Annotated in this window: 45 protein-coding genes and 2 tRNA genes; 24 read left to right on the top strand and 23 right to left on the bottom strand. The window is 50.1% G+C overall.

All coding sequences use genetic code 11. From position 1 onward, the window contains the following. Window positions 1–157 precede the first annotated feature (157 nt). The 7 genes from TW77_RS03110 to xerD all read right to left on the bottom strand — a co-directional run bounded on the left by TW77_RS03110 (window position 158) and on the right by xerD (window position 7,234). Window positions 158–234 (bottom strand) — tRNA-Arg (locus tag TW77_RS03110). Window positions 235–264: 30 nt separating this feature from the next. Beyond that, a tRNA-Ser gene (locus TW77_RS03115) sits at window positions 265–357 on the bottom strand. A 550-nt stretch (window positions 358–907) separates the two neighbouring features. Beyond that, window positions 908–2,449 carry a lysine--tRNA ligase gene (gene lysS / locus TW77_RS03120; protein WP_046003517.1) on the bottom strand — a complete coding sequence of 514 codons (1,542 nt, stop codon included), beginning with the start codon at window positions 2,447–2,449 and terminating at the stop codon, window positions 908–910. A 27-nt stretch (window positions 2,450–2,476) separates the two neighbouring features. Then, window positions 2,477–3,575, bottom strand: a protein-coding gene (gene prfB / locus TW77_RS03125) for a peptide chain release factor 2 (protein WP_156158589.1) whose coding sequence is annotated in 2 segments (ribosomal slippage) — window positions 2,477–3,499 and window positions 3,501–3,575 — 1,098 coding nt in all. Because the reading frame shifts where the segments join, the coding sequence is not laid out codon by codon here. Window positions 3,576–3,762: 187 nt separating this feature from the next. Next, entirely contained in the window at window positions 3,763–5,487 is a 1,725-nt protein-coding gene (gene recJ, locus TW77_RS03130; protein ID WP_046003519.1) for a single-stranded-DNA-specific exonuclease RecJ, read from the bottom strand. A gap of 96 nt (window positions 5,488–5,583) precedes the next feature. Further along, a complete protein-coding gene (gene dsbC, locus TW77_RS03135) occupies window positions 5,584–6,315 on the bottom strand; it encodes a bifunctional protein-disulfide isomerase/oxidoreductase DsbC (RefSeq protein ID WP_046003520.1) in 732 nt (243 codons plus the stop codon). 61 nt (window positions 6,316–6,376) lie between these two features. Beyond that, entirely contained in the window at window positions 6,377–7,234 is an 858-nt protein-coding gene (xerD, locus tag TW77_RS03140) for a site-specific tyrosine recombinase XerD (RefSeq protein WP_235412209.1), read from the bottom strand. A gap of 147 nt (window positions 7,235–7,381) precedes the next feature. Between xerD and fldB the strand changes: the two genes are divergently transcribed. Further along, the gene (gene fldB / locus TW77_RS03145) at window positions 7,382–7,903 is read left to right on the top strand and encodes a flavodoxin FldB (RefSeq protein WP_046003522.1); all 522 of its coding nucleotides are present in this window, start codon (window positions 7,382–7,384) and stop codon (window positions 7,901–7,903) included. 55 nt (window positions 7,904–7,958) lie between these two features. On the opposite strand, the gene TW77_RS03150 is transcribed toward fldB, so the two are convergent. Continuing rightward, complete coding sequence (locus tag TW77_RS03150) at window positions 7,959–8,939, bottom strand: AraC family transcriptional regulator (RefSeq protein WP_046003523.1); 981 nt, start codon at window positions 8,937–8,939, stop codon at window positions 7,959–7,961. Window positions 8,940–9,029: 90 nt separating this feature from the next. Here TW77_RS03150 and TW77_RS03155 point away from each other — a divergent pair, with 90 nt between their 5' ends. The 4 genes from TW77_RS03155 (at window position 9,030) to TW77_RS03170 (ending at window position 12,530) form a co-directional block, all read left to right on the top strand. After that, a complete protein-coding gene (locus tag TW77_RS03155) occupies window positions 9,030–9,464 on the top strand; it encodes an SRPBCC family protein (RefSeq protein ID WP_046003524.1) in 435 nt (144 codons plus the stop codon). Further along, the gene (locus TW77_RS03160) at window positions 9,451–10,266 is read left to right on the top strand and encodes a sterol desaturase family protein (RefSeq protein ID WP_046003525.1); all 816 of its coding nucleotides are present in this window, start codon (window positions 9,451–9,453) and stop codon (window positions 10,264–10,266) included. The genes TW77_RS03155 and TW77_RS03160 overlap by 14 nt, the downstream gene beginning before the upstream one ends. Before the next feature lie 98 nt (window positions 10,267–10,364). Beyond that, window positions 10,365–11,471: an MBL fold metallo-hydrolase gene (locus tag TW77_RS03165; protein ID WP_428838737.1), complete on the top strand. Its 1,107-nt coding sequence runs from the start codon at window positions 10,365–10,367 to the stop codon at window positions 11,469–11,471. Window positions 11,472–11,654: 183 nt separating this feature from the next. Next, entirely contained in the window at window positions 11,655–12,530 is an 876-nt protein-coding gene (locus TW77_RS03170) for an AraC family transcriptional regulator (protein ID WP_046003526.1), read from the top strand. On the opposite strand, the gene TW77_RS25055 is transcribed toward TW77_RS03170, so the two are convergent. Then, entirely contained in the window at window positions 12,508–12,675 is a 168-nt protein-coding gene (locus TW77_RS25055) for a hypothetical protein (RefSeq protein ID WP_205623845.1), read from the bottom strand. The two genes, TW77_RS03170 and TW77_RS25055, sit on opposite strands and share 23 nt — an antisense overlap. Before the next feature lie 256 nt (window positions 12,676–12,931). On the opposite strand from TW77_RS25055, the gene TW77_RS03175 reads away from it, so the two are divergent. Together TW77_RS03175 and pbpC are read left to right on the top strand one after the other, a co-directional pair. Further along, on the top strand, window positions 12,932–17,437 hold the full coding sequence (locus tag TW77_RS03175) for an alpha-2-macroglobulin family protein (protein WP_046003527.1): 4,506 nt from the start codon (window positions 12,932–12,934) through the stop codon (window positions 17,435–17,437). Window positions 17,438–17,457: 20 nt separating this feature from the next. Then, window positions 17,458–19,644, top strand: a complete 2,187-nt coding sequence (pbpC, locus tag TW77_RS03180; RefSeq protein ID WP_240479452.1) for a penicillin-binding protein 1C — start codon at window positions 17,458–17,460, stop codon at window positions 19,642–19,644. Between the two features lie 37 nt (window positions 19,645–19,681). On the opposite strand, the gene TW77_RS03185 is transcribed toward pbpC, so the two are convergent. The 6 genes from TW77_RS03185 to TW77_RS03210 form a co-directional block, all read right to left on the bottom strand. Continuing rightward, window positions 19,682–20,056 carry a hypothetical protein gene (locus TW77_RS03185; protein ID WP_046003528.1) on the bottom strand — a complete coding sequence of 125 codons (375 nt, stop codon included), beginning with the start codon at window positions 20,054–20,056 and terminating at the stop codon, window positions 19,682–19,684. A 135-nt stretch (window positions 20,057–20,191) separates the two neighbouring features. Then, the gene (locus TW77_RS03190; protein WP_046003529.1) at window positions 20,192–21,400 is read right to left on the bottom strand and encodes an ABC transporter permease; all 1,209 of its coding nucleotides are present in this window, start codon (window positions 21,398–21,400) and stop codon (window positions 20,192–20,194) included. Between the two features lie 10 nt (window positions 21,401–21,410). After that, entirely contained in the window at window positions 21,411–22,745 is a 1,335-nt protein-coding gene (locus TW77_RS03195; protein ID WP_052713013.1) for an ABC transporter permease, read from the bottom strand. Between the two features lie 140 nt (window positions 22,746–22,885). After that, window positions 22,886–24,091 carry an ABC transporter permease gene (locus TW77_RS03200; RefSeq protein WP_046003530.1) on the bottom strand — a complete coding sequence of 402 codons (1,206 nt, stop codon included), beginning with the start codon at window positions 24,089–24,091 and terminating at the stop codon, window positions 22,886–22,888. A gap of 9 nt (window positions 24,092–24,100) precedes the next feature. After that, on the bottom strand, window positions 24,101–25,432 hold the full coding sequence (locus TW77_RS03205; protein ID WP_046003531.1) for an ABC transporter permease: 1,332 nt from the start codon (window positions 25,430–25,432) through the stop codon (window positions 24,101–24,103). 8 nt (window positions 25,433–25,440) lie between these two features. Beyond that, the gene (locus TW77_RS03210; RefSeq protein WP_046003532.1) at window positions 25,441–26,130 is read right to left on the bottom strand and encodes an ABC transporter ATP-binding protein; all 690 of its coding nucleotides are present in this window, start codon (window positions 26,128–26,130) and stop codon (window positions 25,441–25,443) included. A gap of 382 nt (window positions 26,131–26,512) precedes the next feature. Between TW77_RS03210 and TW77_RS03215 the strand changes: the two genes are divergently transcribed. From TW77_RS03215 to TW77_RS03240, 6 genes are all read left to right on the top strand, one after another. Beyond that, the gene (locus tag TW77_RS03215) at window positions 26,513–27,007 is read left to right on the top strand and encodes a DUF1993 family protein (RefSeq protein ID WP_052713014.1); all 495 of its coding nucleotides are present in this window, start codon (window positions 26,513–26,515) and stop codon (window positions 27,005–27,007) included. Window positions 27,008–27,213: 206 nt separating this feature from the next. Beyond that, a complete protein-coding gene (locus TW77_RS03220; RefSeq protein WP_046003533.1) occupies window positions 27,214–28,653 on the top strand; it encodes a hypothetical protein in 1,440 nt (479 codons plus the stop codon). A gap of 129 nt (window positions 28,654–28,782) precedes the next feature. After that, on the top strand, window positions 28,783–29,547 hold the full coding sequence (locus TW77_RS03225) for a hypothetical protein (RefSeq protein WP_046003534.1): 765 nt from the start codon (window positions 28,783–28,785) through the stop codon (window positions 29,545–29,547). Beyond that, entirely contained in the window at window positions 29,547–30,047 is a 501-nt protein-coding gene (locus tag TW77_RS03230) for a hypothetical protein (protein ID WP_046003535.1), read from the top strand. Before TW77_RS03225 ends, TW77_RS03230 begins: the two co-directional genes overlap by 1 nt. An 18-nt stretch (window positions 30,048–30,065) precedes the next feature. Then, entirely contained in the window at window positions 30,066–30,566 is a 501-nt protein-coding gene (locus tag TW77_RS03235) for a hypothetical protein (RefSeq protein WP_046003536.1), read from the top strand. A 46-nt stretch (window positions 30,567–30,612) separates the two neighbouring features. Further along, window positions 30,613–33,117, top strand: coding sequence for a hypothetical protein (locus tag TW77_RS03240; protein ID WP_046003537.1), 2,505 nt, complete (start codon window positions 30,613–30,615; stop codon window positions 33,115–33,117). On the opposite strand, the gene TW77_RS03245 is transcribed toward TW77_RS03240, so the two are convergent. Next, the gene (locus TW77_RS03245) at window positions 33,098–33,883 is read right to left on the bottom strand and encodes an AraC family transcriptional regulator (RefSeq protein ID WP_162197937.1); all 786 of its coding nucleotides are present in this window, start codon (window positions 33,881–33,883) and stop codon (window positions 33,098–33,100) included. The genes TW77_RS03240 and TW77_RS03245 overlap by 20 nt on opposite strands. 149 nt (window positions 33,884–34,032) lie before the next feature. Between TW77_RS03245 and TW77_RS03250 the strand changes: the two genes are divergently transcribed. From TW77_RS03250 to TW77_RS03265, 4 genes are all read left to right on the top strand, one after another. Beyond that, a complete protein-coding gene (locus tag TW77_RS03250) occupies window positions 34,033–34,785 on the top strand; it encodes an HAD-IIB family hydrolase (protein ID WP_046003539.1) in 753 nt (250 codons plus the stop codon). A gap of 73 nt (window positions 34,786–34,858) precedes the next feature. Next, window positions 34,859–36,451, top strand: coding sequence for an ABC-F family ATPase (locus tag TW77_RS03255; RefSeq protein WP_046003540.1), 1,593 nt, complete (start codon window positions 34,859–34,861; stop codon window positions 36,449–36,451). A 238-nt stretch (window positions 36,452–36,689) separates the two neighbouring features. Continuing rightward, the gene (locus tag TW77_RS03260; RefSeq protein WP_046003541.1) at window positions 36,690–38,345 is read left to right on the top strand and encodes an SUMF1/EgtB/PvdO family nonheme iron enzyme; all 1,656 of its coding nucleotides are present in this window, start codon (window positions 36,690–36,692) and stop codon (window positions 38,343–38,345) included. Between the two features lie 246 nt (window positions 38,346–38,591). After that, window positions 38,592–38,963: a DUF1579 family protein gene (locus TW77_RS03265; protein ID WP_162197938.1), complete on the top strand. Its 372-nt coding sequence runs from the start codon at window positions 38,592–38,594 to the stop codon at window positions 38,961–38,963. An 82-nt stretch (window positions 38,964–39,045) separates the two neighbouring features. Here TW77_RS03265 and TW77_RS03270 read toward each other — a convergent pair whose 3' ends face one another. Beyond that, the gene (locus tag TW77_RS03270) at window positions 39,046–40,167 is read right to left on the bottom strand and encodes a hypothetical protein (RefSeq protein WP_046003543.1); all 1,122 of its coding nucleotides are present in this window, start codon (window positions 40,165–40,167) and stop codon (window positions 39,046–39,048) included. Between the two features lie 314 nt (window positions 40,168–40,481). Between TW77_RS03270 and TW77_RS03275 the strand changes: the two genes are divergently transcribed. Further along, the gene (locus tag TW77_RS03275; protein ID WP_052713016.1) at window positions 40,482–41,765 is read left to right on the top strand and encodes a sterol desaturase family protein; all 1,284 of its coding nucleotides are present in this window, start codon (window positions 40,482–40,484) and stop codon (window positions 41,763–41,765) included. A gap of 24 nt (window positions 41,766–41,789) precedes the next feature. Next, entirely contained in the window at window positions 41,790–42,533 is a 744-nt protein-coding gene (locus TW77_RS03280; protein WP_046003544.1) for a DUF1295 domain-containing protein, read from the top strand. A 75-nt stretch (window positions 42,534–42,608) separates the two neighbouring features. On the opposite strand, the gene TW77_RS03285 is transcribed toward TW77_RS03280, so the two are convergent. From TW77_RS03285 to TW77_RS03305, 5 genes are all read right to left on the bottom strand, one after another. Continuing rightward, window positions 42,609–44,429 (bottom strand): winged helix-turn-helix domain-containing protein, encoded by a 1,821-nt coding sequence (locus tag TW77_RS03285; RefSeq protein WP_046003545.1) that lies wholly within the window; start codon window positions 44,427–44,429, stop codon window positions 42,609–42,611. Window positions 44,430–44,490: 61 nt separating this feature from the next. After that, complete coding sequence (locus tag TW77_RS03290; protein ID WP_046003546.1) at window positions 44,491–44,868, bottom strand: MmcQ/YjbR family DNA-binding protein; 378 nt, start codon at window positions 44,866–44,868, stop codon at window positions 44,491–44,493. Window positions 44,869–44,918: 50 nt separating this feature from the next. Next, window positions 44,919–45,578, bottom strand: coding sequence for a GNAT family N-acetyltransferase (locus TW77_RS03295; RefSeq protein ID WP_240479453.1), 660 nt, complete (start codon window positions 45,576–45,578; stop codon window positions 44,919–44,921). A gap of 111 nt (window positions 45,579–45,689) precedes the next feature. Then, the gene (locus TW77_RS03300) at window positions 45,690–46,145 is read right to left on the bottom strand and encodes a GNAT family N-acetyltransferase (RefSeq protein WP_046003547.1); all 456 of its coding nucleotides are present in this window, start codon (window positions 46,143–46,145) and stop codon (window positions 45,690–45,692) included. A 394-nt stretch (window positions 46,146–46,539) separates the two neighbouring features. Next, on the bottom strand, window positions 46,540–49,839 hold the full coding sequence (locus tag TW77_RS03305) for a VPS10 domain-containing protein (RefSeq protein WP_046003548.1): 3,300 nt from the start codon (window positions 49,837–49,839) through the stop codon (window positions 46,540–46,542). 512 nt (window positions 49,840–50,351) lie between these two features. Here TW77_RS03305 and TW77_RS03310 point away from each other — a divergent pair. The 4 genes from TW77_RS03310 to TW77_RS03325 all read left to right on the top strand — a co-directional run bounded on the left by TW77_RS03310 (window position 50,352) and on the right by TW77_RS03325 (window position 56,545). Then, window positions 50,352–52,679, top strand: a complete 2,328-nt coding sequence (locus tag TW77_RS03310; protein ID WP_052713017.1) for a TonB-dependent receptor — start codon at window positions 50,352–50,354, stop codon at window positions 52,677–52,679. A gap of 281 nt (window positions 52,680–52,960) precedes the next feature. Beyond that, on the top strand, window positions 52,961–53,578 hold the full coding sequence (locus TW77_RS03315; RefSeq protein WP_046003549.1) for a response regulator transcription factor: 618 nt from the start codon (window positions 52,961–52,963) through the stop codon (window positions 53,576–53,578). 149 nt (window positions 53,579–53,727) lie between these two features. Then, window positions 53,728–55,842, top strand: coding sequence for a dockerin type I domain-containing protein (locus TW77_RS03320; RefSeq protein WP_046003550.1), 2,115 nt, complete (start codon window positions 53,728–53,730; stop codon window positions 55,840–55,842). A gap of 61 nt (window positions 55,843–55,903) precedes the next feature. Further along, window positions 55,904–56,545 (top strand): cohesin domain-containing protein, encoded by a 642-nt coding sequence (locus TW77_RS03325; protein ID WP_046003551.1) that lies wholly within the window; start codon window positions 55,904–55,906, stop codon window positions 56,543–56,545. 14 nt (window positions 56,546–56,559) lie between these two features. Here the strand turns inward: TW77_RS03325 and TW77_RS03330 are convergent, their stop codons facing one another. After that, window positions 56,560–56,811, bottom strand: coding sequence for a TIGR03643 family protein (locus tag TW77_RS03330; protein ID WP_046003552.1), 252 nt, complete (start codon window positions 56,809–56,811; stop codon window positions 56,560–56,562). A gap of 269 nt (window positions 56,812–57,080) precedes the next feature. Here TW77_RS03330 and TW77_RS03335 point away from each other — a divergent pair, with 269 nt between their 5' ends. Then, window positions 57,081–57,644, top strand: coding sequence for a BON domain-containing protein (locus TW77_RS03335; protein ID WP_046003553.1), 564 nt, complete (start codon window positions 57,081–57,083; stop codon window positions 57,642–57,644). The last annotated feature ends 27 nt before the right edge of the window (window positions 57,645–57,671 follow it).

A 57,671-nucleotide genomic window follows, 5' to 3' on the forward strand; every position in this document is an offset into this window, starting at 1 on the left:
GCTGAGCTACGCGTCCGTATTATCATATTTTAACACTTGATATGTGCTTCTTTTTATTTTACCACTCAAGAGAAGTGGCGGACCGGGACGTACTTTATGGAGAGTGAACCTCCGACTTCCTGAATCCGATTCTTTTTATTTAACCACTTAAGAAAAGTGGCGGACGCGGGAGGATTCGAACCTCCGACCGCCTGGTTCGTAGCCAGGTACTCTATCCAGCTGAGCTACGCGTCCGTTTTACTACAAAGACACCATTTTAATAAATGGCGGAGAAGGAGGGATTCGAACCCTCGATAGGGCTACAAACCCTATACTCCCTTAGCAGGGGAGCGCCTTCAGCCACTCGGCCACCTCTCCGTCTTTGTGGGGCGTATAATATAGAACCGTGAAAATATGTCAAATACTTTTCTTGTAAAAAAGCACTGTATGGTGATAGATTGTTCAGCTTGGTGTGTTTTAAGGCACTTTGTCGATTAATTTGTCATAAATTAGTCACTTTTAGGGTCTGACTGTATATTAAAGTGGTCCAAAAGGGATTGCTTGCGGGAGGTTTCTTCCGAGATAAAGGCATCTACATAGCCTAAACGCTGAAATTCACTGATACAGCTGCGACAGTAATTCATCCTTGCCTGTTCGTGTTGTGTTTTTGATTTTTGTTGCGGCATGGTCAGAGGTCTTTTGCATCCATTCGTAGTCACAGCAGTATAGGTGAAAGCACCAGGTATGCCAGCCCTACTCAGCTATCACGTATTGAAGACATAAGGCTTTTCGACTATCTGACGCCTGATTTTATTGCCCTTTTACAAATACCCTAAGACTTAAGCCTGTTTTTAGCAGAGATCTCTTACACAGATAAAAGAAAAGCGCCTTAGGCGCTTTTCTCAATCGTTTGTTCTGAATGACAGGCTTAGTCAGCCTGAGGTCGCATATGCGGGAACAGGATAACGTCTTTGATAGTCGGAGAGTCAGTAAATAACATCACCAGACGGTCAATACCAATCCCTTCACCCGCCGTTGGCGGCAAGCCGTACTCAAGTGCACGGATGTAGTCGTCGTCGAAGTGCATTGCTTCGTCGTCACCCGCATCTTTTTCTTCAACCTGACGGGCAAAACGTGCAGCCTGATCTTCGGCATCGTTCAGCTCCGAGAAACCATTTGCCAGCTCACGACCACCAACGAAGAACTCAAAGCGGTCTGTGATAAATGGATTTTCATCATTACGACGCGCCAGCGGCGACACTTCCCACGGATATTCTGTGATGAAAGTCGGTTGGATCAGTTTATGTTCCGCAGTTTCTTCAAAGATTTCACACAAGAACTTACCGGCACCCCAAACGCATTTCTCAGGGATCTTCACGTGTACTTTCTTCGCGTACGCAACCAGCTCGTCAAAGTGGTTTTCTGGGTCTTTAAAGATGTGAGCAGAGGCTTCAGCGTCCGGACCATACTTGATGATCGCATCCGCCATAGACAAACGCTCAAACGCTTTACCGAAATCATACTCGATGGTTTCAAGTACTTCGCCTTCTGCGTTCTTCACCGTGTTAACCACAATAGTAGTACCCAGTACGTCTTGTGCCACTGTGCGCAACATGTCTTCTGTCAGGTTCATCAGATCGTTGTAATCTGCGTATGCCTGATAGAATTCAATCATGGTGAATTCAGGGTTGTGACGAGTCGACAGACCTTCGTTACGGAAGTTACGGTTGATCTCGAACACGCGATCAAAGCCGCCCACAACCAGGCGCTTAAGATAAAGCTCTGGTGCGATACGCAGATACATGTCGATGTCCAGCGCATTGTGGTGAGTCACGAACGGACGTGCTGTTGCACCACCCGGGATCACCTGTAGCATGGGCGTTTCAACTTCCATAAAGTCACGCTCAGCCAGGAAGCGACGAATGCCTTCAATCACTTTAGAGCGAATACGGAAGGTCTCACGAGTTTCCATATTGGTGATCAGATCAACATAGCGCTGACGATACTTAGCTTCCTGATCGGTTAAGCCGTGGAATTTCTCTGGCAGTGGGCGCAGTGACTTGGTCAGTAGCTCGTACTGCACCATATCCACATACAAGTCGCCTTTACCTGATTTGTGTAGCGGACCAGACACACCAATGATGTCGCCAATGTCCAGCTGACCATATTTGGCTTTCAGCTCTTTTTGTACGTCTTTAGACGCATATGCCTGAATACGACCTTTCATGTCTTGTAAAACAAGGAAAGGACCACGTTTGGCAAGGATACGGCCAGCCACAGAGACCTGATGATCTAACTCAACCAGCTCTTCTTTTGACTTATCACCAAACTTAGCCTGTAGATCAGCCGTATAGTCTTCACGGCGGAAGGTGTTCGGATGGCCATTGGCACTGCAATTTTCACGAATTGCATCCAATTTAGCACGACGCTCAGCAATGAGTTTATTCTCGTCTTGGATTTGCTCTGTCATTTTTTAGCTCTTAGTTTAGCTTGTTGATTATAGGCCTGATTTCAGGCTGGCTTCGATAAATTTGTCTAGATCACCGTCCAGGACCGCCTGGGTATTACGGTTCTCAACACCGGTGCGTAAGTCTTTAATACGCGAGTCGTCCAGTACGTAAGAACGGATCTGGCTGCCCCAACCGATATCAGATTTGGCATCTTCCTGGGCCTGCTTTTCAGCATTTTGCTTTTGCAGCTCCAGCTCAAACAGTTTTGCTTTGAGCTGTTTCATGGCCTGATCTTTGTTTTTGTGCTGTGACCGGTCATTCTGACACTGCACAACCGTATTGGTCGGCAAGTGAGTAATACGTACCGCAGATTCTGTCCGGTTAACGTGCTGACCACCGGCCCCCGATGCACGGTATACGTCGATGCGTAAGTCTGCCGGGTTGATGTCAATCTCAATGTTGTCGTCGATTTCCGGATACACAAATGCCGAGGCAAACGACGTATGACGGCGGCCACCTGAGTCGAATGGACTCTTACGAACCAAACGGTGTACACCGGTTTCTGTGCGCAGCCAGCCGTAAGCATATTCACCGCTAACACGCAGTGTTGCCCCTTTGATCCCCGCTACGTCACCATCGGTTGCTTCAACGATTTCGGTTTTAAAGCCTTTCGCTTCCGCCCAGCGCAGATACATACGCAACAACATGTTACACCAGTCCTGCGCTTCAGTACCGCCGGAGCCTGCCTGCAAGTCAAGATAGGCATCGTTACTGTCCTGATCACCAGAGAACATGCGGCGGAACTCCAGCTTTTCAAGCTGGGCATTCAGGCCCTGTACTTCCTGCTCCGCTTCTGCAAAGGTTTCTTCGTCTTCTGCTTCGACAGCAAGCTCAACCAGGCCTTCGGCATCATCGGCACCGCTTACCAGGTTGTCTATGGTTTCGACTATGGTTTCCAGGCTGGACTTTTCACGGCCCAGCGCTTGTGCCTTTTCAGGCTCATTCCAGACGGCTGGATCTTCCAGTTCTGCATTGACTTCTTCTAAGCGCTCTTGTTTCAGAGCATAGTCAAAGATACCCCCGAAGAAGTTCAGTACGCTCGCGAATTTCCTTGATTTGATTAATCACAGGATTCACTTCAAACATTCACATTACTCCAATTTACGTGATGGTAACGCAGCCAATGGCACGGTTTTTTTGGCCACTGGGCTGAAAATAGTGTGACCGCTGTGTGTCCACAAAATGAATAAGCGGTCTAAACGGCCAATACTAACAAATAATAGGCGCAGATATCAGCCCTTGTGGAGAACATTTTACGCCTTTCTCGTAATTGTTAGCAGGCGCGGATCTCCCTGACGATTAACTGCAGGGTAAACTTGCCTCTGAACTCATTAATGTCCAGCTGGTAAGCCAGCTCAGCCGCCTGTGCCGCCGTATTGGGCCAGGCGCGCACATCCACGTTAAAGGCAATGGCGTCCACCAATTTACCGCTGGGGTGTTTTAACACCAGTTTAAGGTGCTTATCGCCAACAATACGCTGCTGCACCAGCTCAAACACGCCACTAAACACCGGCTCGGGGAAATGCTGTCCCCACGGGCCTGCCTGTTGCAGCAACATGGCAAAGTCCATATTAAAACACTCAGCCGGCAGTTCACCATCGGTCAGTAATACCGACTGCTTGTGCTCTTCACTGAGGGTTTCGCTGACCAGAGTTTCAAAGGTGCGTTTAAAGTCGCTAAAGTCGGCTTCTCTGATGGTCAAGCCGGCGGCCATCGCATGACCACCAAACTTTACTATCAGCTCAGGGTGGCGGGTGTTGATCTGCTCCAGCAAATCGCGCATGTGCAAGCCTTCTATCGAGCGGCACGACCCTTTGATTTCGTCGTTATCTCCCTGGGCGAAAATAATCGCCGGGCGGTGATACTTTTCTTTCAGTCTGCCCGCCAGGATCCCAATCACCCCCTGATGCCAGTCATCCTGATACAAACATACCGCATCGGGAATGCTTTGCTGGGCAGCGACCAGACGTTCAAGGACCGCTTGCGCTTCTTGTTGCATACCCTGCTCAATCTCGCGTCGCTCCTGGTTCAGGCTATCCAATTGTGCGGCAATGCGCCGTGCCTGATGCTCTTCTTTAGACAATAAACAAGCGATACCCAGGCTCATATCATCCAGTCGCCCTGCGGCATTCAGCCTTGGTGCCAGTGCAAAGCCAAAATCGCTGGCATTCAGCCGGGTTGCAGTGCGATTTGCCACTTCAATCAGCGCGCGGATCCCGGGTCGAGTTTGTCCTTTACGAATGCGTGCCAGGCCCTGATGAACCAGAGTCCGGTTATTGGCGTCCAGCGCGACCACATCGGCCACTGTGCCCAATGCCACAATGTCCAGCAAAGATGCCAGGTTAGGCTGAGTGAGCCCCTGGCGCTCAAAATAGCCCGACTCACGCAAATGATGACGAAACGCCACCAGCAGATAAAACGCCACGCCAACCCCGGCAATGGATTTTGACGGAAACTGACAATCATGGCGGTTCGGGTTAACGATGGCATCGGCATTAGGCAGCTGGTCACCCTGCAAGTGATGATCGGTGACCAGTACCGAAATACCGGCCTGCTTAACGATATCTATGCCTGCCAGGCAGGAAATCCCGTTATCGACCGTGATCACCAGTTGCGGCGCCAGCTGAACAATTTGCTCTGCCAGTGCCGGACTCAGGCCATAACCCAGGCTAAAGCGATCGGGCACCAGATAGTCAACCTGTTGCAGACCAAACAGACGCAGCCCTTCCATCAGCACAGCGGTGCTGGTTGCGCCATCGGCATCGAAATCCCCGACAATTAGCACGCTTTGCTGCTGATGCAGCGCCGTTTCAAGTAAGGTGCAGGCCTTGTCCATATCACGAAACAAACGGAAATCCAGCAAAGTGGCCGCACTGTTATCAAGCTCTACGGCCTCTTTCACGCCCCGCGCGGCATAAATCTGCTTAATGACCGGGTGAAGATGGGCGGGTAAATGACTGTCGTCGACGCGTAATCTGGGTCGGATCTCTGTTTGCATAACACTCTCTGAACTACCTGATGGCGTGGAGGGAGCCCCCACAAAGCAAAAAAGGCCCACAGGCCTTTTTAGAAATGCTGAGAGTATACCTCAGATTTAGGATTTTTTACTGGCCTGATTTAACATTTTTGCCAGTGCGTCTGCCGGCTGATAGCCCGGGATCATGCTGCCATCTTCCAGAACGATGGCCGGCGTACCGGAAATGCCAAAGCTCTGGCCTAACTGATAGTGCTCAGCAACGGGTGCCTGACAATTTTTAACGTCCGGTACCTCATTACCCGCCTTTGCTTCTGTCAGTGCCGCAGCTGCATCCTCTGCACACCAGACATTCATCAGGCTTTTGTAGCCGTTACCGCTCAGACCGCCGCGCGGAAATGCCAGGTATTTAACTGTGATACCGGCTGCCAGGTAGTCTTCCAGCTCACGGTGCAGTTTACGACAGTAGCCACAGGTGATGTCGGTAAAAACGGTGATCTGATGCTTTTCGTTTTCAGCCTTGTACACAATCATCGAATCCTGATACTGCGCGACGCCGCTCTTACGTACATCGCTCAGCGCATCTTCTGTGATGTTGCGACGGTTGGTGACGTCAATCATAGTACCCTGAACCAGGTATTGACCGTTCGGACTGGCATAAAACACGCCTTTATCCGTGATCACGGTTTTAAGGCCTGAAATGGGGCTATCTGATACACTCTTAACCGTTAAACCCAGATCCGCAAACTGAGATGCGATAGGGCTAACCGCCATAGGTGAAACTTCTTGTGTTGTCTCGGCAAAGGCACCGACACTAAAAGCGAGCGACGCTGCTAAAAGTAACTTTTTCATGTTTTTCTCGTAAAATTGCTCTGATTAATCACTAGGACCGGATAACTACAAATAAATTCCATCACGCCCTAGGATGATGTTGCTGATGAAGCGATTTCAGACGCTCACTGGCAACATGCGTATAGATCTGGGTTGTCGACAAATCGCTATGGCCTAACATCATTTGCACAACGCGCAGATCCGCCCCATGATTTAGCAAGTGTGTTGCAAAAGCATGACGCAGCGTGTGTGGCGATAACGGTGACTTAACGTCTGCCAACATAGCATAGTGTTTGATACGATGCCAAAAAGTTTGCCGGGTCATACCAATCCCCCGCTTCGATGGGAAAACAAAATCATTGGCATGCTTGACCATCTGAGCACGACCCACTTTTAAGAATTGTTCTACCCAGTGCAACGCCTCTTCTCCCATCGGCACCATCCTTTCTTTGCCACCTTTACCACGAACCAGCAGTACAGCCTGGCGCAGGTTAATTTGCTCCATCCGCAAGCCAACCAGCTCAGTGACACGCAATCCCGTTGCATACAACAATTCCAGCATGGCTTTGTCTCTGAGGCCCATGGCATCTTCAACATCAGGGGCGCTTAGCAAAGCTTCCACTTCCTGCTCACTGAGCGTTTTCGGTAACGCCTGTGACAACTTAGGTTGGGCAATATGCGTCATGGGACTGGCAGCAATAACCTGTTTGGTCACCCAGTGTGCATAAAAACGCTTGAGGGCACTCATTGCACGGGCCGTGCTGCGCGGCTTCAGGCCCTGATCGACCCGATAAGCCAGATAGGCCTCCACGTCGGCCCCTGTAATGGTCAACAGAGGTTTATCATCCAACTCGCCAGACACATAACGAACAAATTTATCCAGGTCTGCCCGATAGGCAGCCAGCGTATTGTCGCTGAGGCCTTGCTCCAAAAAGAGCATATCCAGAAAAGATTCTATTAGTTCACTGTTGCTGAACTTAGCTAGGTCAGATATTTCTAAATCGGTCACGGGGCGCCTGTATCAATTCGTTACACCATAAGGTAGACTTCGCGCCATATAATAACAGCCAATTGAGCGAAGACTACTATGCAGATCGGGTTATTTTACGGTTCAACTACCTGCTACACAGAAATGGCAGCAGAGAAGATGCAGGAGATCATAGGTAAAGACATTCTGTCGCTCCATAACATTAAAGACGAGCCGCTAAAAAACGCAGAACAGTTCGACTTTGTGATTTTCGGTATCTCCACCTGGGATTTTGGCGAGTTACAGGAAGACTGGGAATCACACTGGGACGACATCGATACCGTCAACCTGGCCGGTAAAACCATTGCCTTATTCGGCATGGGTGACCAGCAAGGTTACGGACAATGGTTCCAGGACGCACTGGGGATGTTGCACGATAAAATTGCCCCACAAGGCGTTGATTTCATCGGCTACTGGCCCAACAGCAGTGATTATGAGTTTGAAGCTTCTAAAGCACTGACGGAAGATAAGAGCCAGTTTGTCGGCCTGGCGCTGGACGAAGACAGCCAGTACGAAAAAAGCGATGAACGCATTGCCAGCTGGATAGAGCTAATCATGACAGAATATAGTGAGTCACTGTAACAACGCCATAGCGATGCGCCGTTTGAATCGCGGCGCAATTTGATGCAGGCAGTCGCTAGCTGCGTTTGTGATACTTCCCCGGAGAACACCCAAACCACCGCTTAAAGGCTTTGTTAAAGGCCGCTTGTTCGTTAAACCCTAACTCTCTTGCCAACTCTGCCAGCGGCAGCGTGCCCAGCAAGTTTTCAGCGCGCCTCATTCGCTCCTCAGTCAATAATTGTGAATAGCTGGTATGACATTGCTTTAGCTGCCTTTGTACCTGACGGACCGATTTGTTTAGCGCGCCTGCGACCGCGTCCAGCTGACACTGACCTAAGTCGGCACTGGCAGCCAGCATAATCTGGATCTGCGTTGCCAGCGTATGGTGTTGCTGCAACTGCACAAGTGCCTTGTCGGAGAGCCGCTGGAGCGCCTCATGCATAACGCTATTTGCCCGCCTGAATGGCAAGCTCAGATAGGCTCGGGGAAATTTAATCTGATTGTGTGGCTGACTGCCAACAACCGGACAGTCAAACCAGTGTGCCAGTTGCGATGCTTCGTTGGCGTTTAATGAACAGGTAAGCGAAACGTGCTCAGGCGCAACAGGCTGGGTTAATAAGGCACGCACCATAGCAACCCAGCCAGTCATATTACGCAGAATAACATGGCGGGTCGTCTGTAAATTGGGCAACCAGTCAAGCACAGCCCAGTCTCCCTGATGATGAAATTTGGCTTGTCCAATGCTGGCCACCAGCTGATCGTAACGCAGTAACGCCATCAGTGCCTGATTAAGGTTTTCGCAGTTTTCCACCAGATAGCCCAGCACGCCATAATCTGCCGACTGGATCTGCTGACCCAGGTGAAAACCAAATAACGGATCGCAGGTTTGCTGCGCCCCAAACTGCAAAACTTGCTCATATTCAGCAAGCTCCACCCGGGCAACCAGCTCAGACTCTGCGCCACGCGTCGGTGCAACGGCATCGCCGTAGGCTATCCCCTGGCGCTCCAGATACAGCAGCACACTGCTGAAGTAATTTTTATCTAAGGTATTTTCCATGTCGCATTTGGACAAATTTACGTCGCCTTTTCGCAAGATTGCCAGATAAAGCTTATTTACACTAGAAAAAACTGTGAATAAGGAAACACCATGGTCAATATTCGTTGTCACAAAGAGGTCGCCGCTGAGCCACATCAGGTCCTGGAAACCCTGCTCGACCACCCGCGCCTGAACCGTTTTTTTAATGCCCAATTTAAAGTCGTGCAAAGTGCCGTCCATCCTGCACTTAGTGGCGGCAGTGGCTGTATTCGTGAGGTACGTATGCTGGGGATCCGCTTTTATGAGCAGATCTTACATGCCGATCAAAGCGCGATTCGCTACCAAATCGTGGGCGACTTTCCGGTTAAACAACATCATGGTGAGATCCGCCTTCGCAGTAACACAGATAAGCAGTCCACACGCGTTGATTACCATGTTCGCTTCGCCGCCCCCGCCTATGTACCGGGCTTTGTGCTGCGCCGCCTGATAACACGAGACATCAATCTTGCATTGACCCGCCTGGAGGCCCTGTATGGTGCCTGTTGAACTCATTTTACTCTTGCTCAGTCCGGTGTTTCTCATCGCCATTGCCTTGGAATATCGCGCAGCCCGCAAGCACTATCGCCTCAAAGACAGCCTGCATAATGTGGCACTTGCCTTACTGCACCAGGGTAGCGATATGCTGGCTTTACTGTTACTGATGCCGCTGTTTTACTGGCTGCATCGCTTTGCCCTGTTTGACATTGAGCTCACTGCTGTGACGCTGTTTGGGGCATTTTTACTCCAGGACTTTCTGTATTACTGGTTTCACCGCGCTTCGCACCATGTTCACTGGCTGTGGCTGGCACATGTGGTGCATCACAGCTCCCGGCATATGAACTTCTCTACCGCCTTTCGCCAGAGCCTGCTTTATCCGTTAGTGGGTATGTGGCTGTTCTGGACACCTATGATAGTGCTGGGCTTTGCACCTGAACTGGTGTTGGCCATAGTGGCGATTAACCTCGCCTTTCAGTTTTTTGTTCATACCCAAGTTGTCGGCCAGCTGGGCTGGCTTGAGCAGGTGTTTAATACCCCAACGCACCACCGTATTCATCATGCCAGCAACCCCTGCTATCTGGACAAAAACTTTGCCGGTGTCTTAATCATCTGGGACAAGCTGTTTGGCACCTACACAGATGCACAGCCGTCGGAGCAGATCCGTTATGGCATTGTCGGCAGCGCACCACAAGACACCCTGCTATCGATTAATTTCCATGAGTGCCGGGTATTATTCAGTAAACTGAAAAAAGCACCGGGATTCAAAGAGAAGCTCCGTCAGTTGTTTTCAGCGCCACGGCATTTACCCTAGCCTGCTCACAGGTCGGTCAAAAAAATTACGTTTTATCGTTTACTTTTACACCGAAATAAAAGTAAACTGCACGGTGTAGTTTACTTTTAGGTAGCACAATGAAAAAGTGGTTTGTTATTTTTGCCATCGTGTTTGGCGCTATTACGGGGGGCTGTTCTATGATCTCTAACCTTAATGCACACGTGCCTGCTCAGGATTATCAGTCTGCGCATCTTCAGGCAGGCCGGTTTCAAAATCTGCACTCGACCGAACCGACCAGTTTGCGTAAAACGCTGGCGATCACCTGGCGATTTTTTACCGAAAGCAAGGTCGCCGCAGAGCCAGATCAAACCTTGCCAGTTAAAACGTTAACCCGTGCTGAGTTGGATGCTTTGCCAGATACCGGCGTACACATTGTTAAACTGGGTCACTCTTCGGTATTGCTCAAAGTCAATGGCGCATATTGGTTATTAGATCCGGTGTTCTCCGAGCGCGCCTCGCCGTTGTCATTTTTGGGCCCCAGCCGCTTTCATCAACCTCCGATTTCGCTTGATGAGCTGCCTGATATAGACAAGGTGCTAATCTCTCATAACCATTATGATCACCTCGATAAAGAAGCGGTTAAACAGCTCAATGCAAAAACACGGCAGTTTCTGGTGCCACTGGGTGTGGAGGGGGATTTGATCCGCTGGGGCATAGCAGCTGAAAAGATTCATGCATTTGACTGGTGGCAGGAACAAACGGATCAGGATGTGATGGTGGCCTTTACGCCCACTCAGCACTTTTCAGGTCGCGGCCTGAGTGACGCAAATCGCACCCTGTGGGGCTCCTGGGTCATTAAAACCGCCCACGAAAGCCTGTATTTTAGCGGTGACTCTGGCTATTTCCCCGGTTTTAAAGACATTGGCGAGCGCTATGGGCCTTTTGACTACACCCTGATTGAAACAGGGGCCTATGATGCCGACTGGGCCGACATTCATATGACGCCTGAGCAAAGTGTGCAGGCACACCTGGACCTGCGCGGCAAAATCATGGTCCCTATCCACAACGGCACCTTTGATCTGGCTTTTCATAGCTGGTATGACCCGCTGGAGCGTGTACTCAGCGCCGCACAGCAACAAGGTGTGGTGCTCAACACGCCCACCCCCGGAGAAGTCATCACCATCAACCAGGCCTATTTAAATCAAGCCTGGTGGCAATCTTTACTAGCGCAAGTTGGTCGCTGAGGGCAACACAGGACCTTTGCCTGGCGCGCAAAATTATCAACTACGGCAAGTGCGCAAACATTATCAATCCCCCCTGACATAAGCTAAGTTTCGTCGCCAACAACGTCAGTCTGCACCTGCGGGTGCTAGACTGATTGCGGGTGCTAGACTGATTGACTGATAAACCAAAGCGAGAAAAACAACATGACAACACGTGCTACCACACTCAACCACTATCAGCAGCGCCTACTGCGGGTGATTGATTATATGTATGACCATGTTGACCAGGATCTGGACGTGAACACGCTGGCCGATGTGGCTTGTATGTCTTGCTACCACTTCCATCGTATTTTTCGTGAGTTTATGGGTGAAACGGTTAACGCCACAGTCAGGCGGATGCGTTTGTTGAAGGCGGCATCTTACTTAGTTCGCAGCACACTGACGCAGCAACAGATTGCCAGGCGGGTAAACTATGGCAGTGTTGAAGCCTTTAACCGGGCATTCAGCCGTCATTATGGTATGACACCTAACCAATTTCGCCAGCAACAGCAAGGCGAGTCGTTGCACAGCGCTGCGTTTTATCCGGCTCAACCACAGGAGTACAACATTATGTATCAGGTAGAACAAACGCAACAAAACGCACTGACGCTGATTGGCCTTGCCCATCAGGGCGATTATATGCAGATCGGCAAAACCTTTGAAAAACTCGGGATGATGGCAGGCAGCGTGGGGCTTATCAATGAGCAAACCCGCTACTTTGGCATTTATTACGATGACCCGCAAACGGTGGAACAAACCAAGCTCAAAGCCATGGCGTGTATTACGCTCGCACCTGGCGCTGACTTCGATCAGGACACCTTTCAAGCCCTCACTATTCCTGCAGGTAAACTGATCTCACTGACCTTCAAGGGCGATTACAGCGAACTGGAACAACCCTACAACTGGTTGTTTGGCCAATGGTTGCCGCAAAGTGGTCTGGAACTGGTCGACTTTCCGCCGTTTGAGGAATATCTGAATGATACCCGCGACACCGCACCACAAGACTTACTGACCCGAATTAACTGCCTGGTACAGGCATAGACAAACGCTGCGCCAGCGCACTCAGAACTGGACTGACCAGCTCTTGCGCCTGCTGCGATGATGCCTCGGCATAACAGCGCAGCTCAGGCGCATTGACCGATTGCCGCAGATGTACAATGCGCTCTGCGTCCAGCGCAAAGCGCAAAGCGCACACGTTTCAGCGTGTTCAGACGCCAAAACTCACAATATCAAATACTCACTATTATTCCCGCAGGAAAGCCACCGGCGCAATGGCTGGCGCTTAACCTGCGATTCACGCTCATGTACTACACTCTTTTATCGCAGTATTGACCACCGGATAGCAACCCAAATGTATGATATAATAGTAAAGCGCCATTACTGGCACCCAAGGAAATACTCACAACCCAGCTGCACCGTGTGCAGGTCGAAGGAGCTTTAACATGTCGGGCAAGATCCCCTTTCACCCCATTACTCTGTTTGTGTTGTTTTTTGCGCTGGTGCTGCAAGTGACTATTCAGGCTCAGGCCAAAGTGATGCAGCAACCGAAACTGGCCATTGTTGGCTCGGGGCCGCTGGTGGCAAAGGGCGTCAGTCAGTCCATTCCTATCACCTATGAACACATTGATGCGGTGGATGTAGAATTACTGCGCCTCAATAGCCCCCATGATTTTCTCAGTCGCTATTACCTGACGGACAAGCTCTATCCCAGTTCACTGGACAGACTACAGTACACCTACGACAGTGTCTTTGCCGACCGCTTTACCCTGCCGTCCGCGTCTAAAACAGGGATCCAATCGGCCCGCTTACCTCTCCCGAAATCGCTGCCAAGCGGTTGGTACATCATCGTCCTCAAAGCACCGGGCATGTTTGACGACTTGCAGGCTAAACATCTCCTGCTGACCGACTTGGGCATTCAGGCAAAGGTGTTTAAGCAACATGCCAGTTTCCAGGTAAACCGCCTGTCTGATGGCTTGCCCGTCGCAGGCGCTAAGGTCAAAGCCTACCGTAAGCATGAGTTACTGCGTGAAGCCAAAACCGATAAACAAGGCGCGGTGCATTTTGATATCACCCTGAAGCGCGACGACATCATTGTCGCTCAGTACGACGAGCAAGATAAGGCAGAGCTGGCGCTGTTGCCGATTAAAGAAGTACCACTGGACCTGTCGGACCATCCCATTGGCGGCCGCCCCTATCAGGAGCGAGAAGTCTACATTTACAGTAACCGGGATTTGGCCAAACCGGGCGAAACCCTGCCCCTGAACCTGCTGTTACGCGATGCCGATGGCGTCGCGATTGAAGATCAGCCCGTTACGCTGACCGTCACCAACCCCTTGCAAGAAGAGATGCTCCGCGAGCAGCTAACCCCAAGTGCCGGCGGATTTTATAGTAAACGCCTGCATACCGGCAGCAGCTGGCCAACCGGGCGCTACAAAGTCTCGGTGATGCTCGACCCGACTGCCCAATCTGCAATCGGCCACTTTGAATTTCAGCTCGAAGAATTTGTGCCTGAGCGCATGGACTTAACCTTCAGCGGACAACAGCCTTTCGTCGCTGCGGGCACCTCTATGCCTTTGTCGGTACAAGGGCGTTATCTGTTTGGCAGCCCGGCGGCTGGCAACACCTTAAAGGCAAGCCTGGTCCACCATAGCGTGCGACATTATCCCGGCCCCTACGCCGCATTTTTTGTCGGTGAAGACTTTTACCTGAGCAACCGCTTTCAGACGCTGCCTGATCAGCAATTGTCTGAACAGGGCACACTGGCACTGAGCCTGCCAACCGTATCTGCCGACACGCTAAAAAGCCCGGTAAAAACCCAGGTTAATTTAAGCCTGCTGGAGTCCGGTGGCGCGGCCGTGCAACGTCAGCTTAGCTATACCAGCTGGAAACCCAGAGCGCTGCCCGCGGTGAAGCCCGCACAAACGGAATTTAAATATGCCACCGATGCCGAGTTTGAACTGGCCCTGCTGAGCCCGGATGGCCAGCAATTAACAAGTGGTGAGCTGGAGGTTGAACTCAGTTACGATCAGGGTCGTTATTTCTGGTTTTACGAGGAAGGCATAGGCTGGCGCCGCCAGTCTCAGCCGCAGTGGCGCAGTGAAGCTAAGCAGACCGTGAGCGTGAACCAAAACACCCATACCGTGCGCTTCCCGGTCGACTGGGGAAACTACCGCCTGACGGTGACAGACGTCAGCAGCCAGATAAAAACCGTTTATGACTTTTATGCCGGCTGGTATCGTGGTTATCAGCAACTCAAGGCCAAGCCGCAACACCTGTCAATCGCACTTGATAAAAGCAGTTACCGCTCAGGTGAGGTGCTTGCCGTCGAGCTGGATGCCCCGGCAGATGGTCAGCTCCAGCTGGCGCTGGAAAGCGACAAGGTGCTGTGGACACAAAGCCAGTCGGTGCATAAAGGGAAAACCACGCTGCGTGTGCCTTTAGACAAAACACTGGCCCGTCATGATTTGTATCTCAGTGCCACCTTACTCAGTGGGCAATCCAGCACTTTGCAACGCCACTTTGGTATAGTGCCAGTCACTCTGGCGCGCGAAGACCGCGAGCTGGCACTTAGCCTGACCCTGCCAGATAAAATAGCACCCCTCAAACCACTCACGGTCGAAATCCAGGCTGATGGTGTGGCCCAGGCGCAGGCAGATCAGAGCTGGGTTACCTTGTCTGTTGTGGATAAAGGGATCCTCAATTTGAGCCGCTATTATCCGGTCGACCCACATCATTACCTGTTTAATCAGCGTCGTTATGGCGGCGATGTCATCGACTTATATTCTCGTCGTTATGATAGCCGTCCCGATCCGTTTGCACAGTCCCGCTTTGGTAGTGACAGCAATGCACGCAGCGATAACCGCAATGACAATCTGGTCGAAAGCAAAACCGTGATCCTGATGACCCAACCGGTGCAGCTGATTGACGGCAAGGCCAGTATCACTGTCGATATGCCTGATTATAATGGCGAAGTACAAATTGTCGCGACCGCTTTCAATCCCACTCAGGTGGGCCATAAAGTCGCTGCCCGCCCGGTCAGCGCCCCCGTTATCGCAGAGCTCAGCGTACCGCGCTTTTTAGTCCCGGGTGACGAAACCGCCGTCACGCTGGACTTGCATAACGTCAGCGGCCAGGCGCAGGATTTGTCGGTCACACTCACCCCCTCTGGCCCCGTGCAGTTTACGCAAGACAGTACCTTTACACTGACTCTGCAAGATCAGGCGCATTGGAGCCAGACCATGCGCCTGATGGTTGCAGACTCCCCCTTGTCGCAAACCGCAAGCGTACATATTGCGCTGCAAGGCACAGAGATAACACAGTCGCGCAGCTGGTCGGTGCCCGTCAAAGCCATTGAGCCGCAGCTGGTGCAGGCGAGCAGCATGATGCTCGCCCCTGGGCAAACGTATCAGTTAACACCGGCGCTCTGGCAAGGGTTACACGTCGATGCAGTGGATGCGGGGACTTTGTACGCCAGTCATACACCCAGATTACCTGTCAGAGAATATGCCACCGCTTTACGTGCCTACCCGTACGGCTGTGCGGAGCAAACCACCAGCAAAGCCTGGCCGTTTTTACTCAAACACCCGCAGCTTGACGGCTTGTTGCAGCAGGCACTGCAAGCACCCGCTGGCGAGACGCAACAATTTGACGACCCACGTACCTTAGTAAGCCAGGCGGTACAGCGACTTAAGACCATGCAAAAACCCAGCGGCGGCTTTGCATTGTGGGATAGCCAGGGTGCAGAACAGCCGTGGCTAAGCGCCTATGTCACAGAGTTTTTAACCCAGGCACACGCCACCTTTCCGGGCACAGTACCGCAAAGTATGCTGAACCGTGCCCACTACCGTATGCTGAGATACACCCGTGATAACACAGTCGACGACCTCAGTCAGGATGCCTATGAGGCAACGGCGGCAAAGAGCTTTGCCGCTTATCTTGCCAGCCAGCGTGGCCAGATCAGTTACAGCGATCTGGAGTCGCTGCGGATCACTGAGTACCCGTCGCGGTTAAGCCTGCTCCATATGGCGTCGGCACTGGCTGATGTGGGGGCGACCCAACAGGCTGCGGCGCTGCTCAGACAAGCCAGTACAATAAGCCGCAGCGAAGACTATTTTGCCGACTATGGTTCGGCGCTACGTGATGATGCCCAATCAGCACAGGTGCTGGCCAGGCTGGCAAAACACCGCGCGTTGCGCTCACAATCCCGCGCATTGCAAACCAGCTTGCTCGAAAAACTGCCCGATCAGGCACTTAAAACCTGGCTGAGCACTCAGGAGCGCGCCGCGCTACTACGCACCGCGGTTGAGGTAAGTCAGACCAACCCGAGACATCCGGTACAACTGGAGATCAACGGCGAGCAGCTGCAACATCCACAGATGATAAGCCACGCACTTGAGCAAACGATGGCCATCAAAAACCCAACTGATGAGCCGGTGTATGTGCAACTGATGGCCAAAGGGCGCCTTAAACTGGACGCCAGTATTGCCAACGAAATTAGCCCGTTCAACACGCTGGATACCAAACGCATGCTCAGACGCTTGTTTGATTTAAACGGGCAACCGCTGGATAAATCCCGCTTTGAAGTAGGAGAACGCGTGGTGGTTGTGCTGGATGTTCAAACCAAAGAGCCGGTACCGGATGCCCTATTAATTGAACGCATTCCTGCCGGGTTTGTGCTGGAGAACCCGGCGCTGATGCAAGGCTTTGAGGTATCGCAATTGTTGCCCGAGCATGTCACGCTGGCCACCACAGATCACACAGAATATCGCAATGACCGTTTTGTGGCAGCGCTGGGGCTTAGCACCCGCAAATACCAGTTTGCTTATGTCCTGCGCGCCGAAGTGCCCGGCATTTATCAGGTGCCGCCGAGTTATCTTGAATCCATGTACCGACCTCATAAACATGTGATTTACTGGCAATATCCCTATCAGCTGGAGGTCGTGCGCTGATATGTCTGGCGGACTAAACTATGTATGTGGTTAACGCGCTGCGTCTTGGCCGCATGACCCGCTATGCCACAGCGCTGGTGGGGTTGCTCCTGCTACTGTTTTGGCTGGATTGGCGATATCCACTGCCACAGCCCTATCCGGATGGGCCCGCTACGGTGGTCACGGCCCGCGACGGACAACAACTGCGCGCCTTCAGTGATGATCAGGGGGTCCACCGCTATCAGATAACGCAGGCAGACGTCGATCCCTTTTATCTGACGGCATTACTCGATTACGAAGATCGCTGGTTTTACTACCATCCCGGCGTTAATCCGCTGGCGCTGTGCAGAGCCTTGTGGCAATGGCTGGCGCATGGTCGGGTCATTTCCGGTGGCTCTACCCTCAGCATGCAGGTCGCACGGCTGCTTGACCCGCACGAACGCTCCATACCCGGCAAGCTGAAGCAAATTTTCAGGGCCGTACAACTGGAATGGCACTACAGCAAATCTGAGATCCTCACTTTGTATCTCAACCTGGCCCCCTTTGGCGGCAATATAGAAGGCGTCGAGGCCGCCTCACGACGTTACTTCAATAAGCCTGCAAAGTCCTTGTCTATTAACCAGTCTGCTTTGCTGGTTGTACTGCCACAAAAACCCTCGCACAACCGCCCGGACCGCTATCCCGAGCGCGCTCAAGAGATGCGCAATAAGGTACTCAGACGCCTGGCCGACAGCCAGCTGGTCAATGCCGAACAACTGGCACTTCTGAGTCAGGAGCCGGTGCGTTTATCCGCGCCTTCACAGCCCCCTCTGGCGCCCCTGTTAAGCCGTCGCTTAAAGCGCCAACACCCCACTTCGCATGTGATCCGCACGACTTTGGACCATGACTTACAACAGCGCCTCAGCCAGCTGCTGACCAATACCAAGCAAAGATTGACGGGCAAAAGTTCGGCCGCGGTGCTGATCGTAGATAATCAGCAGGCCGAAGTACTGGCCTATCAGGGATCGGTTGATTTTAGCGATGACAGTCGCTTCGCACATGTTGATATGATCCGGGCTATACGCTCACCGGGTTCAACACTGAAACCCTTCATTTACGGGCTGGGGCTGGATCTGGGCTTGATCCACAGCCAGAGCCTGATGAGCGATATTCCAAGTGACTTTGACGGATATAAGCCGCAAAACCTTAATGGTCGTTTTAGTGGCGCAGTGAGTGTCACCAAAGCACTGCAACACTCCCTCAATGTACCGGCTATTCAATTACTGCATCGCATCGGTGCCGCGCGCTTTGAGCAACAGCTCAGTCATGCCAAAGTGCAGCTGCATCATCAGGATACTAACCTGGCGGTTGGGCTGGGTGGCACCGGGATCGAGTTAATCGAGCTGGCACGGCTCTATCGCGCCCTGGCCAGTCACGGCCAGGTGCAGGATTTATCGCTTGTTGAAAACGACACTCGCTATCCGAGCCCGGCATTTTCTTTGCTGTCTCCCGCTGCCAGCTGGATCACGTTTGAGATGCTAAGCCAACTGTCGGCACCGGATCGAGTGGTCCCCAGCAACCGCCGTAAGATTGCCTGGAAAACCGGAACCAGTTATGGCTATCGGGATTTCTGGTCGGTCGGTGTCAGTGCTGACTACACCGTTGCGGTCTGGGTCGGCCGACCCGATGCCAGTCCGGTGGTCGGGTATTTGGGCGCCACACGCGCCGCACCTTTAATGTTTGATGTGTTCGATTTACTGCCTGCGGATACCCGCAGCCTGCCAAGGCCCGCGCAAGTTGAGCCCGTACAGATCTGCTGGCCGGGTGGACTGGCACGTCAGGATACGCCAGATAGCGCCTGTCACACGCAACTCACAGCCTACACCCTCAATGGCATGACACCGCCAACCATGCACAGTCAGGGGAATTTTGTCACTGAACCTGGCTGGCCTGCTGAGCTTGCCAGCTGGCAGGCCCGAAACAATGCGCCGATGAAACAACCGGACCACACGCAGATCCGTATCGCCGCACCGCGCAGCGGTCAGCATTATTACCGGCAGCAGGTTTCGGCAATCCCCTTGAGCGTATCGGGTGTTGGCAGTGAGCAAGCAGAAGCGGTGCGCTGGTATGTCAATCATGCACCACATGACTCAACAACCCTGGCACTGTCTGAGTATCAGGGCAAAGTGGTCATCACAGCATGTGTTGCACAGCAGTGTGACCAGCAGCATATCGTGGTGCACCCTTAAGTAACAACATATCGTGGTGCCCCTTAACTGAAACCAGTTACTGCATGGCGGTTTTTAGGTAGCCCACCACAGTATGTAAATCGACCAGGCGTTGCTGGGCTTCCTCTTTGCTGATCCCCTGAATGGCCTCATAATCATCGAGAAAAATAGCACTGTCATAATCACCTGTGCTGGCGTTTCTGACATACACCAGTACGTAGCAATAGCGTAAAATAGAATCCAGATAGCGGAAAAATTCGATGTCGTCAGCACTGAGTTCAGGCTTTACTCCACTGCCGAGCCGATTAATAAACACCTGCTTAACATAAACACTTTGCTCTCCGCTGGTATACTTAACAACACCGTAACAGCCATTGTTATTTATTGATTCAGTGAAGATATCTGCGACTGGTAGCAAGCCTGGCTGATGCATAATCTCGTTCCTGATAACATTAGTTTCATATAATGTTAGAACAAAATTACAAAATGACTATAAATTGACATGAATAATCCCCAAAAGAGCCAGAAATACCCTTTTGGGGAAAATATAATCTAATTGCTGTTCGCCTCAGACGCTGCGTGTCGCCAGTGCCGGTGACACCCTGGCCGCCATCCAGGCAGGCTGGCACACGGCCAGCTGACCCACGATGAGGATCACCCCCCCTACCTGAAGCAAATACATCACCGGGACCGGTGCCATATCAAAGTAGTTCACCAGCTGCACGTTAGCGAGCAGCGCACACAGTACGCCCAACGTAATGCCGATGAAGGTGACTATGGCATTCTCCGTCATACAGTAACGTAAAATATCTGCTCTGCTGGCACCGAGGGCTCTGCGCGTGCCTATCTGCTTACGGCGTTTAACAATGGTAAAACGAGCCTGACCAAATATCCCCAGGAGTGTCAGTAACACCAATCCTGCGATCACCCAGTATAAGGTCTTAATGGCCGCCCGCTCAGACTTGAACTTTTCCTGACGGAGCTGTTGATAATCCAGCAGCCGGTCCAGCTGGCGGCCGGGGGTTTTCAGTAATAATTGTGCCACGTCTAATTTGGCCTGCTCGCGCTGTCCGGGCATTGCCCGCACCAGTATTTTGTAGTTGTTACTTATACTTCGCAGCGGTGCTAGCACCGTATTATGGTGTGAATACCAGTCCGGCCATACCGACTTCAGTTCTTTGACTATGCCCTTCACCAGCACCGGCTTGTAATCAAGATAAACCGTCGTTCCCAATATTGCGCGCCAGTCATCCGGGTAATACAACTCGGCAAACCCTTTGGATACCACAGCGTGTGTTGGATCCGCGCTATAGTCTATCGAGTCCAGGATCTCTCCCTCGCTGGGCCCTTCACCCGCAATGAGCTCCAGCCCCATGGTTGCGATGGCATGCTCGTCGCCGGTGTAATAACCGGTATAAATGTTCATGTCTTCTTCGGTCGGCCCTAACCCCGTCGGTACATAACTGCCCCAGTTACTCAGTGGAAAGGCGTTCGTCACAGTGACATTTTCAACACTCGGTAAGTTGCGAATGTCACGCAGATCTTGCTTTACCAGCGCAATCATTTCCTCCGCCTGGTTACTCTGCACATTGGTCTCAAGCGTAAATACAACATCTTCATCCAGGCCACTGGGCTCAACTAACATCGCCTCTTTTTGAATGATCAGGTAGACCGCATTGACCAAAATGGTAAAGGTCACTGCGATTTGTAAAATCAACAGCAGAGGGGCCGATTTTGCCCGCCACAGGGTAGTTAGAATGGGCTTTAAATCCTTCATTGTGCGACTCCTATTGGCTTTTTAGCTGAGCTGAGGGTTGGATCTGCGTCGCCCGATAAATAGGCCATAACCCAAATAAGGTGCTGCTAAACACCGCCAGCACCACAGTCAGCACAGCCAGAGCGGTGGTCATTTGCATTAGACCTTCCGGTAAATGTGCAAAAGTATCAGCGGTTAAGCGCAATCCCAGCTGAGCTAATGTCAGTCCTAAAATACCACCCAAAGTACCTATCAGCACAGTCTCGCAGCCAAACTGTACGGCAATATGCTGTTTGCTGGCACCAACCGCTCTGCGTAAACCCACTTCGGCACCTTTACCATAAAATTTAATCAACATCAGGCCCATACAGTTGAGCAGGCAGGCAATCAAGAAGGCAAACGCCAGCCACACCGCGATCCGATCATCGTCCTCGATTACGTGGTCTTCGATAAGCGATTCATTGATATCAAAAAGCTCGCTTGGTTTTTCCCGGACAAAGCGTCCGCCTTTTTTTTGTTCCTGGGCGTAGGCGTTGATATAGTCGGTATAATCATCGCGCTGCGTCGCATGTTCCAGCTCTACCCAGTAACGGATCCAAACACACTCTGAAGCCAGAAAGCTTTCCAATGAGCCATCATCCAGAGCGGTCCAGCATCGCCAGCTCATTTCCCCTTTTGACAGCAAGTTGTTGTTGACCTGAAACTGAAAAGGCGTAAACAAAGGATACGGTAAATTATGCGCACGATTTGGCCCCTGAAAAACCTGCGGGAGTGGTGCCCAGCTATCAATAACCCCGACAACCCTCACCAGGTGCGGACCAACAAAGATATGCTGACCAACGGAATTTGCGCCGCCAAACAGGCGGTCGTTGGTTTGCTTGTCCAGTACCACCAGCGCAGCGCCTTTTTTATCTTCGCTATCGGACCACGGGGATCCAAACAGAAAAGGCACATCGAAGATCTCAAAAAAATCGTTGTTAACGGAGTTAAAGCGCAGCATTTTGGCTTCTTTTTCGGTCTGCTCTTCGCTGCGAACCATGCTTTTATACATGACCACCGCGCTCTGATGCAGGCCTTTGCCGTCCTCCAGCAAGTTCATAGTGTCCATGTAGGTCATCATCGGGGGGAGCATTTCTTCCCCTCTGGACAACTGATAGGCCTTGTCTGGGCTCCAGCTGCTCAGGCGCACAGAGAATACCCGATCACTTTTTTCAGGTAAGGGGTCCTTTGCCATCATAATGCTAACGGTGGAGGTGATCATGGTGGCCGCGATCCCCATAGCAATCGTGCCAATCATCAAAATACTTAGTAGCGGCGTCTTTTTGAGACTGATCCAGGCGAGTTTAAAGTAGTAACCAATCAACATTTCCACCGCCTCCAGATAGCGCATTGAGGGGAAGAAAGAGGTACAAATAAGTTTGGTCGATTTAAAATTAAACGCATACTTATTCCTTTATTGTTTTAATATATTTCCTTTAGGCAGGGTCACCTCATGTGACCCCACCGTTATACGCTGCGTGTTGCCAGCGCAGGCGAAACACGTGCCGCCTGCCACGCAGGCTGAATTACTGCACATTGACCGGCCAGCAGGATAGCGACAGCCCCAACTAACAGGTAATCTGCCGGAACTGGCACCAGTCCAAAGTAGCTCACCAACTGAGTATTCACCAGCACAGCACAAACCATACCGATAGCCACTCCAACCAGAGTCACTATTAGGTTCTCCAGCAGATAGTAACGCAATATCTGTAACTGGTTAGCCCCCAGCGCGCGTCGGGTACCAATTTGCTTGCGACGCTTGAGGATAGCAAATCGGGCCTGACCAAAAATGGCCAACATAGTCAGGATCAACAAGCCAATCAGAACCAGCTGCAGCGTTTGCAACTCAGCGACATCGGCCCGGTAACTTTCCTCCCGAGTCTGGCTGAAAGGCTTCAGCTTATCGATTTGTCTGCCTGGCGTCATCAACAACGCCTCTTTGACATCCAGCATGGCCTTATCCAGTGTGCCAGGCTGCGCTTTTACCATCAGACCTACTTTGTCCTTAATTTCAAACACGGGTGCCAATACCGCGTGATCAAACAATCGCCAAAAGCTCCAGACCGCTTTAAGGTTGTCCACCACCCCAATCACTTGTTGTGGATCTCCCTGAACATACAGCGTCTTGCCCAGCACATCACGCCAGTTATCCGGGTGCAGCGTCTGAGCAAGCGCTTTGGAGACTAAAATCTTGCCGCCTGATTTGGCGCCAAAAAACGAATGTGTTACATCGCTTCTCTCAAACCATTGCCCGGCAATCAGCTTCAGGTCCAGCGTATCCTTGCTATCGTAGTTACTGCCATAATATCCACTACTGGTGAGCTTATCTTCATCAGCAGGACCGTAACCAATATCAGCTGAGCGACCATAACCACTCAGTGGCACTGAGGTGACAGGGATAGCATTCTCAACACTGTCCAGGTCTTTAATATCGCGGAGCACTTGTTCAAATTCAGCAACCCGGGCTTCACCCGTTTCCTGTAAATTAATAAACAGAGAAAACACCTGAGTTTCATTCAGGCCACTGGGCGCCGTTACCTTTTCGTGTTTTTGCATCACCATATAGACGGCATTAACGAAAATGGTGAAAGTCAGGGCAATCTGCAAAATCAGCAGCAGCGGGGACGCCTTACTGTGCCAAAGCGATTTAAGAATGACTGAAAAATCCTTCATGACGCCCTCCTACAGGCTCTTTAACTGGCTGGATGGCTGGATCCGGGTAGCACGATAAATCGGCCACAGGCCAAACAACACACTCGCCACGACAGAAAGCAACAAGGTCATCAGCATGATCCGCAGATCCATTTGCATAATGGTGTCATTCAGGTAGGTGAAGATCTGCTGGATTAACTGCAGGCCAAGCTGTGCGAATAGCAACCCCAGCACGCCACCCAGAATACCTATCAAAAATGCCTCACACAAAAACTGCCAACCAATATCCTGGCGGCTAGCGCCAACAGCCCGCCGCAGGCCAATTTCACTCCCCTTGCCATAAAACTTGGTCATCATCAGACTCATGCAATTGAGTAAACACGCCAGTAAAAAGGCAAATGCCAGCCACACGGCCATGTCATTTTCGTTGCTCACCACGTCAGCCCAGCGCAGATATTCATCAATGGTAAATAAACGGCTCAGATTCTCTCTGGCAAAGCGACCTGCTGACTTTTGTTCATCGACATACGCATTGATGAAATCCATGTAGTCCGCTCTGTCTTTTGCCGACTCCAGCTCAACCCAGTAAAACAGCCAGATACAATCCGAGGTGATGAAGTCACTGAACGCAACATCCTCAATATCCTGCCAGCATGCCCAAGTGACGTCGCTGCGGGAGAAAATCTCCTGGTTTATCTGGTATTGTAATGGCACAAACAGGTCATGAGGATCGTGGTATGCCTGTGATGACAAATAATAAAACCTGGGAATGGGAAACCAATCGTCCATGACACCGACGATTTGCAACAAGGACTCACCCAACACAATGTGGTGCCCTACCGAGTTCACCCCATCAAACAATTCGTCGTTCAGTGCTTTGGTGATCACCACAACCTGATTGCCCGCACTATCATCCTGTTCGGACCAGGCACTGCCATACAGAAAAGGCACATCGAACATCGCAAAGAAGTCATTATGTGTGGTGCGTACCATCCGCATCTGCGCATCACGACGATTTTGTTGCTCTGCCCGGCTCATACTTTTAAACAATCCAATGGCCGTTTCTTGCCTTGCCTTAGCCGCCGTTTTGAGGTTTTGGGCATCCCGATAGGAGATCATGGCAGGGATCTCTTCTCGTCCATCAACCACCTTATATGGCTGTTGCGGACCCCAGGAGCTTAGCTGGACAGTAAAAATACGATCACTTTTGGCGGGCAACGGATCTTTGGTCATCATATAGCTTACGGTGTACGTCACCATCGCAGCCGCAATGCCTAAAGCAATCGTACCCACCATCAACACACTCAGCAATGGCGTTTTACGTAAGCTGAGCCATGCCAGCTTAAAATAGTAACTTAACATAGCTGTTCCTAAGCAATCGCCTGCGCTTGGGCACAACGCTCACTTAGCACACCATCTTTGATTTCAATGATCCTTTGCGCCTGGCTGGCCTGCTCCGTATCATGCGTTACCATCAAAATACTGGTTCCTTTAGCATTGATATCTTTGAGCAAAGACATAATGCCGTCTGCCATTTTAGAGTCCAGGTTACCGGTTGGTTCATCCGCCAGCAAAAATGCCGGGCTACCTGCCAGCGCGCGCGCGATCGCAACACGTTGCTGCTGTCCACCAGAAAGCTGTTGAGGGTAATGATCTTTACGACTTGCCAGGCCAACCTGCTGCAAGGCATCCATAACGCGCTGTTTACGCTCTGCCGCACTAAAGCTGCGATAGCGTAATGGCATTTCCACATTATCAAATAAGTTAAGTTCAGGGATCAGATTAAACCCTTGAAAAATAAACCCGATTTTTTCGTTTCGTAAGCGCGATTTTTGCTTGTCTGACAGTCCGGTGACATCATTGCCATCGAGCAGGTACTGACCTTCACAATACTCCTCCAGCAAACCGGCAATATTAAGAAAGGTCGTTTTGCCCGAGCCAGACGGACCGATGACAGCAACGAATTCGCCCTGCTGCACTTCCAGGTCAAATGGTTGTAGCGCTTGAGTTTTTACCGTATCCGTGTAATAAGCCTTCGCCAGTTTTGACATTTTAAGCATAAAATTTCCTTATGAATTGTCTTTCATTTTGTAGCTCGCAAGCCTGTGTACTTCGATTTATGACTCACTCTTCGAGAAAGAATTTGTCCCCACAGCAACACGCTGGCGGCTTGGCGGGCTTATGTCTAAAATAAAACCCGTAAACGATTTACCAGCGGACTCCAGAAGGTACACAAAAAACCATTTAAAGTCACGTTTTTTAAACGTTCCGTTAAACTAATGATGATTCATTTTTTATCTACTACATTTGTTGTAGGTGATTGAAAATAATGATTAAGCGTCGCTTAGTATAGAGCAGTTTGTTAATAGCAATCGCGCGTCGTGATCCGCTCACCGTGCAGTGAACTTTACGTGCATTTTGATTTGTCTTAACGGGGGAAAAATGAGCCAGATTATTGAGCCATTCATACACTATCTAAACCAAATGCGTACACTGATGCAGCGCGACGATATTAGTGAAGATTTACTAAAACAACGACTCAGTCCGGATATGTTTCCTTTGCATCAACAAGTCTCAACAGCTGCGGCCTTGTCGCTACGTTGCTGCTGCCCGTTATTTAATAAAGAGGTCAAGAGCTTTAAACGCCCAACCATCAGCCTCGCCGACTTGCAGCAAGAGCTGGACGACACCATAGAGTATCTGGAGCAGTTAGAAAACGATCCCTTTGAATCGATGCCTTCAAGCATCACTTTTGTTGCGGGCTTTGCCAACCACACTCTGGAACCTGAGCAGTACTTTCAGTTTTATGCCTGGCCCAACTTTTTATTCCACTTCTCAATGGCATACGCAATACTGCGCACAGCTGGCATCCCCCTGGGCAAAGGCGACTTTGATGGCTTTCATCGCTACCCCGCCGGATTTTCATTTCCTTCCTGAATAGGCAGGCGAGCCAACTCTGAGGGACAAAAATGCCCCTTTGTACCCCAGAGTTGGCTATGTTGCTCTGACACAGTTCACGTGAACAGCACACCTGCAGGCTCCCGGGTAACCCCTGTTAAACCGAGCGTTCCTTAACCTTGCTAAAGTTATGAGCTTATTTGCCGATATATGTGCAACTTTAAGTAACAAGGACACGGTTATTTATGAAGCTACACTTTCACACTTACCCCAATCAGACAGAGCACCTCTCAAACCGGCAAACACGCAGTACTCAGGAAGTACTGACGACAGAGCACGCAGCGATTGCCGACTCAGGCACACCTATCACAGACGAGCACTTAAAAACACTGCTACCGGAAACCCCGAACCGTCCAGCCTCGCCTTTCACATACCCAAGACCCAGTGCAGAACGTTCTGACTATGTTGGCTTTAAGCGCTTTCATATCGTCAGCCAGCAAAGTGCAGACACGCAACATGGCCAGCTAAGTAAAGAGTATTCATATGGCGATTTGAGCAACACAGAGGATATCAATGCCTTTCTCGCCCAACTTGATCGTCTGTCACCCGAGCAAAGAAATAAACTTGAGCACATTAAGCCCAGCAAATCTCTGCTGTCCATCGCTGAACGGCTAGACGATGAAGCATTGTCTCAACTGGCAGATATATTAATAGAGGCTGGCAGCACCCCTGTTTTTTCTGAACAAAGACGAAACCAGGTCCCTGACCAACTCGTCGACGCACTCGCCGCTTTGTCTGACGACGCGCTGGGAGACACCATTGCAACCCTTGCCAGTCTGCGCGAGCAAGGTGCCAGCTATCGGGCCCCGGATTCACCGGTTAGCCTTGATGAGCATGGTCAGGAACACCTGCTAATGGCCTCATATGACCGCGAGAAGTTCTGGAAACATAAGTTCAGCCAACCCGCAGAAAAGGTTGAGCTGCTGCACGCTTTCAGTGATTTACTGATCAGTGGTAAGTTTAAAGGCGAAGACCTCAGTACGCTGAATACCCATCTGCAACAAAGTACCTTTGAGCAAAGCCGCGGCATACTGGATATGGCCACAGTCATTAAACCTTTTGAGAAGCGCAGCATGCTCGAGATGCTGGATGAAGCTGACAAAGACAGTGAACCGAATATTTTTGCTTACCTGAGCCAGCAAGTCGACCTGTCTGCCCACCGTCAGTACTACCAGAGCGAGAACAACGATATGGTGGTACAACAGGATCTGCCGCCGAGTGACTCTGATCGTGGCCGTCTCTATTCTGATATTTTGACCGCTTATGATGAATATGGACTCGGGTGGATCAATGATGCACTGGAACATGTGGCAGATACGCCGCCACAAGTACAACGGCAAATCTGGAGTCAGCTGCTGGATGATGCAGCGCAATTTGAAGATCAGTTTATCCGCTCAGATGCCTTAGAAAGTTGGGCAAGCCAGGCAATCAAGCCAATTATGCATGCATTTCATGATCAACAGATTGAGCGCATTCGCGAATTCAATAGTGAACGTGAAGTGCCTGATTACCTGGGTAACCTCACTTACTTTGGCAGTATGCGCCAGGCAACTTCCTCTGCCAATGATACAACACACTCCACACAGAGCAGCGCCGTCAACAATCGCCTCTCTGATGAAGAATAAAATGAGCGCAGGGAATGCGCTTTTTGTTATCCGGGCGAACAGGGCAAAGGTTGCAGCCAAATTTAATTAGGATATGATACCGAAAACTTAGCCAAGCTCATTACACTAATAACTCAAAGAGCATACCGTATGACCAATAAATTATTCACCCTGATACTGTTATTAGCAGTATTCGTCTCCCAGGCATGGGCTTCAACCTTTAAACTCGACAGACATAGAGTCGTTCTGGATCAGGATATGCGCCGTGGCGAGTTGCGTATCTATAACACTTCAGACACCCTGCAAAGCTATCGAATATCGCTTATCGACATGCAAATGGATGAACAAGGCATTTTGAAATTTGCAGAGCAGTATCAGTTTTCTGCCAAGCCTTACTTGCGAGTTGGACCACGTGTTGCCAAAGATGTTTTGCCAAAGCAGTTTCAAAAAGTTCGCCTGATGAAAAAAGGCAAAATCCCGGAAGGAGAGTTTCGCGCACACCTCATGGTCGAAGCGCTCAGTGCTGATGACCCAACAGAGCAAAGTGGCGCTGTACAGGTCAGAGCCAATTATAAGGTTGTCATCCCCGTTTTTATAAAAAACACAACCTCAGTCACTGAGCTGTCGATTGGTCACGTTAAATTCAGTAAAGATGCCAGCAACCTGATAGTCAGACTAAACAAGCAAGGCCCGGGTCACACCAGTGCCAACTTGGTTGTCAAAGAAGCAGAAGAAGAGCTCTTCCGGGTCAATCAATTCAGTCTGTATCCTGAACTTAGCCAAAGGGATATGACGCTACCGATTGAATATAAAGAGGTTGCTACCAAGAAATTGACGATTCAGTTAGAAGATGTGGAATCAAAAGAAGCACTCAAAACACTGGACGTCACTATCACAGAGGACCTGCTGAAGTAATGGCTGTAGGTTTTTTGACGGGTTTATGGTTGGTTGCGTCTGCTCAGAGTGTCGATACTTTGACATATCTGAAACAGCAGCAACGTCATGCCAGTCAATTTAATGGAGTCAGTATCAAATTATTGGCACCCATGACATTTCCGCAGCTAAAACAAACACCCGCAACCTGGGAGGGGGCCTTATGTAAGGCCAATGGTAAAAAAAATAAAAAAGCTGTAAAAAAATCACTTTGCCCTGGTTTAAGAGGCTATAAAGCAGAGTTTGAAATTAGCGGCGAGCCCAGAAGTTACGTAGATGTACAAGTGTTTGGCAGTGAAAGTAAACAGGGCCTGACCTTTAGCGTACAGAATAAATCAGGCGGCTTTAGCAAGCGCGTAAGAATAAAAAAAAATGGAGTTGGCACGTTTAGTGCGGGAGGTATTGTAACGCTCAGTAACGCCCATGAAACAGGCAGCGGGGAGTACGCTTTCAGCTACACCGTTACTGCGCTATACCAATAACGATTAAGGAAATATACAATGTTAAAAAAAACCTCTAGCACACTTGCACTACTAGTTATGAGTTTTGGTTCAGCCGCAACGACTTATCAGGTTGACGTTAACCTGGTGGTTGAGCGCACACCACTACAAATTGCACAAGCAACTGCCATGAGCTTTCCTGAGCTTTTGGTAAACGAAGCATCAAAGAATGGTGATGCATGTGTCTCAGCTGCGACGCCACCATCAAACCCAATTTCCTCAGCCCTGTGTAACGATGCCAATGTCGGCGGCAACGCAGCAAAATTTACTGTATCGGGCACGCCTCACGCACAAGTTGTCTACACATTTTCTGCACCAGATCAGACACAGGACGGGCTTCGCTTTACCCTGGCTGACAGGACAGCTGGTGCTCAACTGAATGCAAGCGGCTCAGTTGACATCGCGTTCGCAGCGACCATTATACTGGACGACAAAGACGTTGCGATCAATGCACCAGGCACCAAAAGCTTTACCTATGACTTTGTTGCAGCTTACCAGTAACATAGCCACCATCCCTTAAAGGCCTGGCCCATGCCGGGCCTTTACCATGCAGTATCTATTCGTTTTACTTCTTCTATTATCGCTTCACAGCACGCACACTTCAGCCCGGGAAGTAGGCGATATTGCCGACTTTGTATTTGCTGATCTGTACGTCGACCAGCAGAACTTTCCCGAAGGGGCTGAGTTACTCACACACGACTACGAACATTACTTTTTATCCCAGGATAACCTCAATGCTCTGCTTGTTAGTGACCTCACCATTGACCTGGCAGATAAGCGTTTACATGGTGCAATCTGGGGTGAACAGATCGAGATTAAATTGCGCGCAGACCAATGGGTAACGCTCGATGAAGAGCCCCATATCCGGCTTGATGTGCTGTTGGCACTCGGCATTGAATCAGAGTTTAATCCACGCACTCAGGTGCTGGTTTTTGATACCCAAGAGAGGCACCCCAGCTCACAGGAAAAAAAGCGCGAAGCACGCAAGGGGATCCTTGAGGCAATGCAACGAAAACGCGCCAATCAGCTTGTGTTAAACGACCAGTATCAATGGTATACAGCGCCTTATATCGACGTGCAGCTGTCAGCATCAGACAGTAAGCACAACTCCACGGCCTCAGCCTATGTTGCGGTCAATCAGGACTTGGCACACCATCAGGCCCAAGTGATAATAACAGACTCAAATAACGACAAACGCAACGGACGTTTCCAGCTTTCCCGCAGTCTGGGAGAGCTGAGCGAATATCAATTTGGCGACTTGCAGGGTATCACAGGCGCATTGCTGCAAACCGGCGGAGGCGGGCTGGGCGTGCAATATGGCGCGACGCACAGCAGCGCCAGCAAGCCGCTTATCATCCAGGGCTATGCAGAACCCGGCAGCGACGTCGAACTCTATCGCAATGATGTACTATTTGATCTGGTGCGTGTCACAGGCAATGGGCAGTATCGTTTCAGGCCAATCCAGATTTTTAACTCGAACCACAGCTACCACTTGATGATCCAGTCACCAGACGGAAAACGCCTTCGCCGGGCTGTGATGCATCAGGCACAATCAGGCTATGAACCCGGGCAGTGGTATACCAACCTGGCTGCCTACACAACCAAAGAGTCAATATTAAAAAAAAGCCGCTTTAACCCACAGGAAAAATACCTCAATCCACAATTGAACTATGTCGTCAGTACCCGCGACGAAATTAACCTGGGCGGAGAGTGGCTGGAAAACACCCGCCACAAAGACGCCTTATGGTATCTTGGCTGGGAGCGCTCTGGTGAACCCACTGATGCCAAATGGAGCCTCAAAGCGGGCGGGCGTGATCAGCTATTTTATGATCTGAAATGGCTGACCCCACTGAGTACAACACAAGCTGTAAGCCTCACATCTCAGCGCGGGTACGGCCAGCTTGGCAAGGAAAACATCAATACGCTCAATTATGAACATACACTCAATAGCTGGCAGCTCAGCTCAACTTTAGGTCTCAGCCAGATAAATCAATCTCGTTATAAATCTGTGGATGGCTACCTCAGCTATCAGGCCGACTCCGGCAGTATAAGCACAAATTTCAGCCAAATTAGAGGCGACGACGCACATGAGCAACAATATGCCATGATTGGCAGCCTGTTTGGCAACTGGGGCAGAGCCAGGTTTAACTGGAACAAATCAACAGGCTTGTTTGAACAACATTCGCTGGCGCTGAGTTATACCAATCAGTTCGACGGCTATTACGGCTCTTTGCAGCTACGCCGCTCCTTCACCCACCACCGAAATACAACATCCTTCACGTTATCAAAAACTTTCGATGCGGTGGCGGTCAATGCCAGTGCCACCTATCACGAAAGTAATGGCTGGCAATTTGGCTTATCTTGTTCATTTTCCTTTTACGGACCAAGACCACTGAGTACCCTTAGCAGCCAAAGTGGTCGGCAGAGCAGCTCTGTAAAACTACGCGCTTTTTACGACCGCAATAATAATCAGCGCTTTGATGAACAAGACCAGTATTTACCTGGTATTGCTGTGATGATGAACGGCAGTAAGGTTGACACTTTAACTCAACCACAAGCCCAAACATTGCTTCATTTGCCCTCAAACCGCCCGGTGACATTGGAGATAGAGCACAACGAACCCGACGCCTTATACTTACAGCCCCAGTTTGAACTCATAGAAGCCGATCTGCACCCAGGTTCTCAGCCTATCATTGACGTGCCGTTTCATCTTCAATTCGAAGCAGAGGGTGTGATCTCCTTGCTTAAAGAGTCCGGAGCACTTGCAGATCTCAGTGGCCGGGTGGCACTGCAACTCACCCGGGAAATCAGTGGTGAACAAACCACCATCTACACAGAACCCGATGGTTTTTTCTTTTTCGACAAATTAAAGCAGGGAAAATACCACCTTGAGGTTTCCCCACACTATCTGGCACAAAAAGCGCTCAGCTGTGACCCTTGCCAGCTGAGCTTTACGCTGGATGAGCACAGTGAACAGCTGGTGATACTGGAGGATTTGACACTTTATCCAACTCCCCAGAAGACCCTAAAAGCTAGCGTTTACGCCAGCTAAACTGACGCCGGTAGGCACCTGGTGTCATGCCCGTGTGTGCTTTGAAAAACTGACTAAAATAGGCTGCGCTGGTAAACCCGCATTGCTGTGCCACCACCCCAATGGGCCGACGCTCCGTTGCCAGTAAGTGCTGGGCACGCTGACAGCGCAGCTGAGCACAATACTGAGAAAACGAACAGCCAAGCTCATGCGCAAACCAACGTTTTAAGGTCGCGGTGCTGACATTGATATGTGCTGCACACTGAGCCAGGCTGGGCGGCGTGTCAACCCGGCTTGCGATCCAGGTCTGAACCCGGGCCAACCGCTCTGAATTGCGCGAGTGATCCAGCCTGATACCTTTAGCTGGGCGAACACGTAGCTCAGCCAGTATCTCACACAGCAAAGTCAGCCGATTAAGCGGGCTTGCCGTGTTAAGTGCCAGGCACTGTTCACGCACCTGCTCTGCGGTATCCCGGCTAAAGACCAGCCCACTTGCAATACTATCAAGCCAGCTCTGTAAGTCTGCCAGCTCAGCAATGGCACACGCCAGTAATGTCTTTGGCCACAATATCACTACCACGAGCTCGGCACTGTCATAAGGGGGCTGGCTGTCCCAGGTATGAGGCACACCCGGTGCAATCAGGGCCAGATCAATGTCAGCAAACGCATGAATGGTACTGCCGATAAATCCGCGGCCCTGAGCGCCTATTGTCAGGATCAGCTCAAAGCAATCATGCTGATGCCACTCGAACAGAACCTTCTGTTTTTCAATGTACTTAACTTGCACAGATTGATTCAGTGCAAAGCGCACGGGAGCGGGTTTTCCTGTATTAATGGTCAATTTGAGCCGATAATTATAAAAAATGAGCCGATAACCAAAATACTAATTGGTGAATTTGGCAAAGTAAATGCTCTATTTTGTACCCGGAAGTTATAATGAATTTTGTTTTTGATTTAGATGGCACGACCGTATTCCATGCCCAGCGCATGCATGATGACATCAAAGATGGCCTGTTAGCCCTGCAAAGTAATGGTGGTAAGTTGTACTTTGCCACCGCCCGACCTCTGAGAGATACCTTACCTGTCTTACCTGAGTGCTTCTGGCATCACCCTATCATTGGCTGCAACGGCGCTATGTTCAGCGAGCACAAAGCGGTAGTCAGTGCCCATAGTTTCGAGCCAAAGCAAATCACCACTTTGCTTACTTGGCTGGACAATCACAAAATTGCCTATTTATTTGACGGCCACTGGCAATATGCCATCTCAAACAAGTCTCACCATTTTCATCAGCATGTGGCCGAACTGGGCATTCCTCCGGGCAACAATGAACTGCTAAGACATGAGCCCATTGTGAAGTTACTGGTATTAGAGGATGAGCATCACGAACAGGTCAAACAAGTGTGTGAGCAAACGTTAAGCAGTTTTGAAATCTATCATCACAACGGCCATCATTGCTTTGATTTGGTGCCCGCACGCAGCAACAAGCTTACAGCGCTGCTGGAACTTGGTCTGGATATGCAGCAAACCGTGTGTTTTGGTAACGATGTCAATGACATTGCAATGCTGGAAGCTGCACGCCAGGCCTATGTTGTCGGCGAGCAAATTGCGCCGAGTTGTGACTATGTTCAGCTGACACAAGAAACCGTGGCATCGACCCTCCACCAGTTAGCTAACAATCTTTGCGCATAAACCCGTTCCTTGCTCACCCCCGGCCGCGATTTAATGCTAAAATCGCGGCAATTGAATCTAATGAGCACCCCTTATGCTGTCTTGTAACAACATCACCATGCAGTTTGGCGCCAAGCCGCTGTTTGAAAATATCTCGGTCAAATTTGGCGACGGTAATCGCTACGGTCTGATCGGCGCCAATGGCTGTGGTAAATCGACCTTTATGAAGATCCTCAGCAAAGAGCTTGAGGCCAGCGCGGGTAACGTCTCTTACGATCCCAACGAGCGCATCGCGAAACTAAACCAGGATCAGTTTGCCTACGAGGAATTCTCTGTAGTCGACACCGTCATCATGGGTCATAAAGAGTTGTGGGAAATAAAACAGGAACGCGACCGCATCTACTCGCTACCCGAAATGAGCGAAGAAGACGGCATGAAAGTGGCCGATCTGGAAACTCAATTTGCCGAAATGGATGGGTATGCCGCCGAAGCTAAAGCCGGTGAGCTGCTGTTGGGTGTGGGCATTCCAACCGAGCAACACTACGGACCTATGTCTGAGGTTGCACCGGGCTGGAAACTGCGGGTGCTGCTGGCGCAGGTACTGTTTGCCGAGCCAGACATCATGCTGCTCGACGAACCGACCAACAACCTGGACATCTATACTATCAAGTGGCTGGAAGACGTGCTTAACCAGCGCGACTGCACCATGATCATCATCTCGCACGACCGCCACTTCCTGAACTCGGTTTGTACGCACATGGCTGATATTGACTATGGCGATCTGCGCATCTATCCGGGCAACTATGACGAATATATGCTGGCAGCCACTCAGGCGCGGGAACGTCTGCTGGCCGACAACGCCAAGAAGAAAGCTCAGATCTCAGAACTTCAGCAGTTTGTTGCGCGCTTCTCTGCAAACGCTTCAAAAGCAAAGCAAGCAACTTCACGTGCCAAACAGATTGATAAGATCCAGCTGGAAGAAGTCAAGGCATCAAGCCGTCAGAACCCGTTTATTCGTTTTGAGCAATCTAAACAGCTATTCCGTAATGCACTGGAACTGGAAAACCTATCGCAAGGCTTTGACGAAACCCTGTTCAGTGGCCTCAACGGGCTGGTCGAAGTGGGCGAAAGAGTCGCGATCATCGGTGAAAACGGCGTGGGTAAAACCACCTTGCTGAACACCCTGGCCGGGCGCATGGCACCTAAATCGGGTGAGTTTAAATGGTCTGAAAATGCCAACATTGGTTACTATGCTCAGGACCATGCAGATGAGTTTGAAAAAGACTTAGATCTGTTTCAGTGGATGGAACAGTGGCAACAGGAAGGCGATGATGAACAGGTAGTACGTGGCTTCCTGGGCCGTATGCTGTTCTCACAAAACGACATTAAAAAATCAGTTAAGGTGATTTCCGGGGGTGAGCAGGGTCGCATGCTGTTCGGTAAGCTGATGATGCACAAACCGAATATTCTGTTGATGGATGAACCGACCAACCACATGGATATGGAATCTATTGAATCACTGAATATGGCACTGGAGCAGTACGAAGGCACCCTGTTCTTCGTGTCACACGACCGCCAGTTTGTTTCTTCTCTGGCCACTCGCATTTGGGAGATCAAAGACGGTCAGATCATTGACTTCCAGGGCACCTACGACGAATACCTGGCAAAACAGGCCGCTGAGCAGTAAACCTGACTTTCTGGCCGCGTCCTGCGGCCAGAATTACCCGCCCACAGCTTGTTATTTTCCCCGCATAACTTTATTTCGAAAAGCTTAAATAAGCAGCTTTATCAAAAACTTAATAAAAACCCCATGACTAAACTCAAGCTAAAATTTTTCTATTTTTCTCACTTTGTAAAAATTCGCTAGGATTTTACCCTCTCAGCTTAGGCAAGCTGAAGGCGTCTTTTTTACAGGAAAAATAATCATGAAATTCACACTTCCTCATTCGACGCTTTTACTGCTAACCATCTGTGCACCCGCACTCGCCGGTAAAACCCCTTTACCCATTGAACCCATTATGGTTACGCTCCCGGCAGGCAGCTTTATTATGGGTACTACAGACAATAAGAACAGCCAGCCGGTTCATACTGTCACGCTGCCAGAGTTTAGCCTGGGCAAATATGAAGTCACAGTCAGAGAGTATCGACGCTTTGTAGAAGCGACCGGCTTTGTGGCACCGCAGGAATGCTATCACCAGCTTGATAGCTGGTTTATTGGCAGCACACCGGGTAGCTGGGATAACAACAGCCTGACAGACAATGAGTTCCAGCCCGCTATCTGTGTCAGCTGGGCGGGCGCGAAAGCCTATGTGGACTGGCTGGCACAAACAACCGGGAAACCCTACCGACTGCCCACTGAGGCGGAATGGGAATATGCGGCAAAAGGAGCGGTTCAGACGCGCTTTTATTTTGGCAACGACCCCAAACATCCCTCAGTCTGCCAATATGAGAACACGGCAGATCTCAGTGGTGAAAATGCATTGCAGCGTACCACCAGCAGTACCTATGTGAACTTTGTTGATGGGTTTGCCGATTGTGTCGATCATGCTACGTATGCCAGTGTTGTTGGCATGTACCAGCCCAACCCCTATGGTTTGCACGACATGCTCAGCAACGTAGCCGAATTGATGGGTGATTGCTTTGAGGACGACTATCAAAACGCCCGCTCCGATGGCAAAGCCTTATCGTCCGAGCAGTGTGACAGGCGCGCCGTGCGTGGCAGCAGCTGGCACTGGAATATCTGGCCTGTCACCCGCCGCGGCAGCCAGCCCGAAAACTTTGCCGGGGCTGCGGAAGGCTTCCGCGTCGCATTAGATGGTCAGGCACCTAAAGCCAGCAAAACCACGCAACAATTTAAAAAACAGCTCGCCTTCGCGCAGCAGCAGGAACAAAGTCGGCGCGACCAGCAGTTTGCTTACCCTATGCCAGTAACTGGCCTCACCCTGTCACAAAGCCATGGTAATACTGTACTCAGCTGGGATCCTAGCCCAGAAAAAGACATTGCCGGTTATCGTATTTATCGAAATCAAAGTGCAGGCTCTATGTTTGCACTGATGGCTGACAATGTCATAGATACTCGATTTATTGATGCCAATGCCTCTCCCAATGTGTATGAGTATACGGTGGTCGCGGTGCGCCGCAATCTGCAAAGTAACTACAGTAATGTGGTTAAAACCCCAGGGACGGTCTTTTCTATTCCTGGCAGAATTGAAGCCGAATACGCCCATGCAATCACAGGCGCAAACTCAGCCCGTACCTCAGACATTGACGGGCGTTTTAACCTCACCGGTGGCAATGGTATAGCCGAAGACGCACAACTAAAATACCAGGTTAACGTTAGCCAAAGCGGTCACTATCGCCTGAGTTACCGAGTTGCCGGACCTCGCGATGGTAAGGGCTTTACCGTAACCCTTGACGAAAAGCCTCTGGGCAAACACGCAGTGAAAGGCACCGGTGGTTTTCACCAGTGGCAAACGCAACAGGGTCCGCGTATCTTCCTGAGTGCCGGTCAGCATACACTGACCCTTCATTCTCACGACAGCCACTGGAAACTGAACTGGCTGGCACTGGATAGCGAATAACACAGAAATCGGGGAAACGCGGTTTCCCCGTCTTGCCTAATCACGATAACAGTGACTATTTTTATAAAGGGTGTGGATCCGACTTATCACTCAGATGGTCGACAATACGGAATGCACTACCAGATGCTCATAAAGACCTTAAGTATAATGCTCATTGCCTGCTGCTCATTTGCTCTGCAGGCTCGCTCACTTTGTGACAGCCCTCACTATCATGCCTTTGATTTTTGGGTTGGTGAATGGCGGGTTATGTCAAAAGGTCAGTTTGCTGGTAATAGCAAAATCACAAAAATACTCAATGGTTGCGTGATCCTGGAGGAATACCAGGCGGTGTCCGGCTATCAGGGAAAAAGCCTCAATATCTTCGACAAGCAACAACAGCAGTGGCACCAAAGCTGGACCGACAACGCCGGTTTGCTACTGCAGCTGAACGGCAACCGCGACAATAACGGTATGGTGTTACAAGGTCCAGGGCTGGATAGCGAAGGCAAACCCGTGTTACACCGTATTACCTGGCAACCAAAACAAGATGACACGGTACACCAACACTGGCAGTCTTCAGCCAACGAGGGCAAATCCTGGCAAACCTTGTTTTATGGTATTTACCATAAAATTCAATAACCAATGGTCGCGTGCTGATGTGGGGGCTAACATTTCATTAAGCATAAAAAAGCGCAGACTCGTCTGCGCTTGCTCCTGTCCGTTACTGTGCGGGTATCGCCGGCCAGTAACCCAGCACAAAGTTATCCATCTCTCCTTTGATGCTGGCATTACCATAAGCACGAACCCTGACCAGAATGCGATATAATCGCCGTTCGGAGTCTACCGGGTAGACGTCATACATTGCGAAACTGCCAACGCCCAAAACGCGCTCTTTACAGTAACTGTCTTTACCTCCTCCCATGTAATATACATCTGTACAGACTCTAACCGGCGTATCTTTCTGGGCATCTTGTAGTTGCACGGCGAGCTGAGTATAGACTTTGTCTGCGTAATACTGATTAGCCCAACCAAAGTAATGGGTAAACCCGGCCTGACGCCATGGTGCCATATCAAAGCCCAGGCTTTGCTCACCGCTGATCACCTGTTGAGCCTGGCTGATAAGCGTAACGTCTTGCGGTGAACTGGTAGTAAACCCACCCGAGTCGGTTTCAAAACCAGATGTCGCAATGGTCACCAGACCGTCTGACAGGCTGGTCCCTGAATGCAATGTGAGACCGTTTAATAACACGGCCCCATCAGCCTCAATACGCAGCTCAGTAGATGCAATATCTGTGGTCAGGCCATCTTGACCTAAATCTACGATAATCGGCACCACAGCTGTACTGTTCGGTGCAATATAATAGCTGGGGGCAAACGCGGCACTGTGATCTGCGTCTCTAAACTGCTTTTGATAGCTGGCGCTGCCATAAAGCTGCGCACTCACCGGCTGGGAGCTTGGGTTAGTAATACTCGCCTGATACATCAGATACTCAGGATAGGTGTGAGAAAACTCAGGCGCTTCAAGATGAAACCGGGTAGTGTAACGACCAGATGAGGCTTGACTCAGACGCAAACTTGTCGTGCCATTGTCGTGCGTTAAAGTCGGGGTATCACTGAAAAAAGTGTCGACCTGCGCCTCGCTCAACTCAGAGAAATCCCGACCTTGCCAAAACAGATCTACCTGCGCATTGCGCTGATGGCTGCCTTCATTGAGCGTGATTTCGAGATTATCCAGATAGACGGTTTCATTAGGCAAGGCATAACTGTCGAGAAACCAGGTTACCTTATGGATGGCTTTGCCCGCAGGCAAAGTAACCTGGCAATTATGTGAATAAATACTCAAGCTTTATTCTCATTTGACAATGGATGAGAAAAAACTATTCCAAATCCATTTTTTAATCACAATTTAAAAACATAGTATTAACCTTATGGCATTTGACACAGACGGCTTAGAACCTGCTAGTAGCAAGACAGTTAACCTCTCGTGACATGACCTGGCATAAAAAGCGTGAAACAAAGGATAAATTAATGTTAATATCGATTTACATAATTTACTTTGTATCACACACATCTGGTAAGGCGGATGGCAAAGGCAGGTTTACATACAGTGACCGGTAAGCCACCGTCGAAATGAAGACATCACTCTAAGGGATTAACATGGATCTCAACTTTACCGAAGAAGTAATGTACACCCTACCCTTTTATCTGGGCCCGCTATTTATTCTGGCAACCATTAACTTTTTACGAAAACAAAAAAACTATCGCCTCAATGACACGCTCACCAATGCCACCATTGCGCTTGGCAATTTGGGGTTGTCCTTTATTTTTTTACTTGCCGTAGTCGCACTGTATACGCTGGTGTATAACGAGTATCGCCTGTTCGAACTTGACCAAAGTAACCCGCTGATTTATGTGCTGGCATTCTTTGTTTATGACTTTTTGTATTACTGGAATCACCGCTTTCACCATATGATAGGGCTGTTCTGGGCCGACCATCTGGTGCATCACACCGCAGAGAATTTTAACTTTGGGGTTTCTATTCGGATCAGCTATTTTACTGAACTCACCATGTGGATGACCTTTATTCCTATGGCATTTATGGGCATTTCACTGGAAGTGTTCCTGGCCGCCAGTTATACCCAGATCATCTGGGCATTTTGTATCCACACAAAATACCTGAAAAAGACCCCGCGAGCTGATAAGATTTTTAATACCCCTTCGCTGCATCGCGTGCATCACGCCCGCAACCGTCAGTATATAGATAAAAACTATGGCGGCATTTTGATCATCTGGGATCGCTTGTTTGGCACCTACCAACGCGAGCTGGAAGATGATCCTGTGGTATACGGCGTACGTGAATCCTACCCGAGTTTTAGCCCTCTGGTGATCAACTCCTATTACCTCAAAACCATCTGGCAAAAAATCAAATGTTCCAGCTCCGTGTTTGAGGTGTTTTGCTCTGTTTTCGCGCCACCAGCCTGGCTCCCTAAAAACGCCAACAAAGCTGATTTTTACTCGCTCACCGCCAAGGTGCGCTCTAAAGACTTTAAGCCAAAAGACCCCCTAATCTGTAAACGTACCAAATGGACCGCATTCGTGCGCTTTAGCGCCATTGTGGTCGTATTTACCTATCTGATGAGCTATTTTGGCGAGCTACCCACTTTACCGCTGGTGAGTATGTCACTGCTGTTTTTCTGGTTATGTCACTTTAATGGTCTGGTTTTTGATGGTGCCAAAGTGGGCCTGCACATGGAGGCGGTCACACAGCTGTTGTATGGTTTAATTTTGTACTGGGCAATTACGACTGAACAAGCTGCCTGGGTAACGTTAGGAACTGCCACACTGGCGCTGATATCTCTGTGTAATTACATGATCTATCGTACACGTACTGTTGAGCCCGTGGCGCTGGCCGCAGAGCCCCAACACCAGACAACCACTTAAGCTATATCGATTGAAGGAAAAAATATGGAAACAGTAAATCATAACTCGGACAGTCAAAATGCCGGTGGCGGGGTCAACCGCGAACATGGCCGCACCGTGGCACAAAGATGGACCTTTGTTGGCCTGCACTTTGGTTTAGTGCTTTTTTGTACCTGGCTGGCACTGGCCCAAGGCTGGACACACATAGGCCACCTCTTTGGCCAGCAATGGACCTTGGTTGATCAAGACAGAGCCCTGCTTATGCTGGCGTGCGTTTTTGTCTACTGGTTGCGACACGCCATTACTGTGTTGTACCTTTTGCAGCGCCGCATCGATTGGGGTGAGGCGCTGGGCTTGCTGTGCTTTATGGCGTTTTTCGAAATCGGCCTGCAGCTGGTCGGCGGTGGTGCATTCAGAGCTGAGGTGATCCCCTTTGGTACTTTGGATATCGTGGCGCTGGCGCTGCTGGTAATTGGCTCATACCTGAACAGCGGCTCTGAGATCCAGCGTAAATGGTGGAAACAAGACCCGGCGAACAAAGGTCAGTGTTACACTCAGGGTTTGTTTAAATACTCAATGCACATCAACTACTTTGGTGATGTCGTCCTGTTCACCGGCTGGTGCTTACTGAGTTATAACTACTGGACTCTGCTGCTGCCTTTCTTTATGGCGTACTCTTTTATCAGCTTCCATATTCCGGCGCTCGATGGCTATTTGTCAGAGCGTTACGGTGAGAAGTTTGATCAGTATGCGGCAAAAACCAAAAAGCTGATCCCCTTCGTATACTAAGGCCCTGCCTGCCAGGCTCAGCGGTCCTGATGGTCCCTGAGTCTGGCACCTCAATTAACATTAACTAATCCAGGCTCAGTCACTGTTCGGTGCCAGATTGAGTGCCAGTAACTGCGCCGCATTCTGAGTTCGCCAATCCGGCGTTGCATGTTCGCTGATATACTGGGCATAAAAGTCGCTGTTGACGCCCAGCTCAATGGGCATCTGACACAACAACAGCGCAACATCGAGGCCAATCCGGCGATCTCCCGATAACTGCGCCAGTTCAAAGGCACGCAGCGCAAGCGGCAGAAGCTCTGCCTGAGTTTGAGCAGCCGCAGCATACATGACTGCCAGGTAAGCGCTCTGAACATTGTCCGGGCTCACACTGTCGACCAGCGACTGGGCCTCTGCATATCGTCCTTCGCTCAGATAATAGCGGACCAGGGATTTTCGACTAGCCTGAGCGACCCAGTGGTTCGGTGTTAAAGCAGTGTACTCCAGTACTTGCCGGTAATGAGGTTCTTTGTCAGCGGGTTTGTCCGCAAAAATGGCGTAATGGAAAGGCACTTTGGCAAAGTGATAAATCGGCAATTCATAGCCTCGCATTTTCTCCTCTGCCTGTCTCAGGTAAAGATATTTGTCATTATCCTGATGGTTTTTACTCGCCATAATGGACAAATAAGTCAGGGCATCTAACTCTCTGGCAATATCCTGTGCCTGAACAGCCAATTGTGCCGAGCGCAGCAGGCTGGTTTTGACCTGTCCATAGTTACCCTGTAAATGATACAACCATGAACGACTGTGCCAGACATCCGCCTGCGCCCTCAGATCCTGACTGATTTCCAGCGCCTCCAGGGCGGCATCCAGTCTTATCAGGCTCAGGTCGACCAGGTTTTTGCGTAACAGAATTTCGCCCTGATAGGCCAGTGCGCGACCCAGTTGCTGTGAATTGGTTTGCGCTTTGGCCAGCACTGCCAGCTTCTCTGCCATTGCCATCGCTTTTTCCAGCTCCCGAACATCGAGATAGGCACTAACCAAGGCTCCCAACAGGACCAGATCCTCTGGTGCAGCCTGATGTGCCTGAGTCAGCATGGCCAGTTTCAGGTCAGGAGAGTGAGGGTTCTGCAATACAGACCGTACCACAGGCTGATTGAGGTGATGATAGAGCTGCTGCTTGACCGTTTGGGGGGTTTCACCTTGCAATACGCCCTGCCACTGCCCAGCAGGCCCTTTTAGCCAGAAAGTCAGGTACCAAAGGGAGTCGACATAGCGGGCACTGGCAGTGAGGATAAACGGGTGTTGTGGTGCCACTTCAGGATAAACCAGCTCTTGTGATGTTCTGAAATGGGCGGCAGAAAGCGTGGTAACAGCGGTAAAGTCCAGCCGGGCTGTGTCTTGAAGTTGCCACTCATCTGCTTGTGCACCTTCAAATGGCAAGTAAGCCAGTGCAAAGGAAGCGTGCTCAGGCTCGTCGCGCTGGATGATAAAAACCACGGCAAACAGGACTAATATGCAGCTCATTAGTATGCCAAGCCACTTTGCGCCTGAATGACGCACAGGCAAAGTGGTATCGGTCACTGCCACTTGCGGCTGTGTATTATTACCCCTTAACTCTGTTATCGGCTCGCCAAGCGGTCGTTGCCACTGATAACCTCGCTTTGCATAGGTTTTGATGGCGTCGTTGCCGAATAAGGCCCGCAAATGACTGATATTCTGAAACACCGCCTGTTCAGAGACTACCTTGCCCTGCCACACTTCATTCAGGATCTCTTCTTTACTGAGCACGCGGTGGGGGTTTGCCAGCAACAGCGCAAGGAGCCTTGCCTCATTATGACGAATCGCAAGCGCTGCGCCTGCACGATGCAAAATCAAATCTTTGCTGTCAAACTCAAAGTCATCAAACCGGTAACGCATGGTGATAGATAATTATTGTTATTTCACTCCCCACCAGCATAACCCAATTACCACCGAAACACTAAAGGTATACCTGCACGGCCTCGCGCTGCTTTTTGGTCATCTTTGCGACTACCAGTAAAAAGGAATTATCTATCATACGTTCGATTTCTCCGCGAGGCACAGTGCCATCGAGGATCACCGTATTCCACAACCGCTTATTCATATGATAACCGGGGATCACCGAATCAAAGATATCCCGCAGCGCCTGCGCCTCATCCGGGTCGCATTTCAGATTCAGCCACCAGTGACGCGTTTCTCCTTCGTTGTATTTGCCAGGAGACAGCGTAGCAAACATTTTGTCTTTCACTTTAAACACGTCGACGCCCTCGCCAAAGGGCTGGCCGACGCTTGAAAAAGGCTTACTAAGTAGATAGGTGTGCGCCTGAGTATGGTCCATGGTGAATTCCTTTGCCGTTGTTATACATGCACCATACAGGTTAGCGCCGGTCAGGCCAAGTGGCCAGAGGGCGATTTGCGCTCGCCAAAAGCCGTAAAGATTTGCTCATAAAAATGCGCCCGGGTGCCCATCAGCAGCGCGGCGCGTTTATGCGGAAAGTCAAACTCAAACTGGCTGTCATAGCCCAGCTCAGCCATGCGCATCATCAGCCGTGCGTTATCGGCTCTGGGCTCCAGCACAATGCGTTGAGTCTGTGGCTGGCTTTGGTAGATAAGGTGGCTCAGGCTGCTCATCCAGCCACGAAAGTTCTCCGGTCCACGACAACTTTGTTCCCCCACCAGCAGGTGGATCCCACGGTCATAAGGTGCGGCGTCATAGTGCTGTGCCAGCTTGTCTTTTGCCGCCCAGTACACTTCCAGATAGGCAAACGGCTGATCATCTAAGAAACCTATCAAAGGCAAAGTATGAGCATCGGCGAGTTTCTCGCTGAGATACTGCCATTGCTTTTCCTCGCTCCAGGCTTGCTGCCAGAATTGCTCTACCCTGGGGTCATTCATCCAGCGGCAAAAACGCGCCAGATCGGCGCACTCAATCAGTTTGAGCGAAAAGCGCTTATTGATATAAGGGTTATGATGCTCGGCCAGCATGGCGCCCATCTCGCGGGGCTTATCCTGTTCAAGCCCACTGGCCCATAAGTTTACGATATTCATAGATAGTTTAATCAGATTGGCGGATAACACTTTACCAGACGACTGCTCAGCAGATAAATTTACATTACACAAACACTGACAGGTTCACAGTGCATAACAACACATCAGTTATTAGCTCGTCTGCACCGGTGATTTTATGACAAATCCATTCTCTATATTTGATTTGAATCCAACCTTTTCATACAACTTATGCGCACTGGTCCTGGTCGCACCAGACAACAACATTACCTTGAAACAATGCTGCTCCCAGGCAAGCGACAATGCCTTTTCGAGCACCCGCTGACTAAGCCCCCGACGACGAAACGACTCAGCGGTAATAACATGTTCAATGATCCCAAATGGGCGGCACCCGTTGGTCAGAGTTGGTATGACTCCCAGCTGACAAGTCGAGGCAAGCTGCCCGTCCACTTCCGCAACCACTATGCTGACCCCCGGATTATTCAACAGCTCATCCCATGTCACCTTTAATGTGTGCATACTCATTTTTGGGTCGTGACTACGCAGCTCTTCGTACAATTTAACTATGGCGGGTAAATCCTGCGGTGTTGCCAGTCGGATAGTAGTCATTGTTGCACCTTGTCCTTACTTTAAATTCAGTCAGTGGCTTTCCTGGCCCGGCCAAAACCGTAAGCCCTTGTTACTTTTACTAAGTTGACGGTTACGTCATTTCATCAATCACTTTGGCAAAGATTAATTTAACGTATTCCATTACTACCTGTATACCGCGATATTCATACCAATTTGCTTAATTAAGTGTTCTATTTTGAGGCGAGAAAATATAGTCGAAAACAAGGCAAAAATTTTGCTATTCAGTTGTTCTAAATGAGAAATTTTTAACGCCGTTAGCGTCATATTTGCTCCGTCAAATTGAACAGGTATTAAGTGAAATTGGTATCATCTATCCGCTAAAAACAAAGGGCTCATTTGAGCCCTTTTTCAGTTCACGATTATCAATGGCAGATTAAATCTGCGGCAGTGACTGGCCGGGTACCCAGGGGGCGCCTTTGGCCTGCAGTTGTTGCTCAAACGCTGGAATGGTGTCGCTCAGAATGGTCTGCAATTCATTACGTATTGCTCTGAGCTCTTCTGTTGCCAGGTCTACGCTGGTGCGAATTGCCGGAGTTGGGCCATACGTCGAGAAGCTGGTGCCAATCAGGGCATGGAACAAACGGTCGCCCACGGTGGCCGTGTCATTCGTTGCGCCAACCTGGTTTTTCGCCGGGTTGCCGTTCAGGCGGCTGTCCAGTGCCAGCAACTGACTGCGGATGGCTGCAAACTGGCTATCAAATTCACCCGGTTCAACGGAGGTGCGATCCAGTGACTGCTCGAGCATATCCAGACGCTTCACCGCTTTGCCCAGTGCCTGACCGGTTGCGCTGGCCACACGCTGAACATCTGCCAGCTCTTTCCAGAAGGCCGCTACTTTTTCACCGTCAATTTCCTTCAGCGCGTTACGCTGATTCAGCTGCACCACCTCAAAAGTTTGCGGCGCCTGTAACTGAGTTACCTGACCGTCGACCTCTTTACTCATGCTGACACTATAAGTACCCGGTGTCACCAGTGGACCCTGAGGGTTCGGCGAGAAGTAATTGCCCTGCACGCCAATGGCCTGATGTGCCGGCCAGCGCAGATCCCAGTTAATGCGGTGCAAGCCTTTGTTAGCCTTGCCCTGCAATTTGCGGATCACATTGCCCTGGGCATCGCGCACAGTGAACCACACAACCGGCTGCTGCTGGCGCGCTTCGGCTTCCAGCGACTGCCAAGATGGAACACCAAATGACTTGTCATCTTCTTTCAGGGCTTTTTCTTTTTCCTGACGCTGCGCCTTCAGGCTCTTAATGTCGTCTTTAAGGTAATAAGTGAAAGTGGCTCCAAAGTCCGGGTTCGGCGCACGGTACTTATTACCGCCCTGAGTGCCCACTTCACCGCCGCCCAGCGGACTGCGCTCGATATACCAAAGTGCATCGCGGGTTGGGAATAACAAAGACTCCTGGGCCAGCTTATCCTCAGACAGATTGCGCAGTGCGCGGTAGTCATCCAGCACAAAGAAGCCGCGGCCAAAGCTGGCGCCCACTAAGTCGTTTTCACGGCGCTGAATGGCCAGATCGCGGAACGAAATGGTCGGTACGTTGCCCGTTAGCTCCACCCAGCGTTTACCGCCATCAATGGTGAAAAACAGGCCAAACTCAGTACCCGCGAATAACAGATCCGGGTCGACATGATCTTGTACCACACGCCATACCAAGTGTTTGTCCGGCAAGTTGCTGGCGATCGACTTCCAGGACTTACCGCGGTTGGTACTTTTCAGTAAGTAAGGCTTATAGTCACCGAACTTGTGGTTATCCAGCGTAATATACACGGTATCCGGGTCAAACAGATCTGCTTTAATGTCGTTGATAAATGCCGTATCTGGCACTTTAGGTAAGCGTTTTACATCGACTTTACGCCAGGACTTACCGCCATTTTCGGTGATCTGAATATGCCCATCATCGGTGCCGGCATACAGCAGACCTTCAACCAGCGGCGACTCCGATAAAGAAGTAATGGTACTGTATTGCGACATTGCAAACATATCCCAGGCGCCGTCCCAGCCCTGCTTACCCCCCATAATGGGCTGATGAATACGCTCGCGGTTTTTGGTCAGATCGCCCGAGATTGGCGTCCAGCTGTCGCCACGGTCTTCAGACTGCCACACCCGGTGCGAGGCAAAATACAAGCGCGACGGTTTGTGTGGGCTGACCAGAATGGGCGCGTCCCAGTTAAAGCGCTCGGGCTTTTCGCCTTTGCCCGGCTGCGGCTTAATATAGACAATTTCACCCGTGGTGCGGTCGTAACGGGTCAGGTTACCCTGTTGCCACTGCGCATACACAATATCCGGATTACCCGGCTCAGTGGCTGGCTGGTGACCATCTCCAAACAGCACCACTTTCCAGTCGGTGTTCAGAATGCCGTGGCTGTTTAGCGTGCGAGACGGACCGCCCTGGGTATTGTTATCCTGCGTACCACCGTAAATGTTGTAGAACGGATTGTCGTCATCCAGTGCCAGCTTGTAGTACTGAGTGACCGGCAAGTTTTCATGATAACGCCAGTGCACACCACTGTCGAAGCTCTCGTATAAGCCGCCATCAGAGCCGACCATCATGTAATTCTTATCACCGGCGATGAACTCCATCGCATGGTTATCGCCATGTTTGTCTTTTTCTTCCATTCTTTTGAAAGACTGACCACCATCTTTGGACTCATGTAGACGCACACCGGCCAGATAGATATGGTCGAAGTGGTGAGGGCTGGCGTAGAGCTCCTGGTAGTAATGCGGTCCCGTACCACCCGCGACGGCATCGGCACCTTTCACCCAGGATGCCCCGCGATCCGAGGAGCGATATACCGCACCTGTGCGACGGTTGAGTTCAATTGCGGCATACACCACATCCGGATTGATTGGCGAAACTTCCAGGCCAATCTTACCCATTTCCCCCGCCGGTAACCCTTGCGACAGCTTTTGCCAGGTTTTACCACCGTCGGTCGATTTATGCAGGCCCGAACCCGGACCGCCGCCATAGTACGCAGCCACGGTACGGTGGCGCTGCCAGGTTGCCGCATACAGCACATTCGGATCGCGCGGGTCGATGGCCACGTCGGTCACGCCGGTCCAGTCATTGTCGCCCAGCACTTTGTCCCAGGTTTTACCGCCGTCGATGGTTTTGTACAGACCGCGCTGACCGCCTTTGCTCCATAAAGGGCCCTGAGCTGCCACCCACACTGTGTTTGAGTCGCTTGGGTGAACAATGATCTCGGAAATATGCCCTGAGTTCTTCAGGCCCATATTGGTCCAGTTTGCCCCGCCATCATGACTGACATAAATGCCATCACCAAAGCTGACGTGACGACCGCCGACATTTTCACCCGTGCCCACCCAGACGGTATTGCTATTATTTGGGTCCAGCACCACGGCACCAATAGAATAGACCGGCTGATCGTCAAAAATGGGTTGCCAGGTCACACCGGCATTGTGGGTTTTCCACACCCCGCCGGAGCCCACCCCCACATACCAGACACTGGTATCTCTGGGGTCGATGGCAATATCGGCAATGCGGCCCGACATAAAGCCCGGCCCAATATTTCTCAGCTCAAGCCCCTTGAAGGTGGCCGCAGACAATACCCCTTCATCACCTTTTGCAGCCAGGCCAGGCAAGCTACACAGCGCAGTGGCAGCACCAAACAATGCGATACGCATAGTGCGGCCAAGTTTTAGTTGTTGCATACATTTTCCCTATTTTTATTTTTGGATTACCCAGAGTGTTACAATATAACACCTCGAAGAAACTTATTAACAGTATGTTACATACAAAGGCAGTGCAATAAGTGTGCGTTGGCGCTCAAATAAAATGCGATAAAGAACGGAGGCAGAAAATCGGATTATCAGCTTGTCATAAAGAAATACAATTTAGAGGTATGATTTAATTAAAAAAGTTGCTTTTATGAGATGTCATTGTTATCCAGTTCGCCGCCCTGCTCACCGTCTGCCCTGGCAAGATTAACAGTCCCCTGTCCGACATAGATGCACTGAGGGCATACATTTTCGTGATTTACTGTTAACCAAACCCCAAACCGGATATCGCGTCAATCGATTACATATCAGCCAGATAAATAAAAAAGCCTATTTGGGTCCGTACACGCAAATGATAGTGGATATCATTTGTATTTTTAGAATAATCCAGTATTATTCCCGGGAAAAATTATTTATAACTCTCTTACTCTCTGGAAGCGTGACGTATGAAACTGAATATTTTGGCTAAATCTGTCGGATTAGCGCTGATCTCTGCCGCCACGGCATCAACCTCAGCCATTGCAGATGAAGCAAAAGAGCTGGATGTGATCGTAGTACAAGGTCAGAAGATTGACCGTACTTTGCAGGAAACCCCAAGCAGTGTTGCCGTTGTGACCAGCAAAGACATGGAAAAGAACAATCTGCAAAATATCAATGATGTCTTTGCTATGATGCCGAACGTGGCCGGGGATTTTAACCAGGGCTTCAGCATCCGTGGCGTCGATTCATTCTCAGTTTCCGGAGGAGGCAGCAGCTTCTTGACCAGTATGTACCTGGACGGTGCACCTCTGCCGTTTCGTATGGTAAAAAGCGGTGGCCTGTCTGTGTGGGATCTGGCTCAGGTTGAAGTGTTCCGTGGCCCGCAATCGACTCTGCAAGGGCGCAATGCACTGGCAGGCGCCATCATGATGCGCTCGCAAGATCCAACTTATGAACCAAGCGCAAAATTAAAAGCAACGGTCGGTCAACACGGTCAGCAGGAATATGCCTTTGCTGGTGGTATGGGGCTGGTAGAAGACATGCTGGCGTTCAGAGTCAGTTACGAAGACAAACAAACCGATGGTGACATAGATAACATCACCCGGGGTGACACCGCCAACTTTGAAAACAGCGAAACATTGCGCGCCAAACTGTTATTTGAGCCAAACGATGATGTGGATGTGCTGTTTACTTACACCAACAACGACAACCGCTATGGTGCTCAGTTTGCCATGTATGACTTCGGCGGCACACCGTTTGACCGCCAGGTAGATTTCAACTCACCTATCTGGGAAGAAACCAAAACCGATATTTATAACCTGGAAATGAGCTGGGATCTTAACGACACCACGTCGCTCCACTCAGTCACCACCTATAACGAATCTGACTATCGTTACAACTGGGATGGCGATATGCTGCCCACCCAGCTGGTAAAAGACAACTACGACCACCGTATCGATGAAACCTTCAGCCAGGAATTCAGAGTGACCTATGAGTCTGATGCAATCCAGGCTGCGTTTGGTGTCTACGCTTCTCAGGTCGATGTCGATGACAAAGCACAAGGTCAGCGCCTCATGACACTTGAGCAAGCAGTAAGGGCACCCGATCTGGTTACAGCGGTAACCGGCCTGTTGATGCAACAAGGCCTGCCTGCTGAAATGGCTGCACAAACCGCGGCAATGGTTGCGCCTTTCTATCCAGATATCGACCCGATCAATCTTGAGCTTAATTATGGTCTGACACAAAAGATTAAAACAGCAGCAATTTATGGCGATCTCACCTGGTCTGTCACTGACCAAATTGACCTGCTGGCCGGACTACGCTACGACACCGAAGAGCAAACCAATAGTGCCAACAATGCCTACAAGATCAATAACCCAATGCCAGACCCGGCACAGGTTCCAGCACAACTTGCACCGATTATTAGTGGCATCAATGCCCACCTGCACAGCTTTGCAGAAGCCGCTTCCGGTGTAGAGCCAGCAACCAAAGAAGACTTCAGTGCGTGGTTGCCAAAACTAGGCGCCACCTACCACTTTAACCAGGATATGTCGACCAGCTTTATCTACCAAAAAGGCTACCGCTCTGGTGGCGTCGGGTTTAATGTCGCACGCTCCAATATTTTCAGCTACGACCCTGAATACACCAACAACTATGAGTTGTCTTTACGCTCTGTGTGGCTGGACGGCAAACTGGTCGTAAACGCTAATGCGTTCCTACTGAAATGGACAGACCAACAAGTCATCAAGAGCTATTCTTCGTCTCCTTATGACAAAGAAACCACCAACGCTGCTGAATCAGAAGTGAAAGGGTTTGAAACCGAAGTCTTCTACTACCCAAGCAATAACTGGTCTGTGACTGCGGGTGTGGGACTGGCAGAATCTGAATTTACCGACTATGGCCACCTGACTGGCCGAGCGTTTGAGGATGCGCCTGAGCTAACCGCAAACCTGGCAACTAATTATGCTTTTGACAATGGCTTCTATGTGAATGTCAATGCCAAGTATACCGACTCAAGCATTGCCTACCTGGACCCGGCTGCATCTTTAACGAAAGAAAAGTATGCCGTTAACTCAGATCCAATCAATGATCAGCATACGATTGTGAATACACAGTTGGGCTACAACTGGGATAACTACACCGTACGCCTGGACGTGAAGAACCTGTTCGATAAAGACTATATCAGCACCTACTTTAAAGATGCCGATAACCAGGGTAACCCGTTTACCAGCTACGGCCAGATGTACCTTGGTAAATCTCGTCAGGTGTCGTTAACGCTTCAGATGGATTTCTAAGTCGCTACGAACACCCGTATTTTAAAAGCCGCCATCGGGCGGCTTTTTATTACTGCTGATTCTTACCATTCAAACCGTATCGCAACACCTTTGCACTGCGAGCTTTTTACACTCAAACAACCCACCTGAGCGCGCCTGCTTTATTGTTTGCCCTTCCCGTTCAACAAAGCAACGTGATACCAAAAACAACTCACCTCCTTGCTAACACGGTAACAGATAACATTTTAATATCCACACTAATATGTTGAAATATATGAAATTACCCAAAACATTGATTAACCATGAAAATCCTCGTTGCGGATGACCATCATATCGTCAGGCAGGGACTGCTGGCGTTGATCCAGGCAGCTAACGTTGGCACCATCATTGCCGATGTCGATTCCGGTGAACGGGCCTGGCAATACATTATCAGCCATCAACCGGATATTGCCATCCTGGATATTACTATGGGCGAAGTAAGCGGGCTCAGCGTGTGTCAGCGCATCAAAGCGCGTCGTCTTAAAACCCGGGTGATTTTACTGACAATGCACAGTGACATTAAAGTCATTGATACCGCACTGGAAGCCGGCGCCCATGGCTATTTGCTTAAAAGTGATGCGTTTAATTCGCTAACCAACGCAATCCAGACTGTACAAGCTGGCAGGCAGTATCTCAGTGCAGATAATCAATCCGAGTTGCAAAGCTATCGCAACAACAAAACTGACTTTGATTTAACCATCCGGGAAAAAGAAATCATCCGCTATATATCCTTAGGCCAGACCAATAAGCAAATTGCCGAAACCTTATATATATCGGCTAAAACCGTGGATGCGCACCGCACCCGGATTATGAAAAAGCTGGGATTTAATAAAACCGCTCAGTTAGTACGCTTCGCAATTGAAGAAGGCTTATCGTTGTAATTCATAAACACGATACATACTAAGTGCCAGTATAGGGTAAATACCCTATACCCTGCCTATCGGTATCACTCTACCCTTGAGCCAATACTCACACACTCGCTGCAAAAGCCACAAATCTGCAGCGATAAAATACAACTCAAGGAATAGATATGAATACACGCAAAAAAAATACTGTGCACACACGCTCAAGCATAGCCTCTTCATTTTTCAGTCGCAGCCTGCTTGCACTGTGTGTACTCGGCATACCCTATGCAGCCCAGGCACAACAGCCTGATAAAGTCGGCGAGCGGGTTACTGTGAACTCCCATTTACCCGACGCTCAGGGCTATCAAACCATGGCATTACTCCAGGATGGGAGTTATGTTGCGGTCTGGGAAAGCCATAATCAGGGGAATAGCCGCATCGGGATTTACGCACAGCGATATAGCCAGAGTGGCACGCCACTTGGCAGTGAATTTATCGTCAATGCGCCAACACATACTCGTCCGCTTGAAAGACCCGCTATCAGTCGTTTAACTGACGGTGGCTTTGTCACTATCTGGCTTCGCAAAGATAGTGCAGATTACACCTATGCCCTGATTGGTCAACGCTTTCATGCCAATGGTGCAAAGCATGGTGAGGAATTTCAGGTGCCAGGCCAGGTATCTACCCCTTATGGCTTTCCCAGCGTCAGTGATCTGCCCGATGGCGGATTTGTAGTCACATGGCACCAGCAAGCAGATGCACCCGAAACCCGTTCGGACATCATAGCACAGAGATATGCGGCCAATGGTGAACCTAACGGCGCCAGAATCGAAGTAAATACGTCCAAACTGGGTGGTGCATTCAACCCTGTTGTAATCACATTGAACAATGGCCAATATGTCATTGCCTGGCAAGCACCTGACAGTGCGGGTAACTATGATATTGTCGCCCAGCGTTATAACACCGACGGGACAAAGTCTGGCAGCGAGCATACTTTACATCCAGGTGATGGCGTTCATCAGGCTGAGGTGTCACTCAGTGCGCTCCCGGATGGGGGCTATATTGCAACCTGGCAAGCGCAAAGTGATAACGGTCAGGATATTTTTGCACGGCGTTTTGCATCCGATGGCAGCTCATCCAGTAGCATATTCCAAGTTAATAAAGACGTCGCGGCAACACATAACACCCCAAAAATCAGCGCTCTTGCCAATGGTAGCTATGTGGTAACTTGGACAAGTTTTGGGGAAATCGGATCATTTGGTAGTTTTTACGCACAAGCTTTTTCACCGGATAATCAAAAGTTAGGCGACGAATTTCTGATTGAAGGACCATTTTGGGACACAGCCTCTCCACCAACTGTACTTGGCCTGAGCGATGATAGTTTTATAGTTAGCTGGGGGCACGTTGAAAACAACAGCTCTAACGTTGACGTGTTCGCACAACGGTACAAGTTAGCGTCGGTGCAAAGCAACACAATGACACTCACATTGCCGCAAACAGCGATACTGCAAGGCGATGTTGTCACACTGCCCCTGCAAGTATCAGGTACTGACATTTATGGCCTGGATGCTGTCGTCAGCCTGAATGACACCAGCAAAGCCCGTATCTCTGGTGGTGAATATGGCGAGTTTCTGCCTTCGGATGAGCGCCTGTCTGTGCCAATGGGTATCAGCGACAACCAATGGGATGGCGCACTGGCATTGATGGCCCCGGCCACCGCCAAGTCGGGCGAAGGCGACTTTGCCGCTGTCACTCTGATTGCCGAGCAGGCGGGTAACGTCAACCTGACGCTGCAAGCGCAAATAACCGATCAGCAAGGCAATTACCTGCTACAAAACAGTACCGACTACACATTTACCATCGCAGAGTCCGTTACCTTAACGGGTAATATTTCCAGCCTAAGCACCGCTGGCGACTTCGCCTTTGTCACGCTCTTAATCAACGGACAGCGCGTCACCATCAACCCGGATGGCAGTTTCTCTGTGCGCGTTGGCCTGGGTGACGTCACTATGACGTTAAGTGCACCGGGATATCTCACGGCCGAAAAGCAGGTCAACCTGACTACGGGTCAGGCCGATATCGACTTTGGTCAGATCAACCTGGTGGGTGGTGACAGCAATGGCGACAACCAAATCGATATTGCCGACCTGACCTTACTGCTGGGGGCTTATCGCTCTGTTGAAGGCGAACAAAACGGCTATGTGATGGCCGCCGACTTTAACCACGACGGCGCAATCAACCTGCAGGATCTCACTTTACTGGGTGCCAACTTTGGTAAGCAAGGACCACAAAGCTGGTAACTAATACATGGGGTTAGGGTTTAATGCTAACCCCTTTACAACAATTTTAAGGAGCAACAAGATGAAATATATGGTGTGTATTGCGGCGTTACTGGTGAGCCTGAGTGCTTTTGCAGAGCAAGGGCGTATTTACCTTAAAACGTCTAACTCACAAATCAAAACCGGCAGCGAATTTTATGTGGATGTGATGGTGGAAAACCTGCCTGAAGTCTACGGCGTACAGCTAACCCTAAGCTACGACGCCAAGTCTGTCACCCTTATTGATCAGGACGCTAAAGCCAAGGGCACACAGCTGGAACTGGGTGACTTTCTCAATAAGAAACACCTTTACACCCTGCGTAACCAAGCGGACCTGAAAACAGGACAGATCCAGTATATTGCAAGCCAGGTCGCACCGGCACAAAGTGCTGCCGGTAGCGGTCGCCTTGCCCGGCTGTACTTCAATGCTCCAGCCAATACCAGTGAAACCGAGGTGTCTATTCAGGTTGCAGAATTTGGTACCCGAAACGGCGAAAAATACACTTACGCAACTCAGGCGCCTTTGAGCCTGAGCTTTAATGCCAGCTATCAGGTGCAAAGCGCACCGCGCTCAAGCATCCCACTGTGGGCGATCGGCTTCGCAACAGTGTTGTTACTGGGTATTCTGAGTGCCTTTTTTATCCGCAGACGCCCGGCTGCCACGCCTGATAGCCAGCCTGCTTAAATTATGCGCTCTGCTTAGCGATGCTTATACTGTGTCGGGCAATAACCTCTGGAGCCCCCTGCTGGTCGTAACTTACCGTGCTTGGTTGCCCGACCACTCACCCGCTTGCGCCATAATCGAAAGCTGGCAGGCTTGAGGTGAGTGCGCATTAGTCGCACAATCGCAGATTCGTTTAATCCGAATTGCTGCTCAATGGCTTCAAACGGCGTTCTGTCTTCCCAGGCCATTTCAATGACTCTCGACTGCTCATCACTCGTTAACTGCATTATGTACTCTTATCTTACGTTTTTACTCTGTAACAGTACGAGGCAAAAAACCGGGTGGTTTAATGGGTTGCTGTGTATTTGGTGATGAATCTGGGAATTTAGGACTTTTTCTATAGAAGAGAGTAAAAATTACAAAGTCATTGATATTTTACATAAAAATTTTTCACTCTTCTATTTCAACAAAAATATAACCTATAAAAATCAACACCTTAAAATTGGCAAACATATTGCTCTATCTATATCGAATCTAATTTTTAAGGAGTCAAAATATGAAAAAGACAATGTTTATCTCTTTGCTAACTACCTCTTTAATGGCCAGTTCTGCCTTTGCCGCTGACAATAACTGGGAAAAAGAAGCCAGTGATGCCTGGATTGACGGAAAAGCAGAAGCCACTCTGTTATTTAATGGTGAATTGAACAACTTCGACATCAACACAGATGTGAAAAATGGCACGGTTATTTTGACCGGTGAAGTTGAACATGCCGTTGACAAAAAACTTGCTCAAGAGCTGGTGCTGGGCATCGACGGAGTTAAAAACGTTGAGAATAAGCTGATGGTTGTCGATATGTCTGATGAGAAGACTTCGGGCCAACACCAGGCAGAAACCAGCACCTTTACTGATGCCAAAATAGCCACAGTGATCAAGTCACGATTTTTATTTGATTCTGACATAGATGGCACCGACATTGATGTCGATGTCGAGCGTGGTGTCGTGACCCTTTCAGGGGATGTGGATACCGATGCTGAGCGCCAGCTGGCGGTGCAAATTGCCAAAAATGCCGACGATGTAAAATCGGTCAAGTCTCGCCTGACTCTGGATAAAGACGCATAACAGCCTTTGCAGATATCCCCGTTTTAA

The organism is Pseudoalteromonas rubra (assembly GCF_000967655.1).
In the GTDB taxonomy this organism is placed as follows: domain Bacteria; phylum Pseudomonadota; class Gammaproteobacteria; order Enterobacterales; family Alteromonadaceae; genus Pseudoalteromonas; species Pseudoalteromonas rubra_A.

What these genes read in the sequence shown, in the direction of transcription:
- TW77_RS03335 (WP_046003553.1), top strand. Translation starts at nt 57,081, where the DNA reads ATGAAAAAGACAATGTTTATCTCTTTGCTAACTACCTCTTTAATGGCC.
- TW77_RS03175 (WP_046003527.1), top strand. Translation starts at nt 12,932, where the DNA reads ATGTCGGGCAAGATCCCCTTTCACCCCATTACTCTGTTTGTGTTGTTT.
- TW77_RS03230 (WP_046003535.1), top strand. Translation starts at nt 29,547, where the DNA reads ATGGCTGTAGGTTTTTTGACGGGTTTATGGTTGGTTGCGTCTGCTCAG.
- TW77_RS03330 (WP_046003552.1), bottom strand. Translation starts at nt 56,811, where the DNA reads ATGCAGTTAACGAGTGATGAGCAGTCGAGAGTCATTGAAATGGCCTGG.
- TW77_RS03200 (WP_046003530.1), bottom strand. Translation starts at nt 24,091, where the DNA reads ATGAAGGATTTTTCAGTCATTCTTAAATCGCTTTGGCACAGTAAGGCG.
- TW77_RS03310 (WP_052713017.1), top strand. Translation starts at nt 50,352, where the DNA reads ATGAAACTGAATATTTTGGCTAAATCTGTCGGATTAGCGCTGATCTCT.
- TW77_RS03235 (WP_046003536.1), top strand. Translation starts at nt 30,066, where the DNA reads ATGTTAAAAAAAACCTCTAGCACACTTGCACTACTAGTTATGAGTTTT.
- TW77_RS03220 (WP_046003533.1), top strand. Translation starts at nt 27,214, where the DNA reads ATGAAGCTACACTTTCACACTTACCCCAATCAGACAGAGCACCTCTCA.
- TW77_RS03150 (WP_046003523.1), bottom strand. Translation starts at nt 8,939, where the DNA reads ATGGAAAATACCTTAGATAAAAATTACTTCAGCAGTGTGCTGCTGTAT.
- TW77_RS03160 (WP_046003525.1), top strand. Translation starts at nt 9,451, where the DNA reads ATGGTGCCTGTTGAACTCATTTTACTCTTGCTCAGTCCGGTGTTTCTC.
- TW77_RS03305 (WP_046003548.1), bottom strand. Translation starts at nt 49,839, where the DNA reads ATGCAACAACTAAAACTTGGCCGCACTATGCGTATCGCATTGTTTGGT.
- TW77_RS03275 (WP_052713016.1), top strand. Translation starts at nt 40,482, where the DNA reads ATGGATCTCAACTTTACCGAAGAAGTAATGTACACCCTACCCTTTTAT.
- TW77_RS03205 (WP_046003531.1), bottom strand. Translation starts at nt 25,432, where the DNA reads ATGTTAAGTTACTATTTTAAGCTGGCATGGCTCAGCTTACGTAAAACG.
- TW77_RS03260 (WP_046003541.1), top strand. Translation starts at nt 36,690, where the DNA reads ATGAAATTCACACTTCCTCATTCGACGCTTTTACTGCTAACCATCTGT.
- lysS (WP_046003517.1), bottom strand. Translation starts at nt 2,449, where the DNA reads ATGACAGAGCAAATCCAAGACGAGAATAAACTCATTGCTGAGCGTCGT.
- xerD (WP_235412209.1), bottom strand. Translation starts at nt 7,234, where the DNA reads ATGCTCTTTTTGGAGCAAGGCCTCAGCGACAATACGCTGGCTGCCTAT.
- TW77_RS03165 (WP_428838737.1), top strand. Translation starts at nt 10,365, where the DNA reads ATGAAAAAGTGGTTTGTTATTTTTGCCATCGTGTTTGGCGCTATTACG.
- TW77_RS03170 (WP_046003526.1), top strand. Translation starts at nt 11,655, where the DNA reads ATGACAACACGTGCTACCACACTCAACCACTATCAGCAGCGCCTACTG.
- TW77_RS03285 (WP_046003545.1), bottom strand. Translation starts at nt 44,429, where the DNA reads ATGCGTTACCGGTTTGATGACTTTGAGTTTGACAGCAAAGATTTGATT.
- TW77_RS03185 (WP_046003528.1), bottom strand. Translation starts at nt 20,056, where the DNA reads ATGCATCAGCCAGGCTTGCTACCAGTCGCAGATATCTTCACTGAATCA.
- TW77_RS03325 (WP_046003551.1), top strand. Translation starts at nt 55,904, where the DNA reads ATGAAATATATGGTGTGTATTGCGGCGTTACTGGTGAGCCTGAGTGCT.
- TW77_RS03280 (WP_046003544.1), top strand. Translation starts at nt 41,790, where the DNA reads ATGGAAACAGTAAATCATAACTCGGACAGTCAAAATGCCGGTGGCGGG.
- TW77_RS03195 (WP_052713013.1), bottom strand. Translation starts at nt 22,745, where the DNA reads ATGTTGATTGGTTACTACTTTAAACTCGCCTGGATCAGTCTCAAAAAG.
- TW77_RS03265 (WP_162197938.1), top strand. Translation starts at nt 38,592, where the DNA reads ATGTCAAAAGGTCAGTTTGCTGGTAATAGCAAAATCACAAAAATACTC.
- recJ (WP_046003519.1), bottom strand. Translation starts at nt 5,487, where the DNA reads ATGCAAACAGAGATCCGACCCAGATTACGCGTCGACGACAGTCATTTA.
- TW77_RS03250 (WP_046003539.1), top strand. Translation starts at nt 34,033, where the DNA reads ATGAATTTTGTTTTTGATTTAGATGGCACGACCGTATTCCATGCCCAG.
- TW77_RS03315 (WP_046003549.1), top strand. Translation starts at nt 52,961, where the DNA reads ATGAAAATCCTCGTTGCGGATGACCATCATATCGTCAGGCAGGGACTG.
- dsbC (WP_046003520.1), bottom strand. Translation starts at nt 6,315, where the DNA reads ATGAAAAAGTTACTTTTAGCAGCGTCGCTCGCTTTTAGTGTCGGTGCC.
- TW77_RS03215 (WP_052713014.1), top strand. Translation starts at nt 26,513, where the DNA reads ATGAGCCAGATTATTGAGCCATTCATACACTATCTAAACCAAATGCGT.
- TW77_RS03190 (WP_046003529.1), bottom strand. Translation starts at nt 21,400, where the DNA reads ATGAAGGATTTAAAGCCCATTCTAACTACCCTGTGGCGGGCAAAATCG.
- TW77_RS03210 (WP_046003532.1), bottom strand. Translation starts at nt 26,130, where the DNA reads ATGCTTAAAATGTCAAAACTGGCGAAGGCTTATTACACGGATACGGTA.
- fldB (WP_046003522.1), top strand. Translation starts at nt 7,382, where the DNA reads ATGCAGATCGGGTTATTTTACGGTTCAACTACCTGCTACACAGAAATG.
- TW77_RS03155 (WP_046003524.1), top strand. Translation starts at nt 9,030, where the DNA reads ATGGTCAATATTCGTTGTCACAAAGAGGTCGCCGCTGAGCCACATCAG.
- pbpC (WP_240479452.1), top strand. Translation starts at nt 17,458, where the DNA reads ATGTATGTGGTTAACGCGCTGCGTCTTGGCCGCATGACCCGCTATGCC.
- TW77_RS03225 (WP_046003534.1), top strand. Translation starts at nt 28,783, where the DNA reads ATGACCAATAAATTATTCACCCTGATACTGTTATTAGCAGTATTCGTC.
- TW77_RS03255 (WP_046003540.1), top strand. Translation starts at nt 34,859, where the DNA reads ATGCTGTCTTGTAACAACATCACCATGCAGTTTGGCGCCAAGCCGCTG.
- TW77_RS03240 (WP_046003537.1), top strand. Translation starts at nt 30,613, where the DNA reads ATGCAGTATCTATTCGTTTTACTTCTTCTATTATCGCTTCACAGCACG.
- TW77_RS03320 (WP_046003550.1), top strand. Translation starts at nt 53,728, where the DNA reads ATGAATACACGCAAAAAAAATACTGTGCACACACGCTCAAGCATAGCC.
- TW77_RS03295 (WP_240479453.1), bottom strand. Translation starts at nt 45,578, where the DNA reads ATGAATATCGTAAACTTATGGGCCAGTGGGCTTGAACAGGATAAGCCC.
- TW77_RS03290 (WP_046003546.1), bottom strand. Translation starts at nt 44,868, where the DNA reads ATGGACCATACTCAGGCGCACACCTATCTACTTAGTAAGCCTTTTTCA.
- TW77_RS03300 (WP_046003547.1), bottom strand. Translation starts at nt 46,145, where the DNA reads ATGACTACTATCCGACTGGCAACACCGCAGGATTTACCCGCCATAGTT.